The organism is Dactylosporangium sp. NPDC051485, assembly GCF_040682015.1.
Lineage (GTDB): Bacteria > Actinomycetota > Actinomycetes > Mycobacteriales > Micromonosporaceae > Dactylosporangium.
This window is the reverse complement of record NZ_JBFAZW010000027.1, coordinates 1-57671: the sequence shown is the minus strand read 5'-3', so window position 1 is coordinate 57671 and position 57671 is coordinate 1. Positions and strand designations below refer to the sequence as shown.

The window sequence follows — 57671 nt, the reverse complement described above, 5'->3', positions numbered from 1 at the left end:
CGACGCAGCCGTGCAGGTCGCCGCGGATCTCGGGCGGCACGCCGGTGGCGAGGATGGTGGGCACGCCGTGGCGGCCGGAGGCGGCGTAGGCGCTGCTGCGGTCCCGCACGAGGGTGCCGAAGACCTTCACGCCCAGCGCGGTCACCTCGTTGATGAATTGGGCCTGCACCTCGATCGGCTGGTTGCCGCGCATCTGCACCATCGTGAAGAGCACCTTCACCCGCGGCATCAGCATCGGCGGCTCGCCCTGGTGCTTGTTGTACTCCTTCGTCAGGTCCAGCAGCCGGCGCCCCATGTCCTGGATCGCCTCGGTGGACAGGAAGTCGGCCCGGGCCGGCATGACCATCATGTCGCTGGCCACCGACGCCATCTTCGTGGTCAGCGCGAAGGCGGGGGCGCAGTCGACCAGGATCACGTCGTACTTGGAGAAGGCCGGGTCGGTCAGGTCGTCGGCGAGGCGGCGGTGCAGCGGCACGAACTTCGCGGCCTTGATGTGGCCGGTCTGGTCGACCGCGCCCGGCACGAGGACCTCGGCATTGACGATGAACGGGTCGGAGGGCACCAGGTCGAGCCGCCCGCCGGTGCTCCTGAGCAGGGCGTTGCAGCGCTGCGGAGACAGGATGAGGTCGGCCAGCGTCTGGGCCCGGCCCCGGTCGTTACTCTGCAGCCAGGCGCCGATCGTGCGCTTGGCCAGCACGAAGTCCTGCGTCTCCTGGACGGTGAAGAACGACTTGGTGAGGCTCGCCTGCGCGTCCAGGTCGATCAGCAGGACGTTCAGGCCGCGGGCGGCCAGGCCGGCGCCGAGGTTGGCGGTGACGGTGGTCTTGCCGACCCCGCCCTTGTTGTTGACGACGGCCACGATCTTCAAGCGCTCACCTCCGCGGTCGGACACCACGCAGGACGCTAGAGCAATCTGCGCCTTCCCGGCACCGGCCCGGGGACGGCATCATCGGGACCGAACGGCGGCGCCCCGCAACCCGGTCAACGGATGCATTCCGGGTAGTTGCGGGGCGCGTTTGCCTTCGGGCTCGACCGATCAGGCCTGCTCGGAGTCCTCGCGGCGCACCGGGCGCTGGTCGGCGTCGGCGGCGCTGGAGCTGTCCGGCTGGGTCGGCAGGGTCTCGGGCAGCTGGCGCACCGAGACCTTCGGGTACTCGCCCGTGTCGGCCCCGCCCGCGGCCGCCGCCATGACCGCCGCGGCGGCCAGGTCGGCGACCCGCTTCGCCTCACGCTGGACGCGGGCGCGGACCTCCTTGGCGTGCCGCTCGGCCGAGTCGGCGGCCTGGCGGGCGTGCTCGAGGCGGGTCAGCTCGCTGGCCAGGCTCTGCTTGGTGTCGGCCAGGCGCTGCTGGAGCTGGTTGACCTCGCGGCCGAGCGTCGTGGACTCGCGGCGGGCCTCGCCGAGCTGCGTCTGGGTCGCCTCCAGCTCGGTGTGCAGCTGGGTGAGGGCCTTCTGCCGGGCCTGGATGTCCTGCTGTACCACGGCGAGCTGCTGCTGGTGCCGGTTGTTCTCCTCGTCGGCGCGCTTGCGCACGTCGGCGGCGTACTTCTGCGCGTCGGCGTGCAGGGCCGCGTTCTTCTGGTCGGCGGCCTGGCGCTGCTGGGTCAGGTCCCGCTCGGTGGTGGCCCGCTGCTCGCTCAGCTCCCGGTCGCAGGCGGCCTTGAGCTCCTCGATCTCGCGCTGCGCGGTGGCCTTCCACTGCGCCAGCTCCTGCTGGGCCTGGGCCCGGCCGTTCTTGACCTCCTGCAGCACCTGCTGGCGGGCCGCCTCGGCGAGCGCCGCGGCCTCGGCCCGGGTCTTCTCCATGCGCTCGATGCTCTGCTCGTTGACCCGCTTGGCCTCGGCCTCGGCGCGCTCGTTCGCGGCCTCGCCGTCGGCGATGAGCTTCTCGGCCCGCTCCTTGGCCTCGGCGAGCGCCTTCTCGGCCGCGGCCTGGTGCTCAGCCGCCTTCTGCTCGGTGTTGTCGATGATGACGCCGGCCTGCTTCTCGGCCAGCGCGAGGATCTGGTCGACCATCGGCCCGAGGTGGCGGAACGAGGCCCGGTCCACGCGGGCCGGCCGCTGGCGCACCTCGACGAGCTCGGCCTGCAGCTGCTTGAGCTGCGCCGTGAGCTCCTGGACCTGGTTGGTCAGGTCCTGGGCCTGCCCGGCGGCGCGCTTGCGCTCGGCGGTGAGGTTGTTGATCTGCCGGTCGACCTGGTTGAGGTACTGGTCGACCTGGCGCTTGTCGTAGCCGCGCACCTGCTGCGTGAAGCTCGGGCGCGTGCCGGTGTCGTCGCGCTGCGTTAACAGATCCCCGCCGTGGGTCATGGGTGGACTCCTCCATACGATCGGGAAGCTCGTAACGCCGACGCTCACGGACGGTGGCATGCGGTCCGCCAGGACATCCAAAACGCAACCGAGGCCCTAGCGCAAGTCTCCGGTTTTGCAATTCGGTCGCTTCGGCAGGATACGCGGCAAGCCCGTTTTTTCCGGATTTTTCCGGACGTGTCGTGCCGGCTCGTCCGGAGGCGTCGCGCTTCTTTATCTGGATGCGTCGCCGGGGGTCCGTTCGTCGCCGGTGCCGGTCCACGGCCGCCGGCTCGGCGCCCTACGCTGTCGCCATGGCCGAACTCCCCGAGCCGATGGACCCTCGGCAGATGCGCGCCTCGGACGCCGACCGCGAGCGCGTGGCCGAGGTCCTGCGCGCCGCCGCCGCCGAGGGACGGCTCGACCTGGACGAGGTCGACGAGCGACTGCACCGGGTGTACGCCGCCCGCACCTACGGCGAACTGGAGCCCATCACCCGCGACCTGCCCGCGGCGCGGTCGGCCCCGATGCCGCTGGACGGCCTGCCGCCCCGCCCCGGCGAGGTGCCGGCCGCCGGCCGAGCGGTCGCGGTGATGAGCGGCTTCACCCGCCGCGGCCCGTGGATCCCGCCGCGCATCTTCAGCTGCCTGGCCTTCTGGGGCGGCGGCACGATCGACCTGCGCGAGGCGCGCATGCTGCACGGCGAGGTGAAGATCCGCGCCTTCGCGGTCATGGGCGGGGTGAACGTCATCGTCCCCGAGGACGCCGAGGTGCACGTGACGGGCATGGGCCTGATGGGCGGGTTCGGCCACGACGCGGCGGGCCCGGGCCGCCACGGTGCCCCGCGGATCGTCGTCACCGGCTTCGCCTTCTGGGGCGGCGTCACGGTCGAGCGCCGCCGCCGCAAGCGCCGCGCCCCCGAGGCTTAGCCGCCGCGAGCCGGGCGAGCCCGGGGACCCGAGGTCCAGCCGCAACCGTGGTGGCCCGCTGGAGCTGGGGCCAGGCGCCCGACGGCCCGCCGCGGGTCAAGCCGCGCGACACTGACCCCGGCGGTGGGGCGGCCACCCGGGCCGGTCCCACCATGTCCGCGGGAAGACTAGGCTCTCCTGCCATGACGACGGTCGCGGTGCGCGGAGAGTCGGTGCGCGAGGTCGAGCCCGAGCTGGCGCAGTTCACGGTGGTCAGCACGGCCCGGGACAAGGATCGGGCCACGACCCTCACCCGGCTGCGCGAGCGGGCCGACGCCCTGCGCAAGCTGCTGGAGCGCCCCGAGTATGCGGGCGCGATCGAGCGCCGGGAGACCGGCGGGCTGCACGTCTATCCGGAGGCCGGGAAGCGGGGGGAGCGCGTCTCGGCGTACCACGGCAGCGTTTCGACGACGGTTGTCGTGACGGACTTCGCCGCGCTGGGCGAGATGATGCTGGCCGCCGCCGCCCAGGACCAGACGCGCGTGAACGGCCCGGACTGGTCCCTGCGCCCGGACAGCCCGGTGCACGCCGAGTCCCGCCGGGCCGCGGTGGCCGACGCCATCGCCCGGGCGCGCGAGTACGCGGCGGCCCTCGGCGCCGAGGTGGTCGAGCTCGTCGAGCTGGCCGACCCGGGCCTGGGCGGCCGGGTGGAGGCGGTGGCGACCTACCAGGCCTACGGGGCGCCGCGGGGCAAGTCCTTCGGCGGCGGCCCGGAGCTGGAGCTCGACCCGCAGTTGCAGCGCGTCTACGCCGCCGTGGAGGCCCGGTTCACGATCACCAGCCCGACGGCGCTGTAGCCCGCGCCGGAGCCCATCTCAGGAGAAGGCGGGATCCTGCTCGGCCTCGATCTGGGCGTTCCAGGCCCGCTTGGAGGCCTGCCAGCCGTCCTCGTCGTGGCCGAGCCGCCAGTACCCCGAGATCGACATCCGCTCGCGCGGCATGCCCCGCTCGACCCGCAGGTAGCGGCGCAGCTCCTTGACGAACGTCGCCTCGCCGTGCACGAACGCGTGGCCCTTGGCCGGGTCCTCGCCGGCCGCGAACGGGTGGGCCAGGACCGCGGGGACGAGCGCGGAGCCGACGGGGCCTTCGCCGCGGTACAACCACGTGATCCCCGGGACGTCCTGCCGATCGGCGGGATCACCCAGCTCGACGAGCGCCACGCAGGGCGCGCCCGCCGGCACCCGGGGCAGGGCGGCGGCGATGGCGGGCAGCGCGGTCTCGTCGCCGGCCAGCAGGTGCCAGGCGGCGCCCGGGTCGGGGGAGTACGCGCCGCCCGGCCCGCCGAAGTGCAGCTCGTCGCCGGGCCGGGCGCGCACCGCCCACTGGGCGGCCAGGCCGGAGTCGCCGTGCAGGACGAAGTCGAGGGTGAGCTCCCGCGCCCCCGGGTCCCAGGCGCGCACCGTGTACGTCCGGGTCACCGGCCACTGCTCGCGCGGGAACGCGGCCCGCACCGCGGCGGGGTCGAACGGCTGCGGGTACTGCACACCGGGCCGCGGGAACAGCAGCTTGACGTAGTGGTCGGTGTGCTCGCCGGGGGCAAACCGGTCGAGCCCGGGGCCGCCGAGGACCACGCGGTGCAGGTTCGGCGTGAGCCGCTCGACCCGCTCGACGCGGCCGGTGTGGGTCTGCGGTGCGGGCCGCTGCTGCGACGGCCCCGTCGGTTGGACGGACACGGGATCAGGGTAACCTCCCCCGTTCCCCGCGGCGCCGGCCCGTTCAGCGGCCTTCGGCCGTGCTGAGGGACTGCAGCGCGGCGTCGAGCTGCTCGCGCAGCCTGGCCTTCGGGCGGGCGCCCACGTGCTGCGAGACGACCTCGCCCGCGTGGAAGACCGTCAGCGTGGGCATCGACATCACGCCGTACTTGAGGGCCGTCAGGGGGTTGTCGTCGGCGTTGAGCTTCACGATGCGGACGCGGCCCTCGAACTCCGCGGCCAGCTCGTCCAGCATCGGGGCGATGCGGTGGCACGGCGGGCACCACTGCGCCCAGAAGTCGACGAGCACCGGCACGTCGCTGTCCAGCACCTCCGCCGCGAACGTCGCGTCGGTCACCTCGGCGGTCATCAGCTCTCCCATTCGTCCTTGGCCTGGGCCAGTTCGCGCTCGACGAGCGCCCTCGCCACGTGCAGGCGGGCGATGCAGCTGTCCAGGTCGGCCAGCTTCCTCGACAACACCTCGATCGACCCGGGGCACTCGGCGCCGGTGGCGCGGCCCGAGCGCAGGCACTCCACGAAGGGGCGGGTGTCCTCCAGGTTGAAGCCGATCTCCAGCAGCGATCGGATCTCCCGGACCAGGCGCAGGTCGATCTCGTCGTACTCGCGGTAGCCGTTGGAGGTGCGCCGGGCCTCGAGGAGGCCGTGCTGCTCGTAGTACCGCAGCGATCGGGTGCTCGTGCCCGTCCGCTCCGCCAGCTCGCCGATCCGCATGGAGTCGACGGTAGACCTTGACGCCCATGTCAAGGCTAGTGCCCGGAGCTGTTCATGCCGTGGATGGCCGCCGGGCTTGGGGCGGGCAAGCCAGTGTCGATTCACTCATTGCATCGACCATTGACAATCGGTACGGATCGGTGGAAATCTCCACCATGGCCCCGATTCATGGGGTGCTGGCGCGTCATCGACTCGGATGGCGGCGCGGGGGTGCCGGGCGGATCGTTGTGGCCGGGCACTGAGACGGGGGTGGCCACAACGCTTCCCGCCGTCAGCAGGGCCCCACATCGGTGAGACGCCGAACGGTGCGCCGCGGCACATCGGCGAGACGCCGAGGGGCTCGCCGAGGCGCACCGTGGATCGGTCAGGCCGTGCGCCGCAGCTCGTCAGGATTCGCCGAGGCGCATTGCGGATTGGTCAGACGGTGCGCCGCAGCTCGTCGGCGAGCAGGTGCGCGGCCCGCGTGGCGACCAGCCGGCCGTTGTGCGCGAGCATGAGGTCCTCGACGGCGCAGGCCGGTGGCGCGTGCTCCAGCGCCGCGGCCAGCTGCGGGTTGGCCCGTCCCCACTTCCGCACCGCGTCGACCACCTCGGCCTCCAGCGCCTCGGGGGTCGACGGGCCGGTGATCGCGTCGATCATCCGGTCCCGGTGGGCCCAGTACGACCAGACCTTCGTCTCGTCGATGAGCTTGGCGACCGCGTCCCCGCGCTGGTAATGCAGCGCCAGGAGCGTGGACTCGGTGCGCCCGTCGTTGATGAACGCCTCGAGGAGCGGGTGGCGGGCATGCGCACCGGCAACCTCGTAGAAGGTGCTGCGGCTGCCGTGCGGGGCCGCCGTCTCGACGATGTTCTTCCAGTTGATCTGGGCGGTCGGCGTGGTGGTCACCAGGGCGGCGACCGCCCGGAAGTAGACGGTCTTGGTCCGCCAGTGGCTGCGCTTGGCGGTCGGGTTGGCCGACAGGCGACGGTGCCACCGGGCCACGACGGTGTTGCTCAGATCGGGGCTGACTGTCAGGCTCGTCAGGGTCGTCGTACTCATCGCGGTCCTGTCTCCTGGCTGTCGTAGCGGGGGTCTCTTGAGACTGGCCGCCACCGTGCGGCGTGGATATCCCGAATGTGCGTGGTCTTCGCTTAGTTGATCTTGCCGCTGACCAGGTCCAGCACCGCGTCCCAGTCGCGCGGGGCGGCGTCGGCGCACCAGGCGACGTGGCGGTCCGGGCGGACCAGCACCAGCGGCCGGTCCCAGCCGGCCCGCACCGCCGGGTCGGCGACCGGCAGGTGCCGCACGGGGATGCCCCGCCCGGTGGCCGCGGCGACCAGCCGCGCCCCCGCGGCGTCGCCGGTGAGGTCGACGAGGGTCAGCTCGGGGCCGAAGCGGTCGGCGAGCGGGTCGCCCCCGCCCAGCCGCACGTCCGGGGCCAGTCCGCCCGCGCGGACCGCGGCGTCCGGCGTCGCGCCCGCGGGCGCCCCGTCGTGCCAGACGACGGTCGAGGTCGCGTGCCGGGCCGGCAGCCCGCCGGCGTCGGGGCGGTGCGCCTCCTGCCGCAGCACCCCGGCCAGCAGCTCGGGGGCGGCGCCGGCGGCGGTGAGCCGGCCGAACCGGCGCCGGGTCTCCAGCGCCCGGGCCAGCAGCTCGCGGTCGAGCAGGGCGCGCGGGCGGCGCTCCGCCTCGTAGCTGGCCAGCAGGCCCGGGCCGCCCCAGCCGTTGATCTCGGCGGCGAGCTTCCAGCCCAGGTCGACGGCGTCGGCCAGGCTGGTGTCGAGCAGCTCGCCGGCCGGGTGGAAGCGGTGCGCGGACTCGCCGGCCAGGAAGACCGGCCCGCGGCGGTACACCGCGGCGACCCCCAGCGCGTCGTCCCACTGGGCCACGCCCAGGATCTCCGGCACCTCCAGGGCGGAGCCGAGCCGGTCGCGCAGCATCGCCACCGGGTCGGTGGTCACCGGCTCGTCGTCGCCCAGCGGCAGGTGGGCCACCCAGCTGTCGCCGTCCCCGCGGCTCACGCAGGTCAGCCCGCCGACCACGACGGTGGTGCGGGGCCGGTCGGCGGCCGGCAGCCGCGGGTCGGGGCTGCGGAAGTACACCGAGCAGTGCTGGACCGGATGGCCGAGCTGCTCCATCGACACCTCGAGACAGCGCCGCACGGTGCTCTGCGCGCCGTCGCAGCCGACCAGGTGCCGGGCCGCGACCGCGTGCCGCACGCCGCTGCGCACGTCCAGGACGTTGGCCAGGGCGCCGCCGGGCTCGATCCGCAGGCCGGTGAAGGTCCAGCCCTCGCGGAGCTCGATGAGCGGGTGCCCGCGCAGCTCGTCGCGCAGCCGCCGGGTCAGCTCGGCCGCGCCGATGCGGTGGTCGGGCTCGCCCGCCGGGGTCCCGGCCGCGACCAGCACCGGGGCGTCGTCGAGGCGGGTCCGCCACTCGACGTCCCCGGGCTCGCCGCCGGGGTCGGCGCCGTACTTGCGGACCAGGTCGGCCAGGCCGAGCCGGCGCAGCAGGTCCATGCCCTGGCCGGTGACCCGGTCGACGCCCGGGTGGCGGGGCGGCGCGATCGCGCGCTCGACGACCAGGCAGGGCACGTTGTGGTGGGCGAGCTCCAGCGCCATCACGGCGCCGGTGGGGCCGGCCCCGATCACGAGAACCTGGGCGCGCAGCGCGGCCGCCGTCACCGATCCACCACCATGGCTCGTCCCCCAGTCGTCCAGAGCAGCCGGCGACCGCAGCGTCGCCTAAGTCATGCTCGGGTCGGGCGAGGGAAAGCGGTATCACGCGTTCACGTGGTTAGGGCCAGTTTCATCACTGAGGCGAGGCCGGATTCCCCGCCCAGGGCGCTGGCGGAGTCCCGCGAAAGCCCGGTTATGCAACGGGCCCCCAGCCGATCGCCGGCGACGAGCGGGGTCCCGCGAAAGCCCGGTTGCCCCGGTTATGCAGCAGGCCCCAGCCGATCGCGGGTGACGAGCTGGGCCAGCTCGACGCGGCCGCGCAGGCCGAGCTTGGTGAAGATCTTGCGCAGGTGGCTGTCGACCGTGTGCCGGGAGAGGAAGAGCTCGGCGGCCACCTGCCGGTTGGTGAGCCCGCCGGCGACCCACACGGCCACCCCGAGCTCGGCCCGGGTCAGCAGGTGCAGCAGCGAGCCGGGCCGGAACGCGGCCGCCTCGGACGGGGCCTTGGGGTCGCCGAGGGCGAACTCCAGGCGGCGGCGGGCCCGCTCGGCCCGGCACTCGGTGACGATCGCGATCGCCTCCGTGGCCCAGGCCCGGCCCTGCTCGGAGTCGCCGGCGTTGAGCGCGGCGTCCTCCAGGGCGCCGGCCAGGGCCAGCCGGCGCGGGGTGCGCCGGAAGCGCTCGACGGCCGCCCGCAGCAGCCACGGATCGCCGGTGACGAGGCCTTCGGCGTGGTCGGCGGCGGCGGCGAGGGAGATCACGCCCGGGTTGCGCTCGGCGAGGCGGCGAGCGGCGGCGACGGCCACGCGGGCGCGGGCCTCGTCGCCGGCCTTGGCCGCGATGTGCACCAGGGCGGCCGCGGTGGCCGGGTCCTGTGCGATGAGCGCGGGCCGCTCGGGCAGCGCGTCGTACATGCCGACGAGGGTCGCCAGCGCGGTCTCCGGCCCGGCGACGGCCTCCTGCAGCACGCCCTCGCTCCACGTGATGTCCTCGGGCGCCGCGGTGGTGCCGGCCGCCGTGCGCCGCTGCAGGTGCGCCAGGTGCGCCTGGGCCTGGGGCAGGTCGCCCTGCAGGACGGCGAGCCTGGTCAGCATTCCCAGCAGTGGTACGGCAAGTGCGTACGCCGTCATATTCAGCGCCACGGCCACCCCGGCCTCGGCCTCCGCCACGGCGTCGTCGAGCTGCCCCCGGGCCGTGAGCAGCCCGGCGTGGTAGTAGTGCCACAGCGGGGTCGACCAGGCGGTGCCGAGCCGTTCGGACGTCTCCCGGCCGCGGCGGTACGTCTGCTCGGCCTCGTCGAACCGATCCAGCCCGGCCTGGGCGCTGCCGAGCCAGATGCGCGGGTGGCGGTGGACCGCGTCGCCGCGGACCTTGTCGGCGATGCCGGTGGCCCGCTCGGCGTGCCCGTGCGCGTCGTCGAGGCGCCCCTCGGCCTGGGCGGCAAGGCTGCGCGCGGTGAGGCCGAAGACGCTGGCGGCGTACTCCCCGGTGCCCAGCCCGGCCTCGGTGGCCCGCTCGCCGTCCTCGTCGGCGCCGCGCAGGTCGTCGCTGTAGAAGCGGGCGTGGGCGCGCACCGCGTGCAGCTTCGCCCGCACCGACGCGGGCGCGTCCGGGACGGCCAGCGCGCGGTCGGCGTACTCCACCGCGGTCCGGTTCTGCCCGGCGTGCTTGAACGCCTCGGCCAGCCCGAGCAGCAGCTGCGCCTCGGTGCGCGGGTCCAGGCCGGCCAGCAGCGCGGTCTCGCCGAGGTCGTGCGCCCGCTCCAGCCGGCCGGCCGAGGCGAGCAGCCCGACCGCGTCGGCGACCAGCCGGACCCGGCCGGGGTCGTGCTCGCCGATCACGTCGAGGGCGTGCACGATGAGGTCGGCGGCGGTGCTGGGCGCGGCCGGGGCCACCGCGAGCGCGGCGTCGTGCAGGATGGTGACCGCCTCCGCGCTGCCCGAGCGCCCGGTCTTGAGCAGGTGCTCGGCCACCTCGACCGGGGAGCGGCCCTCGGCCCGGGTGATCGCCGCGGCCTGCCGGTGCAGCATCGTGGCGACGGCGCTGTTGAGCATGCCGTAGACGGCCAGGCGGACCAGGTCGTGCACGAACGTGAGCCCCTCGCCCTGGTCGACGAGGATCTTCGCCGTGGTCGCCTCGTTGATCGGCTTGAGCAGCGTCGTCGGGCGCACCTCCAGCAGCTGCGCGACCGACTCGACGCCGAACGGCCGGCCGAAGACCGAGGCCGCCTGCAGCAGCTCCTGCGCGTCGCTGGACAACCCGTGCAGCATCTGCTCGACGATCGTGATGAAGCTCGACGGCAGCTCCTCGCCGACGACCGTGGCCACCCCTTCGGCCACCACGATCTGGCCGGTCAGGTGCAGGGTGCGGACCAGCTGCTCGACCTGCAGCGGGTTGCCGTCGCAGAAGCCGGCCAGGGCGAGCACGGTGTTGTCCACGTCGGCCCCGACCACCTGGGCGCAGAGCCGGCGCACGGCGTCGTCGTCGAGCGCGCCGAGCACCACGTGCTCGTGCCCGTCGCGCACCAGCCGCTCCATCAGCTGCTGCCCGGGCGTGCCGACCGGCGCCGGGCGGTGCGCGAAGATCCAGCGCACCGGCGAGGAGGCCAGCGCCGGCACCAGCTCGGCCACGGCCAGGGCGGACAGCTCGTCCATCCACTGGGCGTCGTCGATCACGATGACCAGCGGGCGCTGGGCGGCGTAGTCCTCCAGCGCCGCGCCGAGGCGTTCGATGATGCGGTACTGCGCGTCGCCGTCCTCGCGGGTCCAGTCCACGGCCGGCTGCAGTTGCTGCAGCGCGGACTGCAGGGTGATGAGCGGGGCCGCCTTGTCGAGCTCGAACGCGGCCCGGGCCGCCACCGCCACGTCCCGCCGCTGCGCGCACTCGGCGCTCGCGCGCAGCAGGTGCGACTTGCCGATGCCGGACGGGCCGGTGACGACCGTGCAGCCGCCGAAGCCGTCCGCGGCGCCGGTCACCGCGATGCGCAGGACGGCGAGCTCGCGGTCCCGTCCGAACGTGGCCGAGTGTGGCAGCGTCAGCGTAATCACCCTCGATGTCTGGAGATGGACGGCGGTCTGCTGATTCTTGCGGCCGTTGAAGATCCACTTGAACAGCCTTTCGGGGGAACCTGGCGAACCCGGACGGTACCGGTCACCGGGCCGATTCAGTCCTGCTCGGGGCCACCCGGCGCCGGGTCGAGGATTTCGGCCAGCAGCCGCCGGAGGATCTGCGGACCGCGCTCGGTCAGCACCGACTCGACGTGGAACTGGATCGATCGCGCGCCGGCCAGGCGCAGTGCGTGCACGGCGCCGGTGCGTGCGTCCCGCAATATCCCGATCTGTTCCGGCCCGCCGTCACGCACCGTCGCCACGTGAATGGCATTCACGCGGCGGCGTGCGGCGGAGGGCGCGTCGCTCACGGCCACGAAGGTGTTGTAGAAGCCCACCGTGCCGAAGCCCGGGACGCGCCGCGGCACGCCCTGGGCCGGCTCGGTCAGCCGGCGGATGGGCAGGCCGCACTCGTCGGCGAGCACCTGGTGGCCCAGGCACACGGCGAGCATCGGGGTGCGCCGCTCCAGCAGCCGCCGCACGATCCCGTGCAGCGCGTCGATGCGCGGGTCGGTGCGGTCGCGCGGGTCGCCCGGCCCGGGGCCGACCACGACCGCGTCGTAGCCGTCGCGCAGCTTGGTGTCCACGTCAACCGTCAGGCCCAGCGACTCGGTGAGCCGGGCCAGCATCGCGGTGAAGTCGTCCTCGGCGTCCACGACCAGCACCCGGCCGGACAGCGGCGGCAACGCGACCGGGCGGCCGAGCCAGAACGGGGACAGGCCGGCGTTGCGCCGCCGCAGGGCGCCCTCGACGTTGGGGAGGGCTGCCCGCGGTACCACCGCGGGGTCCTGCTCCTGACCCAGCGCGGCGAGCAGCGCGGCGGCCTTGACCCGCGTCTCCGCGGCCTCCGCGGCCGGGTCGGAGTGGCGCACCAGCGTCGCCCCGACGCCGATGACCAGGCCGCCGTCGGCGTCGATCTCGGCGGTGCGGATGATCAGCGCCGCGTCCAGGGTGCCGGGGCCGAGCAGCGCGACCGCGCCGCCGTAGTGGCCGCGGCCGGTGCCCTCGCGGGCGGCGACCACCCGGCAGGCGGCGGTCAGCGGGCTGCCGGTCACCGTCGGGGCCGGCATCGTGGCCCGCAGCACCTCGGCCGGCCCGAGCGCGGTCGGCCCGTCGATCACGTACTCGGTGTGTGCCAGCCGGGACATCGGCCGCAGCCACGGCCCGCGCAGCCGGGCGCCGCCCGGGCACACCCGGGCCATCATCTTGAGCTCCTCGTCGGCGACCATGTACAGCTCCTCGGTCTCCTTGCGGTCGGCGAGGAACCGGCGCAGCCCACGGGCGGTCGGGCCGCCGGGCGGGTAGCGGTAGGTGCCGCTGATCGGGTTCATCGCGGCCACCCCGCCGGCGAGGCGGGCCTGCGCCTCCGGGGTCGCGCCGAGCAGCGTCCGGCCGTTGCAGTGCACCAGGAACGTCCAGTAGGCGCCGCGCTCGGCCAGCAGCAGCCGGCGGAACGCGGCCAGCGCCAGGCGCGCGGAGAAGCCCGGGACCCTCGCGCGGTAGGCCCGGCGGATCACGAAGTTGGAGCCGGTGCCGCCGCCGATGTCCTCGGCGACGACCCGCCGCACGATCGCCGCGTAGGCCTCGTCGTCGAGGTCGAACCGGCCGCCCTCGACCCGCACCGGGTCGCGCGGCAGCAGCTCGAGGGCCTCGGCCACCGGCAGGTCGGCCCGCTCGGCGGTATCGAAGGCGAGCAGCGGGGTGCCGTCCTCGACGCAGGTCAGGCCGGCGTCGGCGATGGTGCGGTACGGCAGCGCGGCCACGATCTCGGCGGTCACGGGGACGTCGGGCAGTGCGCCCATGGGCGCCCCGGCGCGGATCTCCACCCGGTCGCCCCGGTGGATGAGCGCGAACGCCTCGGTGCTCCCGGCGGCGATTCGGTCCAGCAGCGGCATCATGGTCCCCACGCTGGCAGTCCCCGCGCGTGGGCGGCCACTACTCATTGAGGTAGTGGGCCGTGTCCGCCCCCGTGGCTAGCGTCGGCGACGTGGCTCACAACGACACCTTCGCCCGCCGGGTGCGGCTCGATCGCCTGTACCGCAACGGTTCCGGCGGCCTCCTCGTGGTCCCGCTCGACCACCCGGTCAGCGGCGGCCCGATCCTCCACAGTGGATGCCACGGCAGCCTCGACCGGCTCGTCGGCGAGCTCGCCGGCAACGGCGCCGACGCCGTGGTGCTGCACAAGGGCGCCCTGCGCCACGTCCGGCCCCGCTGGTTTCGCGACCTGTCCCTGATCGTGCACTGCAGCGCCGGCACCGGCCTGTCCGACCCGGACGACAAGGTGCTGGTCTGCGGCGTCGAGGAGGCGCTGCGGCTGGGCGCCGACGCGATCAGCGTGCACGTCAACGCGGGCGCCGCGACCGAGCCCCGGCAGCTGGCCGACCTCGGCGCCGTCGCCGCCGCCTGCCAGGACTGGGGCGTGCCGCTGCTGGCCATGGTCTACGCCCGCGGCCCCGGCATCACCGACGGCCGCGCCCCGCGCCTGGTCGCGCACGCCGCCGCCATCGCCGCCGAGCTCGGCGCCGACCTGGTCAAGACGGCGCTGCCGCGGGCCGGGGCGGACCTGTCGGCGATCTTCGCCGACTGCCCGATCCCGGTGCTCGCCGCCGGCGGCGACGCGCAGGACGGGCCCGCAACGCTCGGCCTCCTCGCCGACGCCATGCGGGCCGGTGCGGGCGGGATCGCCGCCGGCCGGCTCGTGTTCACCAACCCCGACCCGGCGTCCGTGCTGCGCAAGCTCGCCGCCCTCGTCCACGACCGCGCCCCGGCCCACAGCCGGTGAGCGAAACCACCGATCGTTCCCGACCGCGTCCCGGTGCCGAGCCGGTGAGCGAGACCACCGATCGTTCCCGACCGCGTCCCGGCCCACGGCCGGTGAAAGGAACTACCACCGTGAAACAGTGCTGGCTCGACATCCGCTCCGCCGACGACGCCGTGAAGTCCGCCCTGTGCCAGGAGGCCATCCACCGCGGCTTCGACGCGATCGTCGCCGCCGACCCGGCCGACCTCGAGGGCCTGCCGCCGACCGTGACCCGGGTGCTGCTGCCCGGCCCCGGCGGCGTCCCGGCCGAGCGTCCGGCGCACGTCGACCTCGTGCTCGGCACGAAGGACGGCGCCTACGTCGAGGTGGTCGACGCCGAGACGCTGGCCGAGGCCTGCCAGAGCGTGCTGCGCGACCCGGTGACCGTGCTGCGCTTCGCCGACCCGACCAACATCCCGCTGGAGATCGTGCTGGCCGCGGCGGCCGACGCCGGCGGGGTCAGCATCACCGTGCTGGACCGGCCCGAGGAGGCCGCCGTATTCCTCGGCGTGCTCGAGCACGGCCCGGACGGGGTGATGATCGCCCCCACCGCCCCCGGCGAGGCGGGCCGGCTCAAGGACGCCGTCGAGCGCCGCTCGCCCGACCTCGAGCTCACCGAGCTGACCGTCACCGGCATCACCCACGCCGGCATGGGGGAGCGGGCGTGCGTGGACACGTGCACGTACTTTGCCCAGGACGAGGGCATCCTGGTCGGCTCGCGGGCCAAGGGCATGGTGCTGTGCGTCAGCGAGACGCACCCGCTGCCGTACATGCCGACCCGGCCGTTCCGGGTCAACGCCGGCGCGATCATGTCCTACACGCTCACCGAGGACGGGCACACCCGCTACCTCAGCGAGCTGCGGGCCGGCGGCGTCGTGCTGGCCGTCGGGGCGGACGGGCGGACCCGGCCGGTCGTCGTCGGCCGGGTGAAGATCGAGACCCGGCCGCTGCTGTCCATCGACGCCGTCGCCGACAGCGGGGAGACGGTCAACCTGATCGTGCAGGACGACTGGCACGTGCGGGTGCTCGGGCCGGGCGGCAAGGTGCTCAACTCGACCGCCCTGCGCCCCGGCGACCGCCTGCTGGGCTACCTGCCCCAGCGCGAGCGGCACGTCGGCTACCCGATCGACGAGCTGTGCTACGAGCAATGATCGTCGACTTCCACGCGCGCCTGAGCCCCGGCCCGGGCGCGCTCGACGCCCTCCTCGGGGCGCTGGACTCGGCCGGGGTGGGCCGGGCCGCGGTCTGCGCCGGCGGCCTGGTCGACCTCGACCGGCTCTCCGTGCAGATCGTCGACGGCGGGCGGAGCGAGGCACGGGCCGACAACGAGGGGGTCCGCCGGGCGTGCGCGGCGTCCGGCGGCCGGCTCGTGCCGTTCTTCTTCGCCGACCCGGGCCGCGACGCCGCCGAGTACGCCACCGTGGCCGCCGGCTACCGCGGCCTGGAGATCTCCCCGGCGGTGCACGGGTTCCGGCTCGACGACCCCGGCGTCGACGAGCTCGCCGCCGTCGCGGCCCGCCACCGCCACCCGGTCTACGTGGTGTGCCTGGGCCGCCCGGGCACCCGCGCCGAGGACCTGGCCGCGCTGGCTGGCCGGCACCCGTCGGTCACCTTCGTGTCCGGGCACTGCGGGCACACCGGCCTCGACGCGGCCGGCCTGACCCGGCTGGCCGGCGTGCCCAACGTCGCCGTCGAGCTGTCCGGCTGCTTCACCGCCGTGGCCCGCCTGGCCGTGCGCCGCCTCGGCGCAGACCGGGTGCTGTTTGGCACCGAACATCCCCTGCAGCACCCCGCCGTCGAGGTGGCCAAGCTGCGCGCGCTCGGCCTCCCGCCGGGCGAGCACGCGCTGGTGGCCGGCGGCAACGCGCTGCGCCTGCTGTCCTTGGAGGAGCGATGAACCTGCCCCAGATCGGCGACTGGGCCGACTTCGAAGGCCTCGCCCGGTTGCAGCGCGACCGCGTGCCGGCCGTCCTGGCCGCGGCCGAGCGCTCGCCGTTCTACCGCAAGCGCGGCGTCGGGCCGCTGGAGGAGCAGCCGCTCACCACCAAGCAGGACCTGCGCGACGCCTACCCGTTCGGGATGCTCGCCGCCGACCGCGCCGACCTGGCCACCTACCACGAGTCCAGCGGCAGCACCGGCGACGCGACCGCCTCCTACTACACCGAGGCCGACTGGGTCGACCTGGCCGAGCGCTTCGCCCGCAAGTGGACCGGCATCACCGCCGCCGACACCATGCTGGTGCGCACCCCGTACGCGCTGATGATCACCGGGCATCTCGCCCACGCCGCCGCGCGCCGGCACGGGGCCACCGTCGTGCCGGCCGACAACCGCTCGCTGGCCACCCCGTACTCCCGGGTCGTGCGCCTGCTGCACGACCTCGGCGTCACGCTCACCTGGTCGCTGCCGACCGACGCGCTGCTGTGGGCGGCCGCCGCCCGCGTCGCCGGCTACCGCGACTTCCCGGCCCTGCGCGCCCTCTTCGTCGGCGGCGAGCCGGTCGGGCCGGCCCGCAAGGCCCGCATCGCGCGGGTCTGGGGCGCGCCGGTGGTGGAGGAGTACGGCGCCACCGAGACCGGCAGCCTGGCCGGCGAGTGCGAGCACGGCACCATGCACCTGTGGGCCGACCGGGCGATCTTCGAGGTCCAGGACCCGGCCACGGGCGAGCTGAGCCCGCAGGGCCGCGGGCGGCTGGTCGTCACGCCGCTGTTCCGCGAGGCCATGCCCCTGCTGCGGTACGCCATCGAGGACGAGGCCGAGGTGTCGTACCGCGAGTGCCCCTGCGGCTGGCACCTGCCCGCCGTGCGCATCCTGGGCCGCTCGGCGTTCGCCGCCGGGGAGCTCACCCAGCTGGGCCTCGAGGACCTCGTCTTCGGCCTGCCCGACGACTTCGGCGTCTGGTTCTGGCGGGCCCGCGCCGACGGCGGCCGGCTGCGCGTCGAGATCGAGGTGGCCGACCGCTGGCGCACCGCGGCCGTGCACACGCTCGGCGCGGCCGTTCGGGCCGCCTACCCGGCCGTGGAGACCACCGTCGTCCCCGTCCCGCCGGGCGGCCTCGTGCCCTTCCGGATGCTCACCGCGCCGGCCGAGGTGATGAAGCCGCGCGGGCTGTTCGGCCCGGGCGAGGACTGGGACGCCGCGCTGCAGTACTACTAGGAGACCCCGATGAGCATTGACGTGGCGATCGTGGGCGCCGGGATCGGCGGCCTGACCGCGGCCCTCGCCATCCCCGGCCGGTGCACGGTCCTGGAGCGCGCGCCGGCCCCGGCCGCCGACGGCTTCGGCATCCAGCTGCCGCCCAACGCGACCCGCGCGCTGGCGGCGCTCGGCCTCGGCCCGGCCCTGGCCGCGGCCTCGGTCCGCCCGGTCGCCCGGGAGCTGCGCCGCTGGCGCGACGGCGCCCTGATCGGCCGCATCCCGCTCGGCGTGGAGGTGCAGCGGCGCTACGGCGCGCCGTACCTCGCCATGCGCCGCGCCGACCTGGTCCGGGTCCTGTTCGACGCGCTGGCGCCCGGCACGGTCCGCTTCGGCGCGCACTGCGTCGCCGCGGCGCCGGACGGCACGCTGAGCCTGGCCGGCGGGGCCACGGTGCGGGCCGGTCTCGTCGTCGGCGCCGACGGCCTGCGCTCCGCCGTCCGCGGCGCCCTCGCCGGCCCCGGCGACGCCGCGCGGCCGATCGGCCTGACCGCCTTCCGGGCCGTGCTGCCGGTCGCCGACCCGGCGCCGGTGGTCACCGTGTGGCTCGGCCCAGGGCGGCACGTCGTCGCCTACCCGGTGCCGGGCGGGCTCAACGTCGTGGCCGTCACGGCCGGGCCGCTCGACGGCGCGTTCGACGGCTGGCACGCGCCCGTGCGCGACATGGTCCGCGCGGCCGGGGCCGCCGCCCACGAGATCCGGGTCCGGCCGGCGCTGCCGGCCTGGCACCGGGGGCGGCTGGTCGTGCTCGGCGACGCGGCCCACCCGATGCCCCCGTTCATCGCCCAGGGCGCGGCCCAGGCCATCGAGGACGCGGCCGCTCTGGCGTCCACGCTGGACGACCTGACCGCGTTCGAGGCGGCCCGCCGGCCGCGGGCCGAGCGGATCGCCGCGGCGAGCACCGCCGGCGGCGTCGAGCACCATCTCCCCGACGGGGCCGAGCAGCGCCGCCGGGACCAGCGGATCGCGGCCTCCGGGCTGCCCGACCAGGATTGGTTGTACTGCCGATGATTCCCACCATCGCCCCCTATGCGATCCCCGTGCCGCGGCGCGAGGGCCCGGCCCCGTGGCGGGTCGAGCCGCACCGCAGCGTGCTGCTCATCCACGACATGCAGCGGTACTTCGTGGACCGCTTCGCGCCGGACCTCTCGCCCGGCCGCGAGCTGCTGGCCAACGTGACCGCCCTGCGCGCGGCGTGCGCGCGGCGCGGGATCCCGGTCGTGTACACCGCCCAGCCGGGCCGGATGACCCGGGCCGAGCGCGGGCTGCTCCACGACGTGTGGGGCCCCGGCATGACCGACGACGAGCAGAGCCGCGGCATCGTGCCGGCGATCGCGCCCGGCCCGGCCGACGTGGTGGTGACCAAGCACCGGTACAGCGCCTTCCACCGCACCAACCTCGGCGTGACCCTGCGCGCGCTGGGCCGCGACCAGCTCCTCGTGTGCGGCGTCTTCGCCCACCTGGGCTGCCTGCTCACCGCGTGTGACGCCTACGCGCACGACATCCAGCCGTTCCTGGTCGCCGACGCGATGGCCGACTTCACCGCGGCCGACCACGCGATGGCGCTGGACTACGCCGCCCGCAGCTGCGCCGCCACCCCGACGACGGAGACGGTGCTGGCCCGGCTGGCCGGGGTCCCTCAGGCCGCGGGCTCGAGCCGGGCGTAGCGCGGGGTAGTCGACGGGGGCGGTGGTCGGTGCCGCCGCCCCCCGCGTCGCCGGGGTCGGCGCTGCTGAGATGGCCCCGAGAATCCCCAGGTGGGTTCGAGTGTGGTGCCCAACGGCCACGCCCCGATCGCGATCAATACCGCCCATTGATGGCGCAAGTCGGCACCGTCGCGACCAGTTGCAACAATGCGTGCAAGTATTTCGTATCGATGTCAGTATCTTGCGGCCGTCTGTCGGGCGGGTTACGGTTCCCGTCGACCCTGGAGCCGCCGCCAACCTCCGGAGTCCGCCGTCACCCCGCCACGCCCCCCTCTGGAGCAGTCATGGCCGCACGCCGGCTGGCCGCCGCATTCCTGCCACCCCTCCTCGCGATAGGCGCCGCCGTCGCCATCGCGAACACCGCCGCCGCCGACGAGACCACGGTCTCCGTCGACACCTTCCGCACCGGCTGGGACCAGAACGAGCCCGCGCTCGGGCCGTCCGCCGTCTCCGCCGCCGACTTCGGGCAGCTCTTCGCCACCGACCTCAACGGGCAGATCTACGCCCAGCCGATCGTGGCGCAGGGCACGCTCATCGCCGCCACCGAGAACAACTGGATCTACGGGCTCAACCCGCAGACCGGGGCCATCGTCTGGTCCCGCAGCGTCGGGCCGGCCTGGCCCGCCTCGGCGATCGGCTGCGGCGACCTGGTGCCGAACATCGGCATCACCAGCACGCCGGTCTACGACCCGGCGACGCAGTCGGTGTTCTTCACCGCCAAGGTCAACGACGGGCCCGACGCCAACCGTCCGCACTTCTACATGCACTCGATCAACCCCACCACCGGGGCCGAGCGCAGCGGCTGGCCGGTCACCATCCAGGGCTCGCCGACCAACGACCCGGGCAACACCTTCAACCCGAAGACCGCGGCCCAGCGCCCCGGCCTGCTGCTGCTCGACGGCGTCGTCTACGCCGGGTTCGCCAGCCACTGCGACTACGGCCCGTACGTCGGCTACGTCGCCGGCGTCAAGACCACCACCCCCGCCATGTCGACCCTGTGGTCCACCGAGGCCGGCCGCTCGACCGGCATGGGCGGCATCTGGCAGTCCGGCAGCGGCCTGGTCTCCGACGGATCCGGCCGGATCATCGTGTCCACCGGCAACGGCGTGTCACCCGCGCCCGGCCCCGGGAACAACCCACCCGGAACCCTGGCCGAGTCGGTGATCCGCCTGCAGGTCAACGGGGACGGCTCGCTGTCCGCCAAGGACTTCTTCAGCCCGGCCAACAACGGCAAGCTCGACCAGGACGACACCGACTTCGGCTCGGGCGGCCCGGTCGCGCTGCCGGCCCAGTTCGGCACCCCGGCCCACCCGCACCTGCTCGTGCAGACCGGCAAGGACGGCCGGGTCTTCCTGCTCGACCGCGACAACCTCGGCGGCATGGGCCAGGGCCCGGGCGGCTCGGACGCGTCGCTGGTCCCGGCGGCCGGGCCGTACAACGGCGTCTGGGGCCACCCCGCGGTGTGGGGCGGCGACGGGGGCTACGTGTACCAGGTCGAGAACCAGGGCTTCCTGCGCGCCTTCAAGTACGGCGTCAACGGTGCCGGCCTGCCCACCCTCACGTCCGCGGCGACCAGCCCGTCCACCTTCGGCTACACGTCGGGCTCGCCGGTGGTGACGTCCAGCGGTACCACCTCGGGCTCGGCGATCGTCTGGGCGGTCTACAGCGACGGCTCCACCGGCTCGAACGGCCAGCTGCGGGCCTACGACGCGCTGCCGAACGGCAACCAGCTCCGCCTGCGCTACTCCGCGCCGATCGGCACCGCGACCAAGTTCGTCGTGCCCGCCACCGACAACGGCCGCGTCTACGTCGGCAACCGCGACGGGCGCATCTTCGGCTTCGGCCGGCCCACCACCGCCGCGCTGACCGCCACGCCGACCGACTTCGGCAACGTCGCCGTCGGCGCCACCGGGAACGCGACCGTCACCGTCACCGCGGCCCGCGCGGTGCGCATCACCGCCGTGAGCGCCGCCGCCCCGTTCGGTGTCACCGCGCCGGCGCTGCCGGTCAGCCTGAACACCGGGCAGACCCTCGCGGTGCCGGTGCGCTTCACCCCGACCGCGCCCGGCGGGGCCGCCGGCAGCCTCACCTTCACCACCGACGCCGGCAACGTCGCGCTCGACCTGCACGGCAACGGCACCCAGCCCGGCCTCGGGGCGACGCCGTCGGCGCTGACCTTCGGCACGGTGCCGACCGGGGCGAGCAAGACCCTCGGCGTCAGCATCACCAACACCGGCACGAGCGCGGTGACCATCACCGGCTCGACCGCCCCGGCCGCGCCCTTCACCGCGAGCGGCTTCCCGGCCAACGGCAGCACGCTCGCGGCCGGCGCCTCCGTGTCGGTCACGGTGAAGTACACCCCGACCGTGGCCGGCAACCAGACCGGATCGCTGAGCATCGCCAGCAGCGCAGGCTCGGTCACCGTGCCGCTCAGCGGGACCGCCGTCACCGGCGCCGCCCACCTGAGCATCACGCCCAACCCGGTGGCGTTCGGCTCGGTCGCGGTCGGCACCACCGTCACCCAGACCTTCGACATCGCCAACACCGGCAACATCGCGCTGACCATCACCAAGGCCGCCCCGCCGGTCGGTGCGTTCAACACCTCGACGCCGATCTCCGAGGGCCAGCAGCTCTCGCCGGGCGACATCATCCACCAGACCGTCACGTTCAGCCCGACGGCGCAGGGCGCCCAGTCGGCGGTCTACTCCATCACCGGTGACGACGGCCAGGGCGCGGTCCTGGTCCAGCTGACCGGCACCGGCGTGCCCCCGACCAGCACCACCAACCTGGCCGCCGGCCGGCCCGCCACCGCCCAGACGACGCAGGGCGGCTACCCGGCGAGCAACGTCACCGACGCCGACGCGAACTCCTACTGGGAGAGCGCCAACAACGCCTTCCCGCAGTGGATCCAGGTCGACCTGGGCGCCCAGGCCGCCGTGGGCAAGGTGACCCTCCGCCTGCCGCCGCCGACCTCCTGGGCCGCCCGCCGGCAGACCCTGTCGGTGCTGTCCAGCGTGGACGGATCGACCTGGTCCACGGTCGTGGGCTCGGCCGACTACCTGTTCGACCCGGCCACCGGCAACACCGTGAGCATCGCGTTCCCGTCGGTGAGCGCCCGTTACGTCCGGCTGAGCATCACCGGCAACACCGGATGGCCCGCGGGGCAGCTGTCCTCCTTCGAGGTGTACGGCACGAGCGGCGGCACGGCCACCCTGGCCCTCAGCCCGTCGCGGCTCGACTTCGAGGACACCACCGTCAACGCCAACAGCGAGTGGCAGACCGTGACCGTCACCAACACCGGCACGGCCCCGGCGACGGTCCAGTCGGTCACCGCCTCGGGCGACTTCACGGTCACCACCACGTGCGGCAGCAGCATCGCGCCGGGGGCGAACTGCACGGCCACGGTCACGTTCCACCCCAGCGCGGCCGGTTCGCGCACCGGTTCGCTGGTGGTGAGCAGTACCGCGACCAACGCCACGGCGACGGTGGCGCTGTCCGGCACCGGCGTCGCGGCCGCGGGGACCAACCTGGCCCTGCACCGCACCACGACCCAGTCGTCCAACACGCAGAACTACGGGTCGGGCAACGTGGTCGACGGGGACACGGGCACGTACTGGGAGAGCGCCAACAACGCCTTCCCGCAGTGGGTCCAGGTCGACCTCGGCAGCAGCCAGACCGTCGGCCGCGTGGTGCTGCGGCTGCCGCCGTCCGCGTCCTGGGCGACCCGGACCCAGACGGTGACCGTCACCGACGCCACCACGGGCGCGGTGCTCGTCGCCTCGCGGCAGTGCACCTTCGACCCGGCCTCCGGCAACGCCGTGACCCTGACGTTCGCCGGGACCGCGGTGCGTAACCTGCGGGTCACGTTCACCGCGAACACCGGCTGGCCGGCCGGGCAGCTGTCGGAGCTGGAGGTGTACTCGTCCTGAGGTAGCTCGGGTCCGCCCTCATCCCGCTCCGGGTGAGGGCGGACCATCCTCGGGCGCGGGAGCCTGGGACGGTGCGTCGCTCGATGATCGCGCCCGTCGCCCGGGCTCTTCGCGCGTTTTCGGTCCGGCCGGGGGCAGGGCGCCGCTCGATGGTCCCGTCCTCACCCCGGGCGCTGCGCGTCGCGTCCGGGTTGCTCGCCCCGATCCTCGCCGCCGGGCTGCTCGGCGGCTGCACGCCCGCGCCGGCCAGGGCGAGCGGCAAGCGGCTGCCCGGCATCGACCCGACGGACTTCCACCACGGGGCGGCCGACCCGTCCGGCGGGGCCGACGGGTACGTCCACGTCTCGACGATCGCCAAGCACCTGGACATCCCGTGGGGGCTGGGGTTCCTGCCGGACGGCAGCGCCCTGGTCACCGAGCGCAGCACGCTGCGCATCCTGCACGTCACCCCCGAGGGCCAGGTCACCCCGGTGGCCCGGATCACGGAGGCGACCGCCGACAACGAGGGCGGGCTGCTGGGGCTCGCGGTCTCCCCGCAGTACAAGACGGACCGGACGGTCTTCGTGTACTACACCACGAAGGACGACAACCGCGTCGCCCGCCTGCGCCTGGACGGCCGCTCCCGCCCGCAGCCGATCCTCACCGGCATCCCGAAGGGCGGCATCCACGACGGCGGCCGGCTCGCCTTCGGCCCCGACGGCTACCTCTACGCGAGCACCGGCGAGGCCTCCCGCACCGAGGCCGCGCAGAACCTGTCCATCCTCGGCGGCAAGATCCTGCGCATGACCACCGACGGCAAGCCGCCGCCCGGCAACCCGTTCCCGCACTCGCTCGTGTGGTCCTACGGCCACCGCAACCCGGAGGGCATGGCCTGGGACGCGAACGGCACCATGTACGAGTCCGAGATCGGCCAGGCGGTCTGGGACGAGCTCAACATCATCCGCCCCGGCGGGGACTACGGCTGGCCGATCGTCGAGGGGATCGGGCACAACCCGAAGTACATCGACCCGGTCGTGGCCTGGCACCCGGAGGTCGGCGTCAGCTCCGGCGTGGCGATACTCGGCGAGACGGCCGTCGTGACGTGCCTGCGCGGCCAGCGCATCTATCTGGTACCGCTGGGCAAGGCGATGGCCCCGTCACCCGCGCCCTCCGCCTCGTTCGACGTCACGGCCAGCGTGCAGTGGCGCCAGGGTGTCGGCGTGCGCGGCCGCCCGGTCGAGGCGCTGTTCGAGAAGTACGGCCGCCTGCGCACCGCCCTGACCGCCCCCGACGGCAGCGTCTGGATCACCACCTCGAACCGCGACGGCCGCCGGCCCGGCGGCCCGACCGCGGACGACGATCAGATTTTGCGCCTGACCCTCGGCCCCGGCTGACCCGCCGGTGGTTAGGCTTCGCGCATGTTCACGGAGCTGCCGAGCTGGCTGCTGACCCAGACGGCGGCCCACGCACACCGCCTGGTCGCCGAGGGCCTGGGCGCGGCCGGCGCGCGCGGCTACCACTACCGCGCCCTGACCGCCCTGGACCGCGAGGGCCCCGCCAGCCAGGCCGACCTGGGCCGGCGCAGCGGCATCCACCTGAGCGACCTGGTGGCGACCCTGAACGAGCTGTCCGACGGCGGCTACGTCGAGCGCACCCCGGACCCCTCCGACCGGCGCCGCAACGTCATCACCATCACCCCGCCGGGCCGCCGCCACCTGCGCCGCCTGGAGAAGCAGCTGGCCCGCGTCCAGGACGACCTGCTCGCCCCACTGGCCCCGGACGAGCGCGCCCAGCTGACCGCCCTGCTCACCCGCCTGCTGGCCCACCACGGCGGCCCACAATAGGGCTGTCCCACCCCGGTTATGCAACGGCCTCTCAGGGACCTCGACATCCGACAGTAGGACGGTTGTCCGCGCGAATGCGCGGTTGGCCTTGGCTCCCAGGAAGATCCCGGCCCGGCCCGCGGGACGAGCCGGCTCGGCGCCGCAGTCGGAGCTTCACCGCTGCTGTGTCAGCCGCGGGTGTACGACATGGCCACCGCGCCGCGGTCACACGCCGGCTGGTGGCGGACTTCCACACGTCCGCCACCAGCCGGATCGGCGACACCTACCGCCGGGTTACGGTCGTCTCACCCTGGGCTGGGTGGAGCGGGCCGCAGTCGATGTCCGACGCGCGGCGCCAGGGTCCGAGGTAGGCGTTGCGGAGTAGCCATTCGGTGCTGTTACCACCAGCCGCTGCAGCCGGCGTTGCATGCACGCAGCAGAAGCTTGTGCACGTCGACGTAGCCGCCGCTGGTGGTACCGCCCGGACCCGTCAGGTCGTGGACGTAGCCGTCCTGGCTGACTTGGACATACACATGCTTCGATGCGCTGCGCACCGAGAACGTGCCGTAGTACAGGCCGTCGCCGTCGGGGTCGTTCCAGCTCTTGCACACAGAGGCCGTACCGCCGCCGCCGGCGTACAGCGTCGTGCAGCCGCTGGCCCCGAGTTCGCCGATTCGGACATGGCCCGCAAGTGGCTGGACAGCGAGCGGTTCACCCTCGCCTCGGTCACGGCCTACACCGCTGCCCACGGGTGGCCGGACCATACCGTACGGCTGTCCAACACCCTGTTCCGCTATCTCGACAACGGCTACTACACCGATGCGCTAGTCATCCACCGGCACGCCAACGGCGTGGCGGAGCGCAACGGCGATCACGTCGCGCAGGCCCAGGCGCTGCTCAATCTCGGCGTGACGGAGGCACGGCTGGCTCGCTATGCAGCGGCGGCCGACCACTTCAGACGATCGGTACTGCTGCACCGTCAGGCCGGCGATCTGATCGGAGAGGCCCGGGCGTTGAGCAATCTCGGCAGTGTCGAGCAACGGCTTGGTCGCTACCAGGTGGCCGTCGAGCACAACGAACAGGCTCTGGCGCTGTTCCGAAAAGCCGGCGACGTGATCGGCGAAGCTCGCGCGCTCGACAACCTGGGCTTCACCGAACGACTGCTGGGCCGCTACGAGGAAGCCAGCGCGTACCACGGCCGTGCCTTGGCGCTGTTTCGCGAGGCCGGCGACGTGATCGGCGAAGCCGCCTCACGGGACAACCTCGGCACCGCGCAGCAGCTCCTAGGCCGCTACGAAGCCGCCGAGGAACAGTTCAGTCACACACTTGCGCTGTATCGCGGACTGAACAACCCCCGCGGCCAGGCATGGGCAAAGCACAGCCTCGGCGATCTCCATACCCGCCTGGGCCGGGCCGATGAGGCCGCCGAGCATCACCGGCAGGCCCTGGCCCTCTTCCGTGAGATCGGTGAACGGGACGGCGAGGTGTGGGCGCTCAACGGCCTCGGGGAGGCCGTCCACAACGCCGGCCGACCGTCCGACGCCCTCTTTCACCACCGCAACGCCCTGTTCATCTCGACCGAGACCGGCGCGCGGGACCAGCAGGCCCGAGCCCACCGCGGTCTCGCCCGCGCCCACCACACACTCAGCGACACCACCCGTGCACAGGAACACTTTGCAGCGGCTCTCGCCCTCTACACCGATCTCGACATGCCCGAAGCGGACAACGTACGCACAGATCTCGCCGCCCTGGCAGCGCGTAGCCCCCTTGACGCCTCCGTCCGGGCCTAGAGGTCTCTCCGCCCCGGCGACCGCATCGAGTTCGCGACCCCTCCGCCACTGACCGAGTTCCGCCTCGCCGCGGGGCATCCTGCTGCCGACATCCATGAAGCCTTCCTCAGTCTCGCCATCTGCATCATCACGTACCGACACGTTGTGCGACTTTGTTAGGACCTCTAAGCCGCGCGCCACCGAGGCTGCTTCTCGCCGGCCTTGAGGGTGCACCGCATGAGCGTCCCCGCCGAGGTGTACCCCAGCGCCCCCTCCGGCTTGCAGAACGCCCCGGGATGCACGTTGCCGACCGGCCCGGCCGGCGGCTTCGTGGTCGTCTTCACCGGCGCGGGCTTCGTGGTGGTGTTCACCGGCGCCGGCTTCGTCGTCGTGTTCCCCGGCGCGGGCTTCGTGGTCGTGTTCCCCGGCGCCGGCACCGCGGGCTCCGTGGTCGGCAGCTCCGGCACGCTCGGCACCACCGTGGCGGGGCTCGGCGACGGCGAGAGCGAAGGCGACGGGCTCGGCGAGCTCTCGGCGCTGCCGCTCGGCAGCGCGCCGACCACGGTGTTCGGCTTGGCCGGCGGCTGCGGGGCACAGGCGGCGAGTGCGGCGACAGCAAGGAGCGCGGCAATCCAGCGGCGGGCGAGCATTCCTGCATCATGATCGCCCGGAACCCGGAATGCTTCGCCGTCTCGGCTGCTCCGCAACAGCGACCAGCGATTCGTGCGTGACCGATTGCGTAACGGTCTCAGGCCAGGCGGTAGACGGTGGAGTCGCGCCGCTCGAAGCCCAGGCGCTCGTAGAGCCGGTTGGCCGCCCCGCGGGAGGGGCGGGACGTCAGGTCCACGGTGCGGGCGCCGGCCGCGCGGGCGACGCGGATCGCCTCCTCGGTCAGGGCGGCGCCGACCCCGCGGCCGCGGGCGGACCCGTCGACCACCACGTCCTCGATCCAGGCGCGCAGGCCCGTCGGGATCGGGAAGGTCACCAGGGTCAGGGTGCCCTGGATCGTGCCGTCCACGCGGGCCAGCAGCAGGTGGGTGCCGGGCCACGCGACCAGCGCCCGCAGGGCGGCGGCGTCCAGCGGTGCGGCCGAGCGGGACAGCTGGGGGAGCAGGCGGGCGAAGGCGGCCACCAGCTCGTCGTCGACGTCGCGGGCGGGGAGGATCTCGACGGTCATGCGGCCGACTGTAGTGCGGCCGCCACCAACCGCGGGCGCTATTCCTGCAGGGTGCCGGCCAGCAGGCCGCGCATGAAGAAGCGGCCCAGCAGGACGTAGATGGCCAGGGTCGGCAGGCTCACCAGCAGGGCGCCGGCCATGGCCTGGCCGAAGGGGACGGACTGGCCGCCGGCCACGTTGTTCAGGGCGATGGTCACCGGCCAGGAGTCGCGGCTGGTCATCATCGCGCCGAACATGAAGTCGTTCCAGGACGACGTGAACTGCCAGATGACCGCGACCGCGAAGGCCGGCTTGGACAGCGGTACTGCCAGGTCCACCCAGGTCCGCAGCACGCCCGCGCCGTCGAGGCGGGCCGACTCCAGCAACGGGTCGGGGAGCGAGACGAAGTGGTTGCGGAAGATCAGGGTGGTGATCGGCAGGCCGTAGATGATGTGGATGAGCATCAGGCCGAGCAGGCCCCCGGTGGCGTCTCCCGCGCCGCGCAGACCGACCGCGGTCATGGTCTGCGAGACCGGGATGATGACGGCCTGGTACGGCACGAAGATCCCGAACAGGATCAGCGGGAAGACGACGTTGGACAGCGGGAAGCGGAACTTCGACAGCACGAACCCGTTGGCGCAGCCCAGCAGGGCCGAGATGAGGCTGGCCGGGATGGACAGGGCCAGGGAGTTGCGGAAGCCCGACGACAGCTTGGGCAGCACGGCGCCGAAGTTGTCGAAGGAGAAGCTGGTCGGCAGCTCCCAGATGCGCGTGACGCTCACGTCGGCCGGGTTCTTGAAGCTGGTGACCACGAGCACGTAGACCGGCATGAGGAAGAACGCGGCCAGGGCCCACAGCACGACGTAGCGCGCCACGGTGCGGGCGCGGCTGGGACGCTGCCAGCGTGGGGTCTCGGCGGCGGGGGGTGCCGGCGGCAGCGGCGGCGAGGCCATGTTCTGCGGTGGCACGACGGCGGTTGCGCGGACCATGGGATTACCGCCGTTCCGTACGCAGGCTGTACCAGACGTAGGGGCCGACCGTGAGGGCCACCCCGAGGAGCAGGACCGTGGCGATGGTGGCGCCGCGGTCGTAGAAGCCGCCGTCGAAGGTGGTGAACCACATGTACAGCGACGGCGTGTCGATGCGCAGGTTGCCCTGGTCGAGGGCGTAGAGCAGGTCGAACGTCTTGAGCGAGATGTGCACCATGATGAGCAGCGCGCTGAAGGTCACCGGGCGCAGGGCGGGGCGCACGACGTACCAGAAGATCTGCCGCTCGCTGGCCCCGTCCATGCGGGCCGACTCGCGCAGGGTCTCGTTGATGCCGCGCATGCCGGCCAGGAACAGCGCCATCACGTAGCCGGACAGGGCCCAGCCGGCCGGCAGGGCGACCGCGGCGATCGCCCACATCGAGTTGGACTTGTGCCAGTCGCTGCGCAGGAAGCCCAGCCCGGCCTCGGACAGGAGCTTGTTGATGCCGGCGGTGTCGGCGCCGTCGCCGTTGTCCAGCAGCCAGCGCCACACGATCGCGGTGGCGATGAACGAGATCGCCATCGGGAACAGGTACACGCCGCGCAGGAAGCCCTCGCCGCGCACGCCCCGGTCCAGCAGCATCGCCATGACGAAGCCCAGCAGCAGGGCCCCGCAGACGAAGACGACGGTGAACACGACCAGGTTGCGCACGTCGGCGCGGAAGCGCTCGTCGCGCAGCAGCGCCGCATAGTTGTCCAGGCCCACGAAGTGGTACTTCGGGGAGAGCCCCCGCCAGTTCGTGAACGACACCCGCACGTTCCAGCCCAGGAAGCCGTACACGAAGATGCCGATGAGGATCAGCGACGGCGAGACCAGCACCAGGCCCGGCAGCCAGCGGGGGCCGCGCTGCTTGCGCGGCTTGCGCTGCTTGGGCGCGTAGGCCGGGCGGGCCGGCTCGGAGGAGTGCCGCGCGACGTGCGAGGTGGGGCCGTGCTGGTCGAGCGCGCTCACTGCGTCTCCCGGAACTGCCGCTCGACGGTCTGGGCGAACTTGCCCTCGTCGCCGTGCTGGACGAACAGGCCAAGCGCCGAGTCGATCTCCGCGTTGTACGCGTTGTTCGCCACCACGCCGTGGGTCAGCGAGCCGACGATGCGGGTCTTGGGGTCGCGCCACTGTTGCAGCGCCCACTCGAGGTAGCCCTTGTAGAGGGCGGCGTCGGCGTCGGTGCGCGCCGGGATGGAGCCCTTCAGCGGGTTGAAGAGGTTCTGCCCGTCGGGCGAGCCGCACTCGATCAGCCACTTGCGGGCCAGATCGGGCCGCCGGGCGCCGGTGGGCAGGGTGAAGGAGTCCGAGAGGAAGTCGTACACCCCGTTGCTGCCCGGCGAGGCGACCACGTCGTAGTCGGTGCGGAACTGCAGCTTCTTGGACTGCTCGAGGTACGAGGACGACCAGTCGCCCATCACGGTGTACACGGCCGATCCGGAGAACACCTTGTCCAGCTGCGGCTGCCAGTCCCCGGCGGCGGACTTCACGTCGGACTCGGCGAGCACCTTGGCGTACATGTTCAGCGCGTCGGCGACGTCCGGGGCGAGCCAGCTCAGGCCGCCGGCGAAGAGGTCCTCGTACTTGTCCGGGCCGAGCTGCCCGAGCAGTACCGTCTCCATCAGGTGCTTCTGGCTCCACTCCGGCCCGACGGCGAGCGGGGTCTTCCCCTTCGCCTTGATGACCTCGGCCTGCTGCAGGAACTCCGCCCAGGTCTTCGGCGGCGCGGCGATCCCCAGCTCCTTGAGGGCCTTGGGGCTGTACCACAGGAGATTGGCCCGGTGGATGTTCACCGGCACCGCATAGATCTTGTTCTCGATGGTGAGGTTGTCGACCAGGCCCTTGGGGAACACCTTCGCCCAGCCCTGCTGCCGGTACAGGTCGTTCAGGTCCTTGACCTTGCCCGAGCGCACGTCGTCGAGCAGTTCCAGGCCGGCGTGGCGCTGGTAGGAGTCGGGCGGGTCGTTGGCCAGCAGCCGGCTGGCCAGGATCGCCTTGGCGTTGGAGCCGGCGCCCCCGGAGACGGCGGCGTTGACGAACCGCACGCCCGGGTTGGCCGCCTCGAAGGACTTGGCCATCGCGGCCAGTCCCTCCTCCTCACCCGGCCCGGTCCACCAGGAGTACACCTCGAGCTGGTCGTCGCTCGCGCCGCGCACCGTGAACATCGACAGGGCGGCAAGCAGTGAGACGGCCAGGATCGCCACGATGGCCAAGCGGCCCTTCCACACGCCAAATCCTCCAGGGGTCCACGCGGCGGGCGCTGGGATCTGCATTCAGGACGCGGCGCGGCGACTCCATGTGGCGGGGCGGCGCACGCATGTCGTCCTGGACCGTATTGCGCGTACATACCGGTTGGTGATTGAACCTTAGGTCGCTACCGAGCGTCGATCGGGTACTTACATCCGACGAATGGATGAACTTCCATCACGGTGTAATGGAAGCATCGCTCGCGGTGACGTCTGACGATTCGCAGGTCACGCCCCATGGTGACCCTGCAGAAGGCCCTACGACGACGTGCCGGATGGCGGTTCGCTGTTCACATACCGGTGTGAGGTTGGTTACTGTGGCCCTCGGTGCAACATCCAGCCGACACCTCGGAGGCGACGGTGCCGTACGAGCGTTCACCGGTCCCCGGCGGCGGGGCGGTCACCCTTCTGCACGCCCCCGCCAGCCCCGTTGCAGTCCAGTTCGACGGCGAGATCGACGCTTCCTGGGCCGCCCAGGCGCAGCGCCGGCTCGTCGAGGCCCTCCTGCACCACCGCCCCGACCCCATCGTGATCGACCTTCGTGGCGCCACCCGGCTCGACCCGCGGGTGCTCGGCGCGATCCTGGCCACCATCGACTCCGCCGGCGACCTGGACGTCCCCGTCCAGGTGCTGCTGGGCGCGGCCGATCCCTCCGGGGGCCTGCTCGGCCCCGCCGGCGGGCTACCCGCGCCGCGGTAGCCAGGAGAGCATGGGGGCGAGCACGCCGAGGAGCGGCTCGCCCCAGACGCGCAGGGTCTGCTCCCAGGGGTGGCCCGCGGTACCCATGGAGAAGTCCTCGGTGCCGACGACGTAGTGGTCGCCGTTGGGCACCACCAGCCGGTCCAGTGGCTCGGTGCTGCGGTGCGGCCAGAACCGGAAGGACGCGTGCTCCCGGTTGAGCACCAGCAGCGGCCGCTGCGGCGGCAGCAGCCGCACGAACGCCAGCTGCGCCAGGTCGTTGACGGCCCGCTCCGCCGCGTTGAACTCGGCCTGCACCCGCGCGGTGAAAAAGCCGCTCAGATCGAAGGTGACCGACGGCTCCGGGCCGGCCGGCACGCGCGACCACAGCTCGTCGTAGGTGTCGAACGGAAGCTCTTCCCACGCCGCCACGCGGCCCAGGATATTGGCGGCGGGGCCGATTCTGCTAACAATGTCCGCATGAATCGACTCGGGTGGGCGTTGAGCGCGGCGGGGGCGGCCCTGGTGGTGTGCGGCGGGCTGCCGTTCGCGGTGACCTTCCCGCAGCGGTCGAGCTTCCTGGCCGACCAGGAGCCGAAGGCCTGCGGGCTGGTCGCCCGCTCGTCGCCCTTCGGCGAGGTCACCAGCTGCATCGACCTCGGCCGGCGCACCCCGCCGCTGCCGGGGGACGGGCACGTCTTCCTGCTGCTGGAGACGGCCGGCGGCACGGCCGTGGTCCGGGTCGACTACAAGGGCACCGACGAGAAGACCTTCACCGCCTCCGCGGTCGAGGTGCCGTCGTGGGAGTCGCCCGGCATCTCCCACGAGACCAGCGAACGGATGAAGACCGGCATCGACGGCCGCGGCGGCCTCAAGACGCAGCCGTGGCAGGTACATCCGTAGGGGCAGCCCTACCTTCCAGACACCGGTCCGCGGGCGTGTGGCGGGCCGGTCGCGCGCGGTTCGATCGACGTATGACCGAACACGTCGTCGAACTCGACCGTGTCGCCAAGCGATTCGGCGCCGTCACCGCGCTGGACACGGTGACGCTGGGCTTCGCCCGGGGCACGTTCACCGCCGTGATGGGGCCGTCCGGCTCCGGCAAGTCCACGCTGCTGCAGGTCGCGGCCGGCCTGGACCGCCCGACCGAGGGGGCCGTGCGGCTGGCCGGCACCGACCTCGGCCAGCTGAGCGAGACCCGGCTGACCGTGCTGCGCCGGGACCGGATCGGCTTCGTCTTCCAGGCCTTCAACCTGCTGTCCTCGCTCACCGCCGAGCAGAACGTGGCCCTGCCGCTGCGGCTGGCCGGCCGGCGCCCCGCCCGCCGCGAGGTGCGCGACGTGCTCGCCGCCGTCGGGCTGGCCGACCGGGCCCGGCACCGCCCCGCCGAGCTCTCCGGCGGCCAGCAGCAGCGGGTCGCCATCGCCCGGGCCGTGATCACCAAGCCCGACGTGCTCTTCGCCGACGAGCCGACCGGGGCACTCGACTCGCGCACCGGCCGGGAGGTGCTCGGCCTGCTGCGTTCCATGGTGGACGACCAGGGCCAGACCGTCGTGATGGTCACCCACGACCCGGTCGCCGCCGCGCACGCGGACCGGGTGGTGTTCCTGGCCGACGGGCAGGTCGCCGGGGAGATGGCCGCGCCGACCCCGCAGGCCGTGGCCGAGCGCATGACCGGCCTGGAGACGACGGGCGCGGGCCGATGATGACGGGCATCGCGCTGCGGACGGTCCGCGCGCGCTGGGCCTCGTTCGCCGGGGTCTTCATCGCCGTCGGGCTCGGCGTGGCGCTGCTGGCCACGACCGGGCTCACCCTCGCCTCCAGCGTCGGAAGAACGCGGCATCCGGCCTGGTACGAGCGCGCCGACGTGGTGGTGGCCGGGAACAACAGCATCGCGGTGGTGGTCAGACCCGGTACCAAGGAGGAGTACACCAGCACCACCACGACCAACCGCAGCCGCGCGCTGCCCGCCGACCTGGCGGCGAAGCTGCCCGGCGCCGTCGTCGACCGCTGGCTGCCCGGCGGCGCCCACCCCTGGTCCGCCGCCGCCCTGCACGACCTGCCCGGCGCCGGGCCGGCCCGCGACGACGAGGCCGTGGTGTCCGGCCCGGGCGCGAGCGCCGGCCAGCGCGTCGACGTCGCCGGCCGGGCCTTCACCGTGACCGGCACGGTCGGCGGGCCGCCCGCCGTGTACCTCACCGACAAGGCCGCCGAGGAGCTCAGCGGCGGGCGGATCGACGCGATCGCGGTGCGGGGCATGACCGCGGACCAGGTCCGCAAGGCCGTCGGCGACGGGCCGCGGGTGCTCACCGGCGACGCCCGGGCCGACGCCGAGCCGGACCCGGACGCCGACCTGCTCGCCCTCGCCGCCTCGATGATGGGCACCACGGCCGGCCTGGCCGCGTTCGTCGCCGTCTTCGTGGTGGCGAGCACCTTCGCCTTCGCCGTCGCCCAGCGCCGGCGGGAGCTCGCGCTGCTGCGGGCGGCCGGGGCGACCCCGCGCCAGGTGCGCCGGCTGGTGCTCGGCGAGGCCCTCGTCGTCGGGGCGGTCGCCGGGCTGGCCGGCTGCGGGGTGGGCCTGCTCGCCGCCCCGCCCTTCGCGCACGCGCTGGCCCGGGCCGGCTTCGCCCCGCGCGGCTTCACCGCCGGCTTCGTGCTCTGGCCGCTGCTGGCCGCGTTCGGCGCGGGGCTGCTCGTGGCGCTGTCCGGCGCGGCCGTCGCGGCGCACCGGGCCGGTCGCGTCCGCCCGATCGAGGCGCTGCGCGACGCCACCGCCGACCGGCGGGTGATGACCGTCGGGCGGTTCGTCTTCGGCCTGCTGTTCCTCGGCGGCGCGCTCACGCTCGTGCTGACGGTGTCCGGCGGGGTCGCGGTGATCGCGCTGACGCTGCTGGAGGCCCAGCTGGCCATCACCGGGGTGGCGATCTTCGCCCCGCTGCTCGCCCCCGGCATGGCCTGGCTCCTCGGCCGGCTCCTGCCCGGCATGACCGCCGCCCTGGCCCGCGACGGGGCCCGCACCTCCGTGCGGCGCACCGCCGCGACCGTGGCGCCGATCCTGGTGACCGCGGGCATCGCGGCCAGCACCCTGTCCGGCTCGGCGACGCTGTGGGGCGCACAGGCGCGGGCCGGCGCGGACCGGCTCACCGCGGCCGGGGTGCTGGTGGCGCCCGCGTCGGTGCCGCCCGGCGGGGTGCCGGTGGCCCGCTCCGTGGTGTACGTGAACCAGTCCGACTACGCCAAGCCGTTCGACGCCGTCTTCGCCGGCCCGGGGCTGTCCCGCGTCATGAAGGTGCCCGTCGAGCCGGCCGGCGGCACCGTCGTCGCCGGGCACGGCCTGGCCGCCTCGATGGGCTGGCACCCCGGCGGCACCGCGGACTTCTGGCTCGACGACTCCACGCCGGTGCGCCTGACGGTGGCGGACGTCCTCGCGCCGTCGGCCGACCTCGACGACGCCGTCCTGCTGCCCTGGGCGCTCGGGCCCGGCCGCCCCGACGCGGTCTACCTGCCGGGCCCCGCCACCGGGATCGCCGGTCAGGTGCTGACCCCGCGGCAGTACTTCGCAAGCCTCGAGGCCGAGCAGCGGCGGATGAACGACCTCGCGCTGCTGGCGGTGCTGGGGATGGCCATGGTGTACACGATGATCGGCATCGCCAACACGCTCGTCATGGCGACCGCGGACCGGGCCCGGGACCTGGCCGTGCTCCGGCTGGCCGGCACCACGCCGCGCCAGGCGCTGGCCATGGTGGGGCTGGAGGCACTGCTGTGCGCCGCGGCGGGGACGGCGCTGGCCTGGCTGGTGGCGGGCGGCATGCTGCTGGGCATGGTCCCGCGCCTGCACGACCAGGGCGTCGCCGCGATCATCGTCGTGCCCTGGGACCGCGTCCTCGGCGTGGCGGGGGCCTGCGCGCTGGTCGCGCTCCTGGCCGCGCTGATCCCGGCGGCCTTCGCCCTGCGCACTCCGGCCGCCCGGATGGCGGCGGTGCGGGAGTGAGCGGCGGCGTTGCCCTGCGCACTCCGGCCGCCCGGATGGCGGCGGTGCGGGAGTGAGCGGCGGCCTTCGCCCTGCGCACCCCCGCCGCCCGGATGGCGGCCGGGAGGGAGTGAACGCGCGGAAAGGGTAAAGACGCGCCGTTCGCGGCCGATCGAGGGCTTGTGCTGCTGCGGGCGTACCTCGCCGTGGGCGTGGCGCTGAGCGTCGTCTACTACCTGACGCCCGACTCGCCCCTGCGAACCCTGCTGTGGATCGCGATCGCCGCGTCCTCGGTCGTGGCCGTGCTGCTCGGCGTGGCCGCGCACCGGCCCGCCCGGCCCCTGCCGTGGCTGCTCGTCGCGACCGGGCTGGCCTGCTACGCGGCCGGCGACGGGGTGTTCTACTGGCCCCAGCTCGCCGAGGGCCGGCCGGCCCCCGGCCCGGGGCTGGCCGACGTGCTCTACCTGGCGCTGTACCCCTGCCTGGCCCTCGCCCTGGTCATCGTGGTGCGCCGGCAGAACCCGGGCGGCGACCGGGCCGCGCTCATCGACGGCACCATCGTCACCGTCGGCGCCGCGCTGCTGACGTGGGTGTTCCTCATCGAGCCGTACCTGAGCCGGCCCGGCATCTCCGTCGCCGAACGCATCATTGCGGTCGCCTACCCCTTCGGCGACGTGCTGGTGCTGGCCGTCGTGGCCCGTCTCGGCGGCGGCCGCAGCGCCCGCGGCGCGCCGCTGCGCATCCTCTTCGCCGGCCTCGCCTGCCTGCTCGCCGCCGATGCCGTCTTCACCTGGCAGTCGCTGCGCGGCACCTTCCACGCCGGCGGCTGGCCCGACCTCGGCTGGATCGGCTCCTACCTCGGCATCGGCGGCGCCGCGCTGCATCCGGGCATGCGCCTGGTCGACGAGCGGCTCCCGCCGGCCGGGCCGCGGCTGTCCAGCGGCCGGGCGGCCGTGCTGCTGGCCGTGGCCGCGCTGCTCATCCCGGTCGTGATCACGGTCAAGTCGGCCGCCTCGGCCGAGCTGGCGGTGTTCCTCACCGCCTCCTGCGTGCTGTTCGTGCTGGTCCTGGTCCGCCTGGCCGACGTGGTCGAGGTGCTGCGCGAGGTGCAGCGGCAGCGGGCCGAGGGCCACTTCCAGCGCCTCACCGAGCAGGTCACCGACCTGCTGTCGATCTGCCGGCGCGACGGCGTCGTGCAGTACGTCACGCCGTCGGTGGCGTCGCTGCTCGGCGTGCCGCCGGCGGCCGTGCTCGGCAAGCCGCTGACCGACCTGGTCCACCCCGACGACCGGGACCGGGCCGCCGTCCTGCTCGACACCCGCTCCGAGGGCGGGCTGGTCGGGCCGGTGGAGTACCGGCTGCGGCGGGCCGACGGCGAGTACGTGATCACCGAGACCGTGGGCCGGGCCGTCGACGACGGCGACGAGAGCGGCTATCTGTTCACCACGCGGGACATCACGGAACGCAAGGCGCTGGAGGAGCAGCTGACCCACCGCGCGTTCCACGACGAACTGACCGGCCTGGCCAACCGGGCCCTGCTCGCCGACCGGATCCACCACGCGCTGCAGCGGCGCGGCACGCCGTACCGCCACGTCGCCCTCCTCATCGTGGACCTCGACGACTTCAAGATCGTCAACGACTCCCTCGGCCGGGCCGCCGGCGACGCCCTGCTGCGCACCACCGCCGACCGGCTGCGCTCCTGCCTGCGCTCCGCGGACACCGCCGCCCGCCTCGGCGGCGACGAGTTCGCGATGCTGCTGGAGCAGCTCGACGACGCCGCCGAGGCGGCCCGCGTTGCCGAGCGGGTGCTGGCGACCGTGCGCCGGCCGCTGACCGTCGAGGGCCGGGAAATCCAGCCGCGGGCCAGCGTCGGCATCGCGCTGCCCGACCCGGACCGGCTGCCGGACGCCGACGAGCTGCTGCGCAACGCCGACGTCGCCATGCACATGGCCAAGCGCCAGGGCCGCAACCGCTACGCCTACTTCGACACCAGCATGCACGCCGGCCTGGTGGAGAAGCTCGACCTGGCCGAGGACCTGCGCGGCGCTATCGAGCGGCACGAGCTGCTCGTGCACTACCAGCCCTTCGTCGACCTGTGCGACGGCGCGATCGTCGGCGCCGAGGCGCTGGTCCGCTGGCCGCACCCGGCGAAGGGGCTCATCCCGCCGGACCGGTTCATCGCCCTGGCCGAGGAGACCGGCCTGATCCTGCCGCTGGGCTACGAGGTGCTCGGCGCCGCCTGCCGGGCCGCCGCGGGCTGGCCGGGGCAGCCGCGCATCAGCGTGAACCTCTCCCCGCGCCAGGTGCAGGACCCGGCCGTCACGCTGTACGTCCAGCAGACCCTCCGGCACAGCGGCCTGCCGCCGCACCGGCTGACCCTGGAGATCACCGAGTCGCTGCTCAGCGAGGACGCCGAGGTCGCCGCGAACCGCCTCGCCGAGCTCAAGGCGCTGGGCGTACGGCTGGCGGTCGACGACTTCGGCACGGGCTACTCGTCGCTGTCGCGCCTGCACGCGTTCCCGATCGACATCCTGAAGATCCCCAAGCCGTTCGTCGACGGCGTGGCCCGCGGGCCGGAGCACTCGGCCCTGGCCCGGGCCATCCTCGACCTGGCGCAGGCGCTGGGCCTGCAGGTGGTGGCCGAGGGCATCGAGGACGCCGCCCAGGCGCGCGAGCTGCGCCGCCTGGGCTGCCCGATCGGCCAGGGCTTCCACTTCTCCCGGCCGGTGCCGGAGCCCGGCTTCGCGGCCCTGCTGGCCCAGGGCTCCTTCGCCCCGGTCTAAGGACGCCGGTTCACAGCGCCCCCAGCAGGGCGGCCAGGTCGGCCGGGCGGCTGAACATCGGCCAGTGCCCGGTGGGCAGCTCGTGCAGCCGGTACGCGCGGCGATCCAGCCCGGCGAAGAACGGGTGCCCGGCCGCGATCATCCCCTCGACCGCCGCCCTGGTGAACGTGTTGAGCACCAGCTCGGTCGGCGGCTGCTCGGGCGCGCGCAGCCGCAGCGGCTCGGCGACGGTGGCCCAAGGGTGCGGGGTGGCCCGCTCGCGGATCCAGGCCGACCTGCCCTCCAGGCCGGCGAAGAGGGCCGGGTCGTCGGCCGGGTCGAACGACGGCGGCGCGACGTCCTCCTCGCCGGCCGGGTCGGAGAAGTCGGCCTGGCGGGTGCCGTCCGGGACGGGGCCGCTGTCGACGTACACCACGCGGGAGACCCGGCCGGGCAGCCGCTCGACCGCGCCCCGCACCGGGAACCCGCCGTAGCTGTGCCCGACCAGCGTCACCGCCGCCCGGTCGCCGGCCGCCGCGACGACGTCCTCGATGTGCGACTCCAGCGTCGCGGCGCCCGCCTCGGCCCGCCGCTCGGCCAGCCCGCCCAGCGTCACCGCGGTCACGTCGTGCCCGGCCGCGCGCAGTGGCTCCGCCACCGCGTCCCACGCCCAGCCGCCCAGCCACATGCCCGGCACCAGGATGAAGTTCGTCATGCCCCGACGCTACGATCGAATCAGGGCGAGATCCGTCCTGATGCAGCGCCCATCCGGAGTGGCCCGTGTCACAGTCGACGGGCAACGTGCTCGCCCTGCTCGAGATGCTCCAGGCCCGGCCCGGGCTGACCGGCCCGCAGCTGGCCGAGCGGCTCGGCGTCGACCAGCGCACCGTGCGCCGCTACGCCGCCGCCCTGGCCGGCCTCGGCCTGCCGGTGCAAGCCGGCCGCGGACGCTACGGCGGCTACCGCCTCGCCCCCGGCTACCGGCTGCCGCCGCTGATGCTCGCCGACGACGAGGCCGTGGCCGTGGTGCTCGGCCTGCTCGCCGCCGAGCGGCTGGGCCTCGGCATCGCCGCGCCCGCCCGGGAGACGGCGCTGGCCAAGATCGAGCGGGTGCTGCCCGACGCCCTGCGCGAGCGGGTCCGGGCGGTGCGCGCCACCCTGGGCTTCACCCAGCCGCCGAAGGAGCCGGTCGCGGTCGAGGCCCGGCACCTGCTCACCCTCGGCGAGGCGGCGCGGGACCGGCGGCGGGTGACGCTGTCGTACCGCTCGTGGCGCGGCGAGGAGACCGCGCGCGCCTTCGACCCCTACGGCCTCGTCTTGCACGCCGGCCGCTGGTACACCACCGGCCTCGACCACCTCCGCGGCGAGCCCCGCACGCTGCGGCTGGACCGCATCGGGACCGTCGCGCTGGGTCAGGACCGCTTCGAGCCCCCGCCGGAGTCCTTCGACCCGGTCGGGCACGTCGTGGCGGGGCTGGCCGCGGTGCCGTACCGGCACGAGGTCGAGGTCCTGCTGCGGGCCGGCGCCGCCGAGGTCCGCCGCCGCATCCCGGCCACCGTCGGCGCCGTCGAGCCGGCCGGGGACCGCGCCCGGCTGACCTGCCGGGCCGAGCACCTCGACGGCATGGCCCGGATGCTCGCCGGCCTGGGCTGGGAGTTCGAGATCGTCCGCCCGGACGCCCTGCGCGACGAGGTGGCCGCGCTGGCCCGCTACCTGAGCGGGGTGGCCGGCCGGTAGGACTCGCCGTGCGCGTCGGCGCAGTGCCGGTCGTCGGCCGCGACCGCCGCCGCGGTGGTGGCGTGGTCGACCTGCAGGGTCGAGTGCGTGATGCGGTACTCCCGGCGCAACAACCCCTCGATCGCCGCCCGCACCCGGTGGCAGTCGCGCCCCTCGGCCACCAGCACGTGGGCCGACAGCGCCGGCTCGCCCGAGGTGATCTGCCAGACGTGCAGGTCGTGCACCTCGACCACGTCCGGCACGCCGGCCAGCCGCGACCCGAGCGCCGGCGGGTCGATCCCGGTCGGCGCCGCCTCCAGGAAGATCCGCCCGGACGCCCGCACCAGCCCGACACCGGCCCGCACCATGAGCGCCACCACCAGCAGCGTCGCGATCGGGTCGGCCCGGGTGAACCCGGTGAGCACCATGACCAGCCCGGCCGCCGCCGTCGCGATGAACGCGAACAGGTCGTTGACGACGTGCTGGAACGCCCCTTCGACGTTGAGGCTGCGCCGGTTCGCCTTGCTCATCGCCCACGCCGCCGCGAGGTTGACCCCGATCCCCGCGATCGCCGTGACCAGCACCGGCAGCCCGACGACGGCCGGCGGTTCGATCAGCCGCCGCACCGCCTCGACGGCGAGCACCGCCCCGAGGATGAGCATGGTGATCCCGTTCGCCTGCGCGGAGAGGATCTCGGCCCGCTTCAGCCCGAAGGTGTACCCCCCTTTGGGCGGCCGCGCCGCGAGCCGCATGGCCACGAGCGCCAGCCCGATCGCCCCGGCGTCGGTGAGCATGTGCGCGGCGTCGGACAGCAGCGCCAGCGAGCGGGCCAGCAGGCCGACGACCACCTCGCCGGCCATGAAGGCGCCGATCAGCCCGAGCGCCAGGCTGAGCCAGCGCCGGTCGGCGTCGCGCTCCACCCCGTGGTGGTGCCCGTGCTCCCCGTGTTCCCCGTGTTCCTGGTGGTCGTGCGGGTGGCTGCGGTGCTCGTCGTGGTGGTCACTCACGCTTCAAGACTCTCCCATGCGTACCAGGCCGCGGGCACTACTGCGCGGTTCCGTTCCCCGGTCCACACCGCGAAAGAGATCAACCGGGCCGCCGATGCGCCGATGGTGCGCGCATGACCCACCGCCGTCGTGCTTACCGACTCCTGGCACTGCTCGCCCTCGCCATCCAGGGGGCGTTCCTCCTGGTCGGCGCGGCGCCGGCCGAGGCGGCGGGGCCCAGCGCGGTGATCACCGACGCCGGCTGCGTCACGACCTCGCTCGGCCGCTCCGACGACGGCTCGTCGGACGAGGTCCCGCTCGGGTTCTCGGTCAACTACTTCGGCAGGACGTACGGCGGCATGTTCGTCAACAACAACGGCGACGTCTCGTTCGGCTCCGCCTACTCCGGCTACTCCGGCCTGAACCTCTCGGCGTTCGGCACCCCGATCGTCGCGGTCGCGTTCTACGACGTCGACACCCGCGCGCCCGCCTCCACCCCGGTCTCCTACGGCCCGGTCACCTACGCCGGCCGGCCCGCCTACTGCGTGAACTGGGTCAACGTCGGCTACTACAGCAACGGCGGGGACCGGCTCAACAGCTCCCAGCTGCTGCTGGTCGACCGGTCGGACACCGGGGCGGGCAACTTCGACATCGTCATGAACTACGACCGGCTGGTCTACGAGCCCCCGGGCGGCCTGACCGTGGGCTACTCCAGCGGTACCGCGGCCTCCACCTACGTCTACCCGGGCTCCGGCGTGGACGGCGCGCTCGTCGACGCCAACACCTCGACCGGGCTCGTGCACAACTCGGGCGCCAGCGCCCAGCGCGGACGGTACGTGTACCAGGTGCGCGGCGGCCGGCCGAGCCCGCCCGGCGGGCAGTTCATCGACTTCCCGGCGATTGCCGACGTCACGTACGGCGTCGCCCCGTTCCCGGTCGGCCCGGCCGCCTCGTCCGGCCTGCCGGTGTCGCTCGCCGCGTCCGGCGCGTGCACGGTGTCCGGCTCGACCGTCACCGTCACCGCCGGCGGCACCTGCACGCTGACCGCGAGCCAGGACGGCGACGGCACCTACACCGCGGCCGCCCAGGTCACCCGTGCGTTCCAGGTCGGCAAGGCGCCGGTGCCGGTGTCGCTGGCCGGGCTGGGGCAGACGTACGACGGCACCGAGCGCAAGGTCACCGCGGTCGCCGGCCCCGACCCGGGCAACGGCGCGACGACGGTCACCTACGACGGCTCCACGACCGCGCCGACCGCCGCCGGCAGCTACGCCGTGCAGGCCACGTACTCCTCCGCCACGCACGCCGGCAGCGCGTCCGGCACGCTCGTGGTGGCCAAGGCGGCGCAGACCATCACCTTCCCCGAGCTGCCCGGCCGCACCTTCGGCGACAACCCGGTCCGCCTGGCCGCCTCCACCGCCGCCGGGCTGCCCGTCGCCTACACCGCCGCCGGCCCCTGCACGGTGGCCGGCGCCACGCTGAGCATCACCGGCGCCGGCCAGTGCACCGTCACCGCGGCGCAGGGCGGCGACGCCAACCACACCGCCGCCGCACCCGTCTCGCGCTCCTTCGCCGTGGCCAAGGGCGCCGTCACGATCGCGCTGACCGGGCTGTCGCAGGTGTACAGCGGCACCGCCCGCGAGGTGCAGGCGGCCGTCGATCCCGCCGGCGCCGGCACCGTGCGCATCACCTACGACGGGTCGCCCACCCCGCCCACCGTGGCCGGGACCTACCACGTCGTGGTGCGCGTGGACGGCCCGAACCGCGAGGGCCTGCTCGAGGCGACGCTGAGCATCGCCAAGGCGCCGCAGCAGGTCGAATTCGCCGAGCTGGCCGCCGCGACGTTCGGCGACGCCCCGCGCCCGGTGGCGGCCACCGCGTCGTCCGGGCTGCCGGTGCGTTTCACCGCGACCGGCAGCTGCGGGCTGCGCGACGGCGCGCTCGCGTTCGCGCGCGGCGGCGAGTGCGCCGTCACCGCGCACCAGGACGGCGACGCGAACCGGCTCGCGGCGCCCGGCGTGGTCCGCACCATCGACGTGGCCCGGGCCGTGCAGGAGCTGCGCCTGAGCGCGCCCGGCGCCCTCACCGTCGGCGGGGCCGCGGGCGCGCTCACCGCCGAGTCCAGCGCCGGGCTGCCGGTCCGGGTGACCACGGCCGGCGGCTGCGAGCTGCGCACCGAGGGCGGCGCCGGCACCCTCGCGCCGGTGCACGCCGGGGACTGCACGGTCACCGCCGCCCAGCCGGGCGACGACTCCTACCTGCCGGCGGCCACCGCGACCGCCACGGCCCGGGTCGCCCGGGGCGCGGCGACGCTGCACGTGCGCGACCTGTCCCAGGCGGCCGACGGCGGGCAGCACGCGGCCGCGGTGAGTACCACGCCGCCCGGGCTCGCCGGCGTCGCCGTCACCTACAACGCCTCCGGCACGGCACCGCGCAAGCCCGGCACCTACCGGGTCGTCGCCACGCTGGACAACCCCGACTGGGTCGCGGCGCCCGTGGTCGCGCGGCTGACCCTCGCGCAGCCCGCCCCGGCGCCGGTGCGCAACCCGATCACCGGCACCCGGCCGCAGCTGGCCCCGAACGCGGCGCTGTCCATGGTCGGCGGCACGACGTCCGCGATCACCCGCGCCCCCGACCAGGGCGGCGGGCTGAAGCTGACCGGCTCCGGGTTCACCGCCGCGGTCGCCGCGCTCAGCGCGAGCCGGGTCCGGCAGCCGCTGGACGCCGACGGCAGGCTCGTCGTCGACCGCAAGCACGAGGTGCTCGTCGCGATGACCGGATTCGCCGCCAACACCCGTGCGGACGTGTGGCTCTTCTCCGACCCGGTGCTCGTCGGGCGCGTCACCGCCGGCGCCGACGGCTCGGTGAACGCCACGCTGCCGGTGCCCGCGTCGCTGCCGGTCGGCGAGCACACGCTGCAGGTCAACGGGCTCACCGCGGACGGTCGGCAGCGATCCCTCGCCGTCGGGCTGGTGCTCGTCGATGCGCCGGGCACCCCGACGCCGGCCGCCTCCACCCCGGCGGAGCCGAACGACGTCCCGGCTGTCCCGCCCGGGCCGGCGAAGACCACCGCGCCCGCGCCGCCGGCGAGCGCCGACCCGCTGGACCGGTTGCCGGTGTACGTCCCGGCCGCCCACGCCGCCGCCGTGCTGAACACCGGCGTCGCCGGGTTCACCCTGCTGGCCGTCTCGGCCGGCGCGGGTGCCGGCGCGGCCGCGCACAAGACCAGCCGGCGCAAGGGCGGGAAGATCAGCTCCGGCTCCTCGAAGTTCTTCAAGGAGCGCTGGGACGGCACCGGCCCCGGCGACCGCTCGTTCACCTGGCGGCTGCTGCCGACCGGATGGCTGGACCGGCAGAGCCTCGCGTGGCCGCAGCGGGTGGCGCCGTACTCGCCGTTGCTCGGCCGGATCCTCGGCGACGGCTCCTACCTGCGCTCGATGCTCGGCGCCGGCTGGTGGGCGGTCCCCGCGGCCGGTGCGGTGCTCGGCGCCGTGGCCGCGGTGCAGAGCCACGGCTCGCCGCTGCCGTCGGCCGGGATCATGCTCGCGCTCGTGGTGCTGGGCATCCTGGACGCGTTCGCCGGCCTCGCCGCCGCCGTCGTGTTCGGCGCGTCCGTGCTCGCCTCCGGCGGCGTCACCTCGGCCGACGGGCTGCGCCTGCTGCTCGGCGTCTGCGCCATGTGGTTCGCCATCGCCCTGCTCGCCGGCGTCGTCCGGCCGTTCCGCCGGCCCCCGGCTGAGCGCGCGCTGGACTGGTGGACCCGCGGCGCCGACGTGCTCATCGCGTCGCTCATGGGCGGCTGGGCCGTGCAGAAGGCCGTGGGCGCGCTGTCCGGGCTGGCCGGGCACCACCTGCCGATCACGGCGTCGGCCGACCGGATCGCGCTGGCCGCACTCGTGACCATCGCCGGGCGGATCGCCCTGGAGACCGTGGCGGCGTGGGCGTACCCGCAGCGGCTCGGCGAGGTGCGCCCGGAGAAGCTGCCGAAGCCGGGCGCCGTGCAGCGGCTCGCCGCCATCGGCCTGCGGACCGCGGTGTTCGTCTTCGTGTCCGTCTCGTTCCTGGGCGCGCCCTGGCAGCTGTGGGCCGGCACCGTCCTGTTCATCGTGCCGCAGGTGCTCAGCGTGTACGAGGACAAGTTCCCGAACCGGCCGAAGCTGTTCCGCGTCCTGCCGAAGCGGATCGTGAAGACGGTCTTCATGATCTTGATCGGCACGCTGGCCAGCCTGGCCCTGGCCAAGCTGATCCACGACCCGGAGTCGCGCATCGTCAACGGCTTCGTCCTGCTGACCCTGCCCGGCCTGGCCTTCTCGCTCATCGAGCTCTTCGGCCGCGAGGGCGAGACGAAGGAGCAGAGCTGGCCCCGCGAGCTCGCCGGCGGCGCGGTGGTGGCGATCGGCATCGTGGCGGCCCTGGGGGTGTTCTCGTAGCGGACGAGCCGCTATTCGCTGCCCTCAGAAGGCTCCGGAGGCGGCGGCGGGGGCAGCGCCGGGAGCAGGGCGCACTGGGCCTCCGCGTCGGTGAGCACCTCCTCGCCGGCCGCCGCCCAGACCGCGGAGGGCAGCAGCGGCGAGGCGTCGAACAGCAGCGGCCGCACGCGCCCCGACCTGTCCCGCAGCACGCCCACGGTCGTGGACGGGCGGTAACCGTCCACGACGCCCACGACAGCCAGCCGAGTCTGGTACTGCTGGAGGCATGCTGCTACAGGACAAGGTTGCGATCGTCTATGGAGGCGCGGGGTCGGTCGGCGGCGCGATCGCCCGCGCGTACGCGAGGCACGGTGCGGTGGTGCACCTCGCCGGGCGGACCGAGGCGACGCTGCGCGACGTGGCCGGCGAGATCGCCGCCGCCGGCGGCGAGGCCCACGTGGACGTCGTCGACGCGCTCGACGAGCGGGCCGTGGACGAGCACGTCGAGCGCGTCGTGGCGCGCTCGGGCCGGCTCGACGCGTCGGTCAACGTCATCTCCGACCGGGACGTGCAGGGCACGCCGATGGTCGAGATGAGCGTCGAGGACTACCTGTCGCCGGTGGTCACGGCGGTGCGGTCCAAGTTCCTCACCGCCCGCGCCGCCGCTCGCGTCATGGTGCCGCGGCGTTCGGGCCTCATCCTGTACTTCGGGGGCCGATTCGACTGGACCGTGTGCCGCCGGTTCAGCGTCGGCGGCCTGGGCGTCATGTTCGACGCGGTCGAGTCGATGCGGCGGCAACTCGCCGCCGAACTGGGCCCGCACGGCATCCGCGTGGTCACGCTGCACACCGGCGGGCTGCCGGAGACCATCCCGGACGACTTCGCCGGGCGGGACGAACTCGTCAAGGCACTGACCGACTTCACCATCTCCGGCCAGCCGGCCACCCTGGCCGACGTCGGCGAGGTCGCCGCCTTCGCCGCATCAGACCTGGCCCGCACCGTCACCGGCGCCTCGATCAACATCTCCGCGGGCGCCGCCTTCGACTAGTCGATCATTGCAAGAACTTGCCGTTCTTCCAGGAGATTGCCCCAGCTCGGGCCGCTTCATCGGCGATGAGCTGGGGTGATTTCTGCAAGAACCTTGACAAGCATGAATGAGGACGGCCACTCTTCCTCCACGCGTTGCAACGCCTTGTCTCCGCCGGCCGCCACCGATTCGCAGAGTGCAAGGAGTACCCCACCATGCCCCGCCGCAGACGTGCCTGGATCGTCATACTGTCCCTGCTCGCCGCGCTACTGCCGGCCCGCGCCTTCGCGGCCGGCGGCAATGCGCTGACCGTCTACTACAAGCCGCCCGCCGCCTGGAGCGCCGTCAACGTGCACTGGGCGCCCAATGGCGGTGCCTGGACCGCCGTGCCCGGCCAGCCGATGTCGGCCGCGAGCTGCGCCGGCTGGTACACCCGCACGCTCGACCTTGGCTCCGCCACCGGCGCCCAGCTGACGTTCAACAACGGGTCGGGCACCTGGGACAATCATTCGGGGGCGAACTACTCCGTCGGCGCCGGGATCGTGGCGATCACGAATGGCAACATCGGTACCGCCAATCCCTGCTCCGCACCGCCGACGTCTCCGCCGCCGGGCGGCAACACCGCCACGGTCTTCTACTCGACCGCCGGTAAGACGTGGCCGACGGTGAACATCCACTACGCGCCCGACGGCGAGGCCTGGACCGCCGTGCCGGGCGTGCCGATGAACGAGACCGCGTGCGCCGGCTGGACCAAGAAGACCGTCCAGCTGGGCGCGGCCACCGGCATGCAGGCCGTGTTCAACAACGGATCCGGCGTGTGGGACAACAACAACGGTAACAACTACCGCATCGCCGCGGGCACCACGCGGGTCGCGGGCGGGGTCGCCACCGGCAACGCGTCCGATCCGTGCACCGCGGTGCCGCCGGACACCACGCCACCGAGCGCGCCGGGCAACCTCACCGCCACCGTGGACCACGTGACGGTCACCCTCGGCTGGGGTGCCTCGAGCGACGACCGGGGTGTCACGGGGTACCAGGTGACGAGGAACCCGGGCGGGAACGTCCTGACGACGTCCACCAACGCCTACATCGACGGCAGCCTGGCCCCGCACACCACCTACTCCTACTCGGTCCGCGCGGTCGACGCCGCCGGCAACCTCTCCGCCGCCAGCGCGACCGTCACCGTCACGACCGGCGACGCGCCGCCGCTGCCGCCCGGCGGTGCGATGCTCGGCGGTGACCCGCGCAAGGAGAGCATCTACTTCGTGCTCACCGCCCGCTTCTACGACGGTGACACGTCCAACGACCGCGGCGGCAACCAGCACGTCCGGTCGGGCAACGCGGCCAACAACGACCCGATGTTCCGCGGGGACTTCAAGGGCCTCGTCGACCGCCTCGACTACATCAAGGGCCTCGGCTTCTCCGCCATCTGGATCACGCCGGTCGTGCTCAACCGCTCCGACTACGACTACCACGGGTACCACGGCTGGGACTTCTACCGCGTCGACCCGCGCCTGGAGTCGCCGGGTGCGACCTACCAGGACCTCATCAACGCCGCGCACGCCAAGGGCCTGAAGATCTACCAGGACGTGGTCTACAACCACAGCTCCCGCTGGGGCGCCAACGGGCTGTTCGTGCCGACCGTGTGGGGCGCCCGCGACGGGCAGTGGGACTGGATGTACAGCGAGAAGGTCCCCGGCGCGGTCTACGACCCGATGCAGGAGAACTCGCTCGGCCGCGCCTACAACGGCGACCTGTGGTCCAGCACCGCCCCGCCCGGCAACACGTGCCCGAACTACGGCCTGCCGAACGGGCAGTTCAGCCCGGAGGGGTACACCATCCACAGCTGCCAGTGGCCGAGCCCGACCGCGAAGATGTTCCCGGCCGACCTCTACCACCAGTGCTGGATCGGCAACTGGGAGGGCGAGGACGCCCGCTCCTGCTGGCTGGCCGACGACCTCGCCGACTTCAACACCGAGAACCCCAGGGTCCAGCAATACCTCATCGGGGCGTACAACAAGTACATCGACATGGGCGTGGACGGCTTCCGCGTCGACACCGCCGTCCACATCCCCCGGGTGACGTGGAACCGCCGCTTCCTGCCGGCCCTGCAGCAGCACCTGATCCAGAAGTACGGCGAGCAGAAGGCCAAGGACTTCTACGTCTTCGGCGAGGTCGCGGCGTTCGTGAACGACAAGTGGAACCGCGGCTCGGTCAACCACTCGGCCCAGTTCTACACGTGGAAGGAGCGCAAGTCCTATGTGGACGATGACGTCCAGGCCGCGCTCGACCAGTACAACTACGAGGAGCAGCAGGGCCCGGGCAACCAGCCGACGAGCACCAACGCGTTCCTCAACGGCAACGACTACCACACCCCGGACCGTTCGCAGTTCTCCGGCATGAACATCATCGACATGCGGATGCACATGAACTTCGGCGACGCCCCGAACGCCTTCCGCAACGGCGCCGACTCCGACGACTCGACCAACGACGCCACGTACAACGCGGTCTACGTCGACTCCCACGACTACGGCCCGAACAAGAGCTCCAACCGCTACGCCGGCGGCACCGACGCCTGGGCCGAGAACATGTCCCTGATGTGGACCTTCCGCGGCGTACCGGTCCTCTACTACGGCTCCGAGATCGAGTTCCAGGCCGGGAAGCAGATCGACTGCGGCCCGAGCTGTCCGCTGGCGACCACCGGCCGCGCCTACTACGGCGACCACATCACCGGCACGGTGACCGCGCCGGACTACGGCGTGGTCAGCTCGTCCTCCGGCGCCGTGGCCACCACGCTGTCCCAGCCGCTGGTCAAGCATCTCCAGCGCCTGAACCAGATCCGCCGCGCCGTCCCGGCCCTGCAGATGGGCCAGTACTCGACGGCCGGCGTCACGGGCAGCCAGATCGCCTACAAGCGCCGCTACACCAGCGGCTCGGTGGACAGCTTCGTGCTGGTGACCGTCTCCTCGACCGCCACCTTCACCGGCATCCCGAACGGCGTCTACACCGACGCCGTGACGGGCGACGTGCAAACCGTCACCAACGGGGTGCTGACCGCCACCGTCAACGCCAAGGGCGACCTGCGCGCCTACGTCCTGTCCCTGCCGGGCAACCCGGCCCCGGGCAAGGTCGGCACGGACGGCCCGTACCTGCGCTGACCCGGGCCGCGGCTCAGCCGGCCGCCTCGCCGAATTCGGTCGGGGCGGCCGGTCCGCGCGCGAACGTCCCGTCGACGAACGGGACGAGGTCCTCGGGCACCGGCTCGCACATCGGCCCGGCGGTGCGGATGGTCACTGGTCACTTCCGCGCAGCAGGCCGGACAGCACGGCCCGGATCGTGCGTTCGAACAGGTCCTGGTCCTGCTGGGCCGCGGGGTCGGTGGCGGCCGAGGTCATGGCGGCGACCAGGTTCGGGTACGGCGTGAAGTCCAGCCCCGCGAAGCCGCCGGCCTGGGGCTGCCGGCGGGCGAAGAGCGTCACGATGCCGGTCAGCATCGCGATGGCCTCGAACCTCGCGGTCACCGGGCACGACAGCGGGGCGACCACGCCCAGGCAGTGGTCGAAGTAGGCGAGGGAGTTCGGGCCCAGGCCGGAGGAGTGCTGGATGGCCTCCGTCAGCCACGGGTGGCGCTGGTGCATGGCCAGCTGGGCCCGGGCCACGGCGACCAGGGCGTCGAGCGGGTCGGCGGCGGACGGGAACGGGCGTAGCTCGGCCACCACCGCGTCCGACATCAGGTCGAGCAGGTCGTCGCGGGAGGACAGGTAGCGGTACAGCGAGCCGGCGGCCGTGCCCAGGCGGGCCGCGACCGCGCGCATGGAGACGGCGGCCAGGCCGTCGGCGTCGGCCAGGGCGACGGCGGCCTCGACGATCTCCTCCCGGCTGTGCGACGGAGTCGGGCCGCGGGTTCCCCGCTGCGGCCGCTGGAAGATCGACTGGTGTTCCGCCACCCCACCACTGTAAACAGCGAACGGTGTTTGCATATCGGAGGGGATGGCAGTTGCCTGCGCGTTAATGTCGGATGCTGTGGCGGTGGACATCGGCGGCACGTGGACCCGGGTGGGACCGGCGCGGTTTCGCACGCTCCCGCAGTACCGCCGCCAGATCGACATGATCGCGGACGCCGTGCCGCCGGGCAACGATCCGGTCGGGGTCTCGTTCGGCGGGCGCGTCACCGCCACGGGCGAGGTGCGGGTCGCGCTCAACCTGCGCGGCTACGAGGGCCGCCCGCTCGCCGCCGACCTGGTCGCGGCCCTGGGCCGGCCGGTGCGGGTGGCCCACGACGCCACCTGCGGCCTGATCGGCGAGGCTCGCGAGGGCGCCCTGCGCGGCTTCGAGCGCTGCGGCTACCTGACCCTGTCCACCGGGGTCGGCGCGGCGCTGCGGCTGGGCGGCGTGCACCTCACCACCGAGGCCGGCCACCAGCTGGTCGCGGGCAACGACCTGCGGTGCGACTGCGGCCAGACCGGCTGCCTGCAGACGCTGACCGGCGGCGCCGCCCTCGCCAGGCGTCTGGGCCGCCCCCTGGAGTCCGTCACGGACGAGGGTTTCTGGGTTTCGTACGCCGGGAGCCTCGCTCCCGGCGTGGCCAACTTCGCGCTGACGGCCGGACTGGAGGCGGTCGCCCTGGGTGGCGCCATCGCCCTGAACCCGCTGCTGTGGCCGCCGCTGCGCGAGTCCCTCGCCCGGATCCTGACCTACCAGCGGGTGGCGGTGGTCCCGGCCGCGCTGGGCGAGGACGCACCCCTGCGCGGCGCCGAAGCGCTGCCCGATCTGCCGCCCGATTCGATACTGCACTGATCACGACCGTCGGGCCGGTGCAGCGGCTCGAAGCCGTAGCCGTGCTCGGCCAGCAGGCCGGCTGCCGGCGGCCTCGGGCGCATCGAGGAGCCGGGCGGTCCGGCGGGCGTTGCGGGTGACCCGGGTGGCCGGCGGGCGTGATCAGCGAGGCATTTTCGTCACCGATGCGGCAACCGGCGGCCCGGTGGCGCACAATCCAGCGGGTGGTGAACACGCTGACGATCGACTGTGGCGGAGGCGGCCTCAAGGCGGCCGTGGTCGACGACTCCGACGCGTTGGCCGGGGGACCGATCCGGATCCCGACGCCGTATCCGTTCCCGCCCGAGCGGTTCATCCGGGCCGTGCTCGACATCGAGGCCCAGCTGCCCCCGGCCGACCGGGCCACGATTGGGCTGCCCGGCATGATCCGTCACGGCCGGGTGGTGGCCACGCCGCACTACGTCACCAAGGCCGGCCCGCACACCGCGGTCGACCCGGCCCTGTACGCCGCCTGGACCGGCTACGACGCGCGGGCCGCGCTGTACCGGGCGCTGGACCGGCCGGTGCTCGTGCTCAACGACGCCGAGGTGCACGGGGCCGCCCTGGTCGACGGCACCGGCCTCGAGCTGGTGATCACCCTCGGCACCGGGCTGGGCAACGCGCTCTTCGACGACGGGGTGCTCGCGCCGCACCTGGAGCTCTCGCACGGCCCCATCCGGCGCAAGCGCACCTACGACACGTACATCGGCGAGATCCAGCGCCGGGAGCTGGGCAATGCCCGGTGGTCGCGGCGGGTGCGGCGGGTGGTGGAGGGGCTGCGGCCGGTGTTCCACTGGGATCGGCTCTACATCGGCGGCGGGAACTCGGCGCTGATCGACGCCGGGACGGTGGCCGCGCTCGGCCCGGACGTGACGATCGTGCCCAACACCGCCGGCGTGCTCGGCGGGGCGCGGGCCTGGAAGCTGATGGGTGCATGACCGGCCCGGAGCCGGCACCATCCTGGGCGAGGCGACCGGGGCGGACCCGGCGGCCTGTGCGGAGGCCCTCGCCGCGGCCGGCGGCGACCTGCGCACCGCCCTGGTCGTGCTGCTGACCGGCGTGACGTCGCAAGAGGCGCGGCCTCGCTGGAGGCCGCCGGTGGAAGCGTCCGGGCGGTGACATCCGGGCGGATATGACGGAAAAATCCGTTACGTCCGATTAGGGTGGCTGGGTGCTCGCGTTCAGTGACTCCGAACTGCTGCTCGACACCGCCCGCGGGCCGGTCGCGGCGCTGCGGGCGCTGCCGCCGCCGGACGCGGACCGGGGCGCCGCCGTCGTGCTGTGTGCGGGCGTGGTCGGCTCCAAGGAGGACTTCGGGCCGGTGCTGCCGAGCCTGGCCGCGGCCGGGTACCACGCCTACGCCTACGACTACCACGGCCACTACGCGGAGCTGCCCGGCGAGTCCCCGGACCGGCACACCATCGAGCGGCACGGCGCCGACCTCGTGGCGCTGCTCGAGGGCCTCGGCCCACAGCGCCCGGTGCACCTCGTCGGGCACTCCTACGGCGGCTTCGTGGCCCGCGCCGCCGCCCTGGCCCGGCCCGACCTGCTGGCCTCGGTGACGCTGATCGGTGCCGGGCCCGGCATGGACAACGCCAAGCACCGCAAGCTGCTGTCCGGCTTCGACCACACGCTGCGGCTGCAGGGCTCGGCCGTCATGTGGCCGGTGGTGCGGCGGCTGGTGCCGGAGGGCGACGTGGCCCGCCGCGAGTTCTGGCGGCGCCGGCTGGCCGGGATGCGGCTGGCGTTCCTGCACGGGGCACTGCGCTCGCTCACCGTCGAGGGCGACCGCGGCGCCGACCTGCGCGCCACCCGGCTGCCGGTGCTGCTTTTGCACGGCCACCGCGACCAGCGCCTGTGGTCCGCCCGTGACTTCGCCGCCTACGCCGAACGGCTCGGCGCCGAGCTGGAGATCATCCCGGACGCCTCGCACAGCCCCAACCTGGAGCAGCCGGAGCGGACCGTCGCGGCGCTGCTGCGCTTCTGGGCCGGGGCCGAGCGGCGCGCGGCCGAGCGGCTGTTCCTGGATCTGGTCCGGCCCCGCGGCCTGCCCGACCCCTACGCCTCCTACCGGGCCCTGCGCGAGCGCACGCCGGTGCTGCGCATCGAGCTGCCGGGCAAGGCCGCCGCGGTGGTGCTCAGCCGGCACGCCGACGTGGCCCGGATGCTGCAGGAGCCCGGGTTCGTCAGCCCCGGCGAGGACCCGGCCCGGCTGACCCCGAACTGGCGGGACGTGCGGATCATCCGCTGTCTCTACCAGTCGTTCGGCTGGCGCGAGGGGACGGCCCACAGCGAGCTGCGCGCCGCGCTGGCCCGCCGGCTGGTGCCCCGGCGGGCCGAGGAGCTGCGCGAGAGCACGGCCGCGACCGCGGAGGAGTGCCTGGACGTGTTCGGCACCCAGCTGGCCGGCGGCGGCGTGGTCAACCTGGCCGAGGCGCTGGCCATCCCGTTCGCCTCGCTGGTCATCGGGCGGCTGCTGGACCTGCCCGACGCCGAGGCGCTGCGGCTGGGCGAGGCGGCCCGGGTGGCCTCGGCCGCCTTCGAGCCGTTCATGACCCCCCGCCAGCGCGGCGAGATGGCTGAGGCCGGAGAGCTCATCCTGGACGCGCTCGAGGCGCTGGCGGCCGATCGCCAGGACGGGCTTCTCGCGGTGGTACGGCGGCTGCGCCCGGACGCCGGCGAACAGTACCTCGGCGACCTCACCCTGCTCTTCGGCGCCGGCTACGACTCGCCCGCGAGCCTCGTCACCCTGGGGGCGCGGCTGCTGCTGGAGCACCCGGACCAGGCCGCGCTGGTGCGTGACGACGCCACCGCCGAGCGGGCCGTCGAGGAGATCCTGCGCTACGAGCCGCCGGTGCAGATCGCCGTGCGGATCGCGGCCGCGCCCGCCCACTTCGGCGACGTCGGGGTCGAGCCGGGCATGGCCCTGCTCGGGCTGGTCGGGGCGGCCAACCGGGATCCGGCGTACACCACGGATCCCGAGCGGTTCGACGTGCTGCGGCGGCCGGCCCGCGCGTCGCTGAGCTTCGGCGCCGGGCGGCACTTCTGCCCGGGCGCGGCGCTGGCCCGTATGCACGCCCAGGTGCTCTTCCCGCGGCTGCTGCGCCGGTTCCCGGGGCTGCGCCCGGCCGGACCGCCCCGCTTCCGCGCGCCCGGCACCATGCTGCGCGGCATCGAGGACCTGCCCGTCACCCTGGAGGCCTGACCCGTGCGCGTGCTCTTCACCATGAACCCGGCCCCGGGACACCTGTTCTCCATGGTGCCGCTGGCCTGGGCGCTGCACCTGCGCGGCGACCAGGTGCTCGTGGCCGTGCCGCAACCCCTGCACCAGCAGGTCCGCCGGGCCGGACTGACCGCCGCGGTGGTCGGCGGCGAGACCTCGTTCTTCGAGCTGTGGCCGACCGGGCTGGAGCTCGGCGGCAACGAGGAGCTCGACCTCGACGTCTTCGTGGCCATCGCCGAGCGCACCCGCGACGACGTCGACGCGCTGGTGCGGGCCTGGCGGCCCGACCTGGTCGTGACCGAGCCGGTGGAGTACTGCGGGCCGCTGGCCGCCACCCGGGCCGGCATCCCGTGGGTGCTGCAGCACTGGGGGCTGCCGGTGCCCGAGCCGCTGCACCGCTGCGCGCTGGCCCGCGTCGAGCCGAGGCTTTCCCGGTTGTACGGCGGGATCGCGGTCGACCCGCCCGCCCTCACGGTCGACACCTGCCCGCCGAGCCTGGGCGCGGTGGCGGGCGGGACGCCGATGCGGTACGTGCCCTACAACGCCGCCTGCACCGTCCCCGACTGGTTGCTGGAGCCGCCGCAGCGGCCGCGGGTGTGCGTGTCGATGGGCACCGTGCCGATCCCGGAGGGCGTCGACGGCCTCACCGCCGCCGTGCACGGCCTGAGCGACCTCGACGTGGAGGTGGTGGTCTCCGGCGCCGGGGTGCACGGCGTGACCGGCCTGCCGGGCAACGCGCGGCGCATCGGCTGGATCCCGCACAACCAGGTGCTGCCCTCGTGCGCGCTCTTCGTGCACCACGGCGGGTCGGGCAGCTCGATGGCGGCCCTGACCATCGGGCGGCCGCAGCTGCTCATGCCGCAGATGTGCGACCAGTTCGCGATCGCCGAGCGGCTCACCGAGGCCGGCGCGGCGCGGTGCGTGCCGTTTCGGGAGCGCTCGGCGGCCGCCGTGCGGATCGAGGCGGCGAAGCTGCTGTCGGACGACGGCTACCGGGCCCGGGCGGCCGCGCTGGCCGCCGAGATCGCCGCGATGCCCTCCCCGGCGTCGGTGGCCGACCGGCTCGCCGCGCTCGTCACCGCCTGACACCGCGGCCGGGCCCGCGGCGGCGAACCGCGCCGTCGTGCGACTTTGGTCGTACGACCTCGCGCAGACGACGCGGCCCGGTCGCGTGCCTAGCGTGGCTGAGCGTGACGAGGACTGTGGCGGTTCGGGCCGCCGATGTGGTGAAGGTGTACGGCACCGGGGAGACCGCGGTGCGGGCGTTGGACGGGGTGGGGGTCGAGTTCGCGGCGGGGGAGTTCACCGCCGTGATGGGCCCGTCGGGCTCCGGCAAGTCGACCCTCATGCACTGCCTGGCCGGGCTGGACGCGGTCGACGGCGGTTCGGTGCAGGTCGGCGGGGCCGAGCTGACCGGGCTGACGGACCGGGCGCTGACCCGGCTGCGGCGGGAGCGGATCGGCTTCGTGTTCCAGTCGTTCAACCTGCTGCCGACGCTCACCGCCGAGCAGAACATCACGCTGCCGCTGGACCTGGCCGGGCGTCGCCCCGACCCGGCCTGGATGCGCGAGCTGGTTGCCGCGCTCGGCCTGCAGGACCGGCTGGGGCACCGGCCGGGCGAGCTGTCCGGCGGGCAGCAGCAGCGGGTGGCGTGCGCGCGGGCGCTACTCGGCCGGCCCGACGTGGTCTTCGCCGACGAGCCGACCGGCAACCTCGACTCGCGCACCGGGGCCGGGGTGCTGGCGTTCCTGCGGCGCAGCGTGCGCGAGCTCGGGCAGACCATCGTCATGGTGACCCACGACCCGGTGGCCGCGGGCCACGCCGATCGGGCGGTCCTGCTGGCCGACGGCCGGATCGTGGACGAGATCCAGCAACCGGACCCGGAGTCGGTGCTGGCCGGTCTTCGTCGGCTGGGTGGTTGAGATGCGTGCGCTCGCGCTCTCCCGCCTGCGGGTCCGGCGGCTCGGGGCGACCCTGGTCGCGGTGGTCCTGGCCGTCGCGTTCGTCGCCGGGACGCTCATCTACCGCGACACTGCCCGGGGCGCGCTCTACGACGAGTACGCCCGCGGAGCCAGAAACGTCGGCGTGGCGCTCACCGCCCGCGGCGGCGCCCGCCTCGACCCGGCCGCGCTCGACGCCCTGCGCGCGGACGCCGGGGTGGCCGTGGCCGACGGGCGGATGGCCGCCCGCCTGCCGCTGCTGGACCGCAACGGCCGGATCGTCACCGACCTCGGCGAGCCCGGCTTCGCGGTGAACGCCGGCGCGGTCGCCGCGCTTCGCCCCTTCGACCTGCACGCCGGGCGGCTGCCCGAGCGCGACGGCGAGGCCGCGCTGGACGCCCGCACCGCGGCCCGGATCGGCGCGACGGTCGGCGCCGACGTGACCGTGGTCGACGCGGGGGAGACCCGCCGCCCGCTGCGCCTGGTCGGCCTCGTCGACGTCACCGGCGTCGGCGGGAGCGGGACGTCCACCGTGGTGCTCACCGACGCCGAGCTGACCCGGCTCACCGGCGAGCGCGGCTACCGGGAGGTGGTGGCGTCGCTGCGCCCGGGCGCGGACGCCGCCGCGGTGCGCGACCGCACCGCCCGCCTCGACCCGGCCGCGCGGGCCCGCACCGGCGAGCAGCTGCGCCGCGACCTGGCCCGGGAGGCATCCGGCCAGCTCGACGGGCTTCTCGTCGGCATCGCCCTGTTCGCCCTCGTGGCCGTGCTGGTCGCCGGGTTCGTCATCGTCAACACGTTCACGATCCTGATGGCCCAGCGGCTGCGGGAGACGGCGCTGCTGCGCTGCGTCGGCGCCGGGCGGGCCCAGGTCTTCCGGCTGGTGCTCGCCGAGGCCGCGCTCGTCGGCCTGGCCGGCGCGGCGGCCGGCACCGCGCTCGGGGTGCTCGTCGCGCTCGGCCTGTCCCGCCTGTCGCCGGTGCTCGGCCTGCCCGCCGGCCCGGTCGTGCTCGGCCCGCTGCCGCTGCTGGCCGGGCCCGCCCTCGGCGTGCTGGTCACCGTGGCCGCCGCCGTCGCGCCTGCGCTGCGGGC

At 74.1% G+C, this 57671-nt stretch carries 49 protein-coding genes (1 of these 49 running past the window's edge); 29 read left to right on the top strand and 20 right to left on the bottom strand.

What is annotated here, in order from left to right; all coding sequences use genetic code 11:
* Both AB0M46_RS17880 and AB0M46_RS17875 read right to left on the bottom strand, forming a co-directional pair.
* On the bottom strand, positions 1 to 859 hold the 5' portion of the coding sequence (locus AB0M46_RS17880) for a ParA family protein (RefSeq protein ID WP_363337257.1). 32 nt of this gene lie to the left of the window's left edge; 859 of the gene's 891 nt are visible here — the first part of the coding sequence; it begins with the start codon at positions 857 to 859; its stop codon lies off the left edge, out of view.
* Between the two features lie 177 nt (positions 860 to 1036).
* Positions 1037 to 2311 (bottom strand): DivIVA domain-containing protein, encoded by a 1275-nt coding sequence (locus AB0M46_RS17875; RefSeq protein WP_363337190.1) that lies wholly within the window; start codon positions 2309 to 2311, stop codon positions 1037 to 1039.
* A gap of 329 nt (positions 2312 to 2640) precedes the next feature.
* On the opposite strand from AB0M46_RS17875, the gene AB0M46_RS17870 reads away from it, so the two are divergent.
* A complete protein-coding gene (locus tag AB0M46_RS17870; protein WP_363337255.1) occupies positions 2641 to 3219 on the top strand; it encodes a DUF1707 domain-containing protein in 579 nt (192 codons plus the stop codon).
* Positions 3220 to 3401: 182 nt separating this feature from the next.
* Positions 3402 to 4055 carry an SIMPL domain-containing protein gene (locus AB0M46_RS17865; protein ID WP_363337188.1) on the top strand — a complete coding sequence of 218 codons (654 nt, stop codon included), beginning with the start codon at positions 3402 to 3404 and terminating at the stop codon, positions 4053 to 4055.
* Positions 4056 to 4073: 18 nt separating this feature from the next.
* Here AB0M46_RS17865 and AB0M46_RS17860 read toward each other — a convergent pair whose 3' ends face one another.
* The 7 genes from AB0M46_RS17860 to AB0M46_RS17830 all read right to left on the bottom strand — a co-directional run bounded on the left by AB0M46_RS17860 (position 4074) and on the right by AB0M46_RS17830 (position 13343).
* Positions 4074 to 4931, bottom strand: coding sequence for a siderophore-interacting protein (locus AB0M46_RS17860; RefSeq protein ID WP_363337186.1), 858 nt, complete (start codon positions 4929 to 4931; stop codon positions 4074 to 4076).
* A gap of 43 nt (positions 4932 to 4974) precedes the next feature.
* A complete protein-coding gene (gene trxA, locus AB0M46_RS17855; protein ID WP_363337184.1) occupies positions 4975 to 5331 on the bottom strand; it encodes a thioredoxin in 357 nt (118 codons plus the stop codon).
* A complete protein-coding gene (locus tag AB0M46_RS17850) occupies positions 5319 to 5681 on the bottom strand; it encodes a MerR family transcriptional regulator (protein WP_363337182.1) in 363 nt (120 codons plus the stop codon). Before AB0M46_RS17850 ends, trxA begins: the two co-directional genes overlap by 13 nt.
* Positions 5682 to 6098: 417 nt before the next feature.
* A complete protein-coding gene (locus tag AB0M46_RS17845; RefSeq protein ID WP_363337181.1) occupies positions 6099 to 6719 on the bottom strand; it encodes a hypothetical protein in 621 nt (206 codons plus the stop codon).
* 92 nt (positions 6720 to 6811) lie between these two features.
* On the bottom strand, positions 6812 to 8344 hold the full coding sequence (locus tag AB0M46_RS17840) for an FAD-dependent monooxygenase (protein ID WP_363337180.1): 1533 nt from the start codon (positions 8342 to 8344) through the stop codon (positions 6812 to 6814).
* A gap of 254 nt (positions 8345 to 8598) precedes the next feature.
* Positions 8599 to 11385 (bottom strand): AAA family ATPase, encoded by a 2787-nt coding sequence (locus AB0M46_RS17835; RefSeq protein WP_363337178.1) that lies wholly within the window; start codon positions 11383 to 11385, stop codon positions 8599 to 8601.
* A gap of 116 nt (positions 11386 to 11501) precedes the next feature.
* Positions 11502 to 13343, bottom strand: a complete 1842-nt coding sequence (locus tag AB0M46_RS17830) for an anthranilate synthase family protein (protein ID WP_363337177.1) — start codon at positions 13341 to 13343, stop codon at positions 11502 to 11504.
* Between the two features lie 89 nt (positions 13344 to 13432).
* Here AB0M46_RS17830 and AB0M46_RS17825 point away from each other — a divergent pair, with 89 nt between their 5' ends.
* From AB0M46_RS17825 to AB0M46_RS17785, 9 genes are all read left to right on the top strand, one after another.
* Positions 13433 to 14227, top strand: a complete 795-nt coding sequence (locus tag AB0M46_RS17825; protein ID WP_363337175.1) for a 2-amino-3,7-dideoxy-D-threo-hept-6-ulosonate synthase — start codon at positions 13433 to 13435, stop codon at positions 14225 to 14227.
* Between the two features lie 110 nt (positions 14228 to 14337).
* Positions 14338 to 15396, top strand: coding sequence for a 3-dehydroquinate synthase II (locus AB0M46_RS17820; protein WP_363337173.1), 1059 nt, complete (start codon positions 14338 to 14340; stop codon positions 15394 to 15396).
* On the top strand, positions 15393 to 16142 hold the full coding sequence (locus tag AB0M46_RS17815) for an amidohydrolase family protein (RefSeq protein WP_363337171.1): 750 nt from the start codon (positions 15393 to 15395) through the stop codon (positions 16140 to 16142). The genes AB0M46_RS17820 and AB0M46_RS17815 overlap by 4 nt, the downstream gene beginning before the upstream one ends.
* Positions 16139 to 17398: an AMP-binding protein gene (locus AB0M46_RS17810; protein WP_363337170.1), complete on the top strand. Its 1260-nt coding sequence runs from the start codon at positions 16139 to 16141 to the stop codon at positions 17396 to 17398. The genes AB0M46_RS17815 and AB0M46_RS17810 overlap by 4 nt, the downstream gene beginning before the upstream one ends.
* A gap of 9 nt (positions 17399 to 17407) precedes the next feature.
* Complete coding sequence (locus tag AB0M46_RS17805; protein WP_363337168.1) at positions 17408 to 18448, top strand: FAD-dependent monooxygenase; 1041 nt, start codon at positions 17408 to 17410, stop codon at positions 18446 to 18448.
* Complete coding sequence (locus tag AB0M46_RS17800; protein WP_363337166.1) at positions 18445 to 19104, top strand: isochorismatase family protein; 660 nt, start codon at positions 18445 to 18447, stop codon at positions 19102 to 19104. Before AB0M46_RS17805 ends, AB0M46_RS17800 begins: the two co-directional genes overlap by 4 nt.
* Positions 19105 to 19427: 323 nt before the next feature.
* Positions 19428 to 23072, top strand: coding sequence for a choice-of-anchor D domain-containing protein (locus AB0M46_RS17795; protein ID WP_363337164.1), 3645 nt, complete (start codon positions 19428 to 19430; stop codon positions 23070 to 23072).
* Between the two features lie 149 nt (positions 23073 to 23221).
* Positions 23222 to 24445 (top strand): PQQ-dependent sugar dehydrogenase, encoded by a 1224-nt coding sequence (locus AB0M46_RS17790; protein WP_363337162.1) that lies wholly within the window; start codon positions 23222 to 23224, stop codon positions 24443 to 24445.
* 24 nt (positions 24446 to 24469) lie between these two features.
* A complete protein-coding gene (locus tag AB0M46_RS17785) occupies positions 24470 to 24895 on the top strand; it encodes a MarR family transcriptional regulator (RefSeq protein ID WP_363337160.1) in 426 nt (141 codons plus the stop codon).
* A 377-nt stretch (positions 24896 to 25272) separates the two neighbouring features.
* Here AB0M46_RS17785 and AB0M46_RS17780 read toward each other — a convergent pair whose 3' ends face one another.
* Positions 25273 to 25485 carry a hypothetical protein gene (locus tag AB0M46_RS17780; protein WP_363337158.1) on the bottom strand — a complete coding sequence of 71 codons (213 nt, stop codon included), beginning with the start codon at positions 25483 to 25485 and terminating at the stop codon, positions 25273 to 25275.
* A gap of 69 nt (positions 25486 to 25554) precedes the next feature.
* Between AB0M46_RS17780 and AB0M46_RS17775 the strand changes: the two genes are divergently transcribed.
* Both AB0M46_RS17775 and AB0M46_RS17770 read left to right on the top strand, forming a co-directional pair.
* Positions 25555 to 26664, top strand: a complete 1110-nt coding sequence (locus AB0M46_RS17775) for a tetratricopeptide repeat protein (protein ID WP_363337156.1) — start codon at positions 25555 to 25557, stop codon at positions 26662 to 26664.
* 216 nt (positions 26665 to 26880) lie between these two features.
* Complete coding sequence (locus tag AB0M46_RS17770) at positions 26881 to 27306, top strand: hypothetical protein (RefSeq protein ID WP_363337154.1); 426 nt, start codon at positions 26881 to 26883, stop codon at positions 27304 to 27306.
* Positions 27307 to 27391: 85 nt separating this feature from the next.
* Here AB0M46_RS17770 and AB0M46_RS17765 read toward each other — a convergent pair whose 3' ends face one another.
* Genes AB0M46_RS17765 through AB0M46_RS17750 form a run of 4 tightly spaced genes read right to left on the bottom strand, consistent with a single transcriptional unit; the run spans position 27392 to position 31038 of the window.
* Entirely contained in the window at positions 27392 to 27820 is a 429-nt protein-coding gene (locus AB0M46_RS17765; RefSeq protein WP_363337152.1) for a GNAT family N-acetyltransferase, read from the bottom strand.
* 38 nt (positions 27821 to 27858) lie between these two features.
* Entirely contained in the window at positions 27859 to 28788 is a 930-nt protein-coding gene (locus AB0M46_RS17760) for a carbohydrate ABC transporter permease (RefSeq protein WP_363337151.1), read from the bottom strand.
* 4 nt (positions 28789 to 28792) lie between these two features.
* Positions 28793 to 29779 (bottom strand): sugar ABC transporter permease, encoded by a 987-nt coding sequence (locus AB0M46_RS17755; RefSeq protein WP_363337149.1) that lies wholly within the window; start codon positions 29777 to 29779, stop codon positions 28793 to 28795.
* Positions 29776 to 31038, bottom strand: coding sequence for an ABC transporter substrate-binding protein (locus tag AB0M46_RS17750; RefSeq protein ID WP_363337147.1), 1263 nt, complete (start codon positions 31036 to 31038; stop codon positions 29776 to 29778). The genes AB0M46_RS17755 and AB0M46_RS17750 overlap by 4 nt, the downstream gene beginning before the upstream one ends.
* A 345-nt stretch (positions 31039 to 31383) precedes the next feature.
* Between AB0M46_RS17750 and AB0M46_RS17745 the strand changes: the two genes are divergently transcribed.
* Positions 31384 to 31755, top strand: a complete 372-nt coding sequence (locus tag AB0M46_RS17745) for an STAS domain-containing protein (protein ID WP_363337145.1) — start codon at positions 31384 to 31386, stop codon at positions 31753 to 31755.
* Here the strand turns inward: AB0M46_RS17745 and AB0M46_RS17740 are convergent.
* Positions 31738 to 32166, bottom strand: a complete 429-nt coding sequence (locus AB0M46_RS17740) for a DUF2716 domain-containing protein (protein WP_363337143.1) — start codon at positions 32164 to 32166, stop codon at positions 31738 to 31740. The genes AB0M46_RS17745 and AB0M46_RS17740 overlap by 18 nt on opposite strands.
* Before the next feature lie 48 nt (positions 32167 to 32214).
* Between AB0M46_RS17740 and AB0M46_RS17735 the strand changes: the two genes are divergently transcribed.
* From AB0M46_RS17735 to AB0M46_RS17720, 4 genes are all read left to right on the top strand, one after another.
* Positions 32215 to 32637 carry a hypothetical protein gene (locus tag AB0M46_RS17735; RefSeq protein WP_363337141.1) on the top strand — a complete coding sequence of 141 codons (423 nt, stop codon included), beginning with the start codon at positions 32215 to 32217 and terminating at the stop codon, positions 32635 to 32637.
* A gap of 71 nt (positions 32638 to 32708) precedes the next feature.
* Positions 32709 to 33440 carry an ABC transporter ATP-binding protein gene (locus AB0M46_RS17730; protein ID WP_363337139.1) on the top strand — a complete coding sequence of 244 codons (732 nt, stop codon included), beginning with the start codon at positions 32709 to 32711 and terminating at the stop codon, positions 33438 to 33440.
* Positions 33437 to 35725 carry an ABC transporter permease gene (locus AB0M46_RS17725; RefSeq protein WP_363337138.1) on the top strand — a complete coding sequence of 763 codons (2289 nt, stop codon included), beginning with the start codon at positions 33437 to 33439 and terminating at the stop codon, positions 35723 to 35725. Before AB0M46_RS17730 ends, AB0M46_RS17725 begins: the two co-directional genes overlap by 4 nt.
* A gap of 161 nt (positions 35726 to 35886) precedes the next feature.
* Positions 35887 to 38487 (top strand): EAL domain-containing protein, encoded by a 2601-nt coding sequence (locus AB0M46_RS17720; protein WP_363337136.1) that lies wholly within the window; start codon positions 35887 to 35889, stop codon positions 38485 to 38487.
* Positions 38488 to 38497: 10 nt separating this feature from the next.
* Here AB0M46_RS17720 and AB0M46_RS17715 read toward each other — a convergent pair whose 3' ends face one another.
* Complete coding sequence (locus tag AB0M46_RS17715; protein WP_363337134.1) at positions 38498 to 39181, bottom strand: alpha/beta hydrolase; 684 nt, start codon at positions 39179 to 39181, stop codon at positions 38498 to 38500.
* Positions 39182 to 39246: 65 nt separating this feature from the next.
* Here AB0M46_RS17715 and AB0M46_RS17710 point away from each other — a divergent pair, with 65 nt between their 5' ends.
* The gene (locus AB0M46_RS17710; protein WP_363337132.1) at positions 39247 to 40203 is read left to right on the top strand and encodes a YafY family protein; all 957 of its coding nucleotides are present in this window, start codon (positions 39247 to 39249) and stop codon (positions 40201 to 40203) included.
* On the opposite strand, the gene AB0M46_RS17705 is transcribed toward AB0M46_RS17710, so the two are convergent.
* The gene (locus AB0M46_RS17705) at positions 40176 to 41189 is read right to left on the bottom strand and encodes a cation diffusion facilitator family transporter (RefSeq protein WP_363337130.1); all 1014 of its coding nucleotides are present in this window, start codon (positions 41187 to 41189) and stop codon (positions 40176 to 40178) included. The two genes, AB0M46_RS17710 and AB0M46_RS17705, sit on opposite strands and share 28 nt — an antisense overlap.
* Positions 41190 to 41302: 113 nt before the next feature.
* Between AB0M46_RS17705 and AB0M46_RS17700 the strand changes: the two genes are divergently transcribed.
* Positions 41303 to 45595, top strand: coding sequence for an MBG domain-containing protein (locus tag AB0M46_RS17700; protein WP_363337128.1), 4293 nt, complete (start codon positions 41303 to 41305; stop codon positions 45593 to 45595).
* A gap of 11 nt (positions 45596 to 45606) precedes the next feature.
* On the opposite strand, the gene AB0M46_RS17695 is transcribed toward AB0M46_RS17700, so the two are convergent.
* Positions 45607 to 45819, bottom strand: coding sequence for a hypothetical protein (locus AB0M46_RS17695; protein ID WP_363337126.1), 213 nt, complete (start codon positions 45817 to 45819; stop codon positions 45607 to 45609).
* A gap of 41 nt (positions 45820 to 45860) precedes the next feature.
* Here AB0M46_RS17695 and AB0M46_RS17690 point away from each other — a divergent pair, with 41 nt between their 5' ends.
* On the top strand, positions 45861 to 46622 hold the full coding sequence (locus AB0M46_RS17690; RefSeq protein ID WP_363337124.1) for an SDR family oxidoreductase: 762 nt from the start codon (positions 45861 to 45863) through the stop codon (positions 46620 to 46622).
* A 194-nt stretch (positions 46623 to 46816) separates the two neighbouring features.
* A complete protein-coding gene (locus AB0M46_RS17685; protein WP_363337122.1) occupies positions 46817 to 49759 on the top strand; it encodes a carbohydrate binding domain-containing protein in 2943 nt (980 codons plus the stop codon).
* 13 nt (positions 49760 to 49772) lie between these two features.
* On the opposite strand, the gene AB0M46_RS17680 is transcribed toward AB0M46_RS17685, so the two are convergent.
* Positions 49773 to 49895, bottom strand: coding sequence for a hypothetical protein (locus AB0M46_RS17680; protein ID WP_363337120.1), 123 nt, complete (start codon positions 49893 to 49895; stop codon positions 49773 to 49775).
* Entirely contained in the window at positions 49892 to 50548 is a 657-nt protein-coding gene (locus AB0M46_RS17675; protein ID WP_363337118.1) for a helix-turn-helix domain-containing protein, read from the bottom strand. The genes AB0M46_RS17680 and AB0M46_RS17675 overlap by 4 nt, the downstream gene beginning before the upstream one ends.
* A gap of 76 nt (positions 50549 to 50624) precedes the next feature.
* Between AB0M46_RS17675 and AB0M46_RS17670 the strand changes: the two genes are divergently transcribed.
* The 7 genes from AB0M46_RS17670 to AB0M46_RS17640 form a co-directional block, all read left to right on the top strand.
* Complete coding sequence (locus tag AB0M46_RS17670; protein ID WP_363337117.1) at positions 50625 to 51398, top strand: ROK family protein; 774 nt, start codon at positions 50625 to 50627, stop codon at positions 51396 to 51398.
* Positions 51399 to 51601: 203 nt separating this feature from the next.
* Positions 51602 to 52354: an ROK family protein gene (locus AB0M46_RS17665; protein WP_363337115.1), complete on the top strand. Its 753-nt coding sequence runs from the start codon at positions 51602 to 51604 to the stop codon at positions 52352 to 52354.
* Entirely contained in the window at positions 52347 to 52535 is a 189-nt protein-coding gene (locus tag AB0M46_RS17660; RefSeq protein WP_363337113.1) for a hypothetical protein, read from the top strand. The genes AB0M46_RS17665 and AB0M46_RS17660 overlap by 8 nt, the downstream gene beginning before the upstream one ends.
* Before the next feature lie 52 nt (positions 52536 to 52587).
* The gene (locus AB0M46_RS17655; RefSeq protein WP_363337112.1) at positions 52588 to 54621 is read left to right on the top strand and encodes an alpha/beta fold hydrolase; all 2034 of its coding nucleotides are present in this window, start codon (positions 52588 to 52590) and stop codon (positions 54619 to 54621) included.
* Between the two features lie 3 nt (positions 54622 to 54624).
* Complete coding sequence (locus AB0M46_RS17650; protein WP_363337110.1) at positions 54625 to 55725, top strand: nucleotide disphospho-sugar-binding domain-containing protein; 1101 nt, start codon at positions 54625 to 54627, stop codon at positions 55723 to 55725.
* Between the two features lie 104 nt (positions 55726 to 55829).
* Complete coding sequence (locus tag AB0M46_RS17645; RefSeq protein WP_363337108.1) at positions 55830 to 56561, top strand: ABC transporter ATP-binding protein; 732 nt, start codon at positions 55830 to 55832, stop codon at positions 56559 to 56561.
* A 1-nt stretch (position 56562) separates the two neighbouring features.
* The coding region (locus AB0M46_RS17640; protein ID WP_363337106.1) for an ABC transporter permease at positions 56563 to 57671 on the top strand (1109 nt) is incomplete at its 3' end.

Excerpts from the sequence above, each read along its gene's own strand:
- AB0M46_RS17875 (WP_363337190.1), bottom strand. The coding sequence starts at position 2,311 with ATGACCCACGGCGGGGATCTGTTAACGCAGCGCGACGACACCGGCACG.
- AB0M46_RS17870 (WP_363337255.1), top strand. The coding sequence starts at position 2,641 with ATGCGCGCCTCGGACGCCGACCGCGAGCGCGTGGCCGAGGTCCTGCGC.
- AB0M46_RS17865 (WP_363337188.1), top strand. The coding sequence starts at position 3,402 with ATGACGACGGTCGCGGTGCGCGGAGAGTCGGTGCGCGAGGTCGAGCCC.
- trxA (WP_363337184.1), bottom strand. The coding sequence starts at position 5,331 with ATGGGAGAGCTGATGACCGCCGAGGTGACCGACGCGACGTTCGCGGCG.
- AB0M46_RS17850 (WP_363337182.1), bottom strand. The coding sequence starts at position 5,681 with ATGCGGATCGGCGAGCTGGCGGAGCGGACGGGCACGAGCACCCGATCG.
- AB0M46_RS17845 (WP_363337181.1), bottom strand. The coding sequence starts at position 6,719 with ATGAGTACGACGACCCTGACGAGCCTGACAGTCAGCCCCGATCTGAGC.
- AB0M46_RS17830 (WP_363337177.1), bottom strand. The coding sequence starts at position 13,343 with ATGATGCCGCTGCTGGACCGAATCGCCGCCGGGAGCACCGAGGCGTTC.
- AB0M46_RS17815 (WP_363337171.1), top strand. The coding sequence starts at position 15,393 with ATGATCGTCGACTTCCACGCGCGCCTGAGCCCCGGCCCGGGCGCGCTC.
- AB0M46_RS17810 (WP_363337170.1), top strand. The coding sequence starts at position 16,139 with ATGAACCTGCCCCAGATCGGCGACTGGGCCGACTTCGAAGGCCTCGCC.
- AB0M46_RS17805 (WP_363337168.1), top strand. The coding sequence starts at position 17,408 with ATGAGCATTGACGTGGCGATCGTGGGCGCCGGGATCGGCGGCCTGACC.
- AB0M46_RS17800 (WP_363337166.1), top strand. The coding sequence starts at position 18,445 with ATGATTCCCACCATCGCCCCCTATGCGATCCCCGTGCCGCGGCGCGAG.
- AB0M46_RS17795 (WP_363337164.1), top strand. The coding sequence starts at position 19,428 with ATGGCCGCACGCCGGCTGGCCGCCGCATTCCTGCCACCCCTCCTCGCG.
- AB0M46_RS17790 (WP_363337162.1), top strand. The coding sequence starts at position 23,222 with ATGGTCCCGTCCTCACCCCGGGCGCTGCGCGTCGCGTCCGGGTTGCTC.
- AB0M46_RS17785 (WP_363337160.1), top strand. The coding sequence starts at position 24,470 with ATGTTCACGGAGCTGCCGAGCTGGCTGCTGACCCAGACGGCGGCCCAC.
- AB0M46_RS17775 (WP_363337156.1), top strand. The coding sequence starts at position 25,555 with ATGGCCCGCAAGTGGCTGGACAGCGAGCGGTTCACCCTCGCCTCGGTC.
- AB0M46_RS17770 (WP_363337154.1), top strand. The coding sequence starts at position 26,881 with ATGAGCGTCCCCGCCGAGGTGTACCCCAGCGCCCCCTCCGGCTTGCAG.
- AB0M46_RS17765 (WP_363337152.1), bottom strand. The coding sequence starts at position 27,820 with ATGACCGTCGAGATCCTCCCCGCCCGCGACGTCGACGACGAGCTGGTG.
- AB0M46_RS17760 (WP_363337151.1), bottom strand. The coding sequence starts at position 28,788 with ATGGTCCGCGCAACCGCCGTCGTGCCACCGCAGAACATGGCCTCGCCG.
- AB0M46_RS17735 (WP_363337141.1), top strand. The coding sequence starts at position 32,215 with ATGAATCGACTCGGGTGGGCGTTGAGCGCGGCGGGGGCGGCCCTGGTG.
- AB0M46_RS17730 (WP_363337139.1), top strand. The coding sequence starts at position 32,709 with ATGACCGAACACGTCGTCGAACTCGACCGTGTCGCCAAGCGATTCGGC.
- AB0M46_RS17725 (WP_363337138.1), top strand. The coding sequence starts at position 33,437 with ATGATGACGGGCATCGCGCTGCGGACGGTCCGCGCGCGCTGGGCCTCG.
- AB0M46_RS17715 (WP_363337134.1), bottom strand. The coding sequence starts at position 39,181 with ATGACGAACTTCATCCTGGTGCCGGGCATGTGGCTGGGCGGCTGGGCG.
- AB0M46_RS17700 (WP_363337128.1), top strand. The coding sequence starts at position 41,303 with ATGACCCACCGCCGTCGTGCTTACCGACTCCTGGCACTGCTCGCCCTC.
- AB0M46_RS17690 (WP_363337124.1), top strand. The coding sequence starts at position 45,861 with ATGCTGCTACAGGACAAGGTTGCGATCGTCTATGGAGGCGCGGGGTCG.
- AB0M46_RS17685 (WP_363337122.1), top strand. The coding sequence starts at position 46,817 with ATGCCCCGCCGCAGACGTGCCTGGATCGTCATACTGTCCCTGCTCGCC.